This window comes from Streptomyces sp. NPDC054813, from assembly GCF_053611365.1.
The window spans coordinates 283,200-324,367 of sequence record NZ_JBSHAF010000001.1; the positions used below are offsets into that span (position 1 = coordinate 283,200).

39 protein-coding genes and 1 tRNA gene (1 of these 40 only partly in view) are annotated in these 41,168 nt (G+C 71.5%); 13 read left to right on the top strand and 27 right to left on the bottom strand.

Annotated features, from left to right (window positions below; translation table 11 throughout):
* The 3 genes in view from ACWGJB_RS01180 to ACWGJB_RS01190 are tightly spaced (each overlapping or abutting the next) and all read right to left on the bottom strand, a layout consistent with a single transcriptional unit that may run on beyond the window.
* On the bottom strand, positions 1-433 hold the 5' end (the start) of the coding sequence (locus ACWGJB_RS01180) for a xanthine dehydrogenase family protein molybdopterin-binding subunit (RefSeq protein WP_453378204.1). Its footprint begins 1,694 nt before the window's first position; 433 of the gene's 2,127 nt are visible here — the first part of the coding sequence; it begins with the start codon at positions 431-433; the stop codon falls past the left edge of the window.
* Positions 430-1,422 carry an FAD binding domain-containing protein gene (locus ACWGJB_RS01185; protein WP_453378205.1) on the bottom strand — a complete coding sequence of 331 codons (993 nt, stop codon included), beginning with the start codon at positions 1,420-1,422 and terminating at the stop codon, positions 430-432. The genes ACWGJB_RS01180 and ACWGJB_RS01185 overlap by 4 nt, the downstream gene beginning before the upstream one ends.
* Entirely contained in the window at positions 1,419-1,982 is a 564-nt protein-coding gene (locus ACWGJB_RS01190; protein WP_453378206.1) for a (2Fe-2S)-binding protein, read from the bottom strand. Before ACWGJB_RS01190 ends, ACWGJB_RS01185 begins: the two co-directional genes overlap by 4 nt.
* 233 nt (positions 1,983-2,215) lie before the next feature.
* Here ACWGJB_RS01190 and ACWGJB_RS01195 point away from each other — a divergent pair, with 233 nt between their 5' ends.
* Complete coding sequence (locus tag ACWGJB_RS01195; protein WP_453378207.1) at positions 2,216-2,800, top strand: TetR/AcrR family transcriptional regulator; 585 nt, start codon at positions 2,216-2,218, stop codon at positions 2,798-2,800.
* Between the two features lie 405 nt (positions 2,801-3,205).
* Here ACWGJB_RS01195 and ACWGJB_RS01200 read toward each other — a convergent pair whose 3' ends face one another.
* The 3 genes from ACWGJB_RS01200 to ACWGJB_RS01210 all read right to left on the bottom strand — a co-directional run bounded on the left by ACWGJB_RS01200 (position 3,206) and on the right by ACWGJB_RS01210 (position 6,035).
* The gene (locus ACWGJB_RS01200; protein WP_453378208.1) at positions 3,206-4,399 is read right to left on the bottom strand and encodes an alpha-galactosidase; all 1,194 of its coding nucleotides are present in this window, start codon (positions 4,397-4,399) and stop codon (positions 3,206-3,208) included.
* A gap of 89 nt (positions 4,400-4,488) precedes the next feature.
* Positions 4,489-4,562: transfer RNA gene (locus ACWGJB_RS01205), tRNA-Pro, on the bottom strand.
* Positions 4,563-4,607: 45 nt separating this feature from the next.
* Entirely contained in the window at positions 4,608-6,035 is a 1,428-nt protein-coding gene (locus ACWGJB_RS01210) for an MFS transporter (RefSeq protein ID WP_453378209.1), read from the bottom strand.
* Positions 6,036-6,237: 202 nt separating this feature from the next.
* On the opposite strand from ACWGJB_RS01210, the gene ACWGJB_RS01215 reads away from it, so the two are divergent.
* Positions 6,238-6,816, top strand: coding sequence for a TetR/AcrR family transcriptional regulator (locus tag ACWGJB_RS01215; RefSeq protein WP_453378210.1), 579 nt, complete (start codon positions 6,238-6,240; stop codon positions 6,814-6,816).
* Between the two features lie 94 nt (positions 6,817-6,910).
* On the opposite strand, the gene ACWGJB_RS01220 is transcribed toward ACWGJB_RS01215, so the two are convergent.
* The 3 genes from ACWGJB_RS01220 to ACWGJB_RS01230 form a co-directional block, all read right to left on the bottom strand.
* Positions 6,911-7,972, bottom strand: a complete 1,062-nt coding sequence (locus tag ACWGJB_RS01220) for a maleylacetate reductase (protein WP_453378579.1) — start codon at positions 7,970-7,972, stop codon at positions 6,911-6,913.
* Between the two features lie 2 nt (positions 7,973-7,974).
* Positions 7,975-8,832, bottom strand: coding sequence for an intradiol ring-cleavage dioxygenase (locus ACWGJB_RS01225; RefSeq protein ID WP_453378211.1), 858 nt, complete (start codon positions 8,830-8,832; stop codon positions 7,975-7,977).
* A gap of 70 nt (positions 8,833-8,902) precedes the next feature.
* Positions 8,903-9,415, bottom strand: coding sequence for a hypothetical protein (locus ACWGJB_RS01230; protein ID WP_453378212.1), 513 nt, complete (start codon positions 9,413-9,415; stop codon positions 8,903-8,905).
* Between the two features lie 130 nt (positions 9,416-9,545).
* Here ACWGJB_RS01230 and ACWGJB_RS01235 point away from each other — a divergent pair, with 130 nt between their 5' ends.
* Complete coding sequence (locus ACWGJB_RS01235; protein WP_453378213.1) at positions 9,546-9,893, top strand: cupin domain-containing protein; 348 nt, start codon at positions 9,546-9,548, stop codon at positions 9,891-9,893.
* Between the two features lie 77 nt (positions 9,894-9,970).
* Here ACWGJB_RS01235 and ACWGJB_RS01240 read toward each other — a convergent pair whose 3' ends face one another.
* On the bottom strand, positions 9,971-11,002 hold the full coding sequence (locus tag ACWGJB_RS01240; protein ID WP_453378214.1) for a LacI family DNA-binding transcriptional regulator: 1,032 nt from the start codon (positions 11,000-11,002) through the stop codon (positions 9,971-9,973).
* Positions 11,003-11,142: 140 nt separating this feature from the next.
* On the opposite strand from ACWGJB_RS01240, the gene ACWGJB_RS01245 reads away from it, so the two are divergent.
* The 3 genes from ACWGJB_RS01245 to ACWGJB_RS01255 all read left to right on the top strand — a co-directional run bounded on the left by ACWGJB_RS01245 (position 11,143) and on the right by ACWGJB_RS01255 (position 14,239).
* A complete protein-coding gene (locus tag ACWGJB_RS01245; RefSeq protein WP_453378215.1) occupies positions 11,143-12,309 on the top strand; it encodes a phytanoyl-CoA dioxygenase family protein in 1,167 nt (388 codons plus the stop codon).
* Between the two features lie 15 nt (positions 12,310-12,324).
* A complete protein-coding gene (locus ACWGJB_RS01250; protein ID WP_453378216.1) occupies positions 12,325-13,101 on the top strand; it encodes an SDR family oxidoreductase in 777 nt (258 codons plus the stop codon).
* A gap of 133 nt (positions 13,102-13,234) precedes the next feature.
* On the top strand, positions 13,235-14,239 hold the full coding sequence (locus ACWGJB_RS01255; protein ID WP_453378217.1) for a Gfo/Idh/MocA family protein: 1,005 nt from the start codon (positions 13,235-13,237) through the stop codon (positions 14,237-14,239).
* 60 nt (positions 14,240-14,299) lie between these two features.
* Here ACWGJB_RS01255 and ACWGJB_RS01260 read toward each other — a convergent pair whose 3' ends face one another.
* From ACWGJB_RS01260 to ACWGJB_RS01285, 6 genes are all read right to left on the bottom strand, one after another.
* On the bottom strand, positions 14,300-14,569 hold the full coding sequence (locus ACWGJB_RS01260; RefSeq protein ID WP_453378218.1) for a hypothetical protein: 270 nt from the start codon (positions 14,567-14,569) through the stop codon (positions 14,300-14,302).
* A 339-nt stretch (positions 14,570-14,908) separates the two neighbouring features.
* On the bottom strand, positions 14,909-15,097 hold the full coding sequence (locus ACWGJB_RS01265) for a hypothetical protein (RefSeq protein ID WP_453378219.1): 189 nt from the start codon (positions 15,095-15,097) through the stop codon (positions 14,909-14,911).
* A 118-nt stretch (positions 15,098-15,215) separates the two neighbouring features.
* A complete protein-coding gene (locus tag ACWGJB_RS01270) occupies positions 15,216-16,118 on the bottom strand; it encodes a sugar phosphate isomerase/epimerase family protein (RefSeq protein WP_453378220.1) in 903 nt (300 codons plus the stop codon).
* A 3-nt stretch (positions 16,119-16,121) separates the two neighbouring features.
* On the bottom strand, positions 16,122-17,033 hold the full coding sequence (locus tag ACWGJB_RS01275; protein WP_453378221.1) for an ATP-binding cassette domain-containing protein: 912 nt from the start codon (positions 17,031-17,033) through the stop codon (positions 16,122-16,124).
* Positions 17,034-17,037: 4 nt separating this feature from the next.
* Complete coding sequence (locus tag ACWGJB_RS01280; RefSeq protein ID WP_453378580.1) at positions 17,038-18,114, bottom strand: ABC transporter permease; 1,077 nt, start codon at positions 18,112-18,114, stop codon at positions 17,038-17,040.
* Positions 18,114-19,133: a sugar ABC transporter substrate-binding protein gene (locus tag ACWGJB_RS01285; protein ID WP_453378222.1), complete on the bottom strand. Its 1,020-nt coding sequence runs from the start codon at positions 19,131-19,133 to the stop codon at positions 18,114-18,116. The genes ACWGJB_RS01280 and ACWGJB_RS01285 overlap by 1 nt, the downstream gene beginning before the upstream one ends.
* 311 nt (positions 19,134-19,444) lie before the next feature.
* Between ACWGJB_RS01285 and iolD the strand changes: the two genes are divergently transcribed.
* The 7 genes from iolD (at position 19,445) to ACWGJB_RS01320 (ending at position 29,025) form a co-directional block, all read left to right on the top strand.
* Positions 19,445-21,316, top strand: coding sequence for a 3D-(3,5/4)-trihydroxycyclohexane-1,2-dione acylhydrolase (decyclizing) (gene iolD / locus ACWGJB_RS01290; protein WP_453378223.1), 1,872 nt, complete (start codon positions 19,445-19,447; stop codon positions 21,314-21,316).
* Between the two features lie 29 nt (positions 21,317-21,345).
* Positions 21,346-22,131, top strand: coding sequence for a GntR family transcriptional regulator (locus ACWGJB_RS01295; RefSeq protein WP_453378224.1), 786 nt, complete (start codon positions 21,346-21,348; stop codon positions 22,129-22,131).
* Positions 22,132-22,479: 348 nt separating this feature from the next.
* Complete coding sequence (locus tag ACWGJB_RS01300) at positions 22,480-23,793, top strand: ABC transporter substrate-binding protein (RefSeq protein WP_453378225.1); 1,314 nt, start codon at positions 22,480-22,482, stop codon at positions 23,791-23,793.
* A 9-nt stretch (positions 23,794-23,802) separates the two neighbouring features.
* Complete coding sequence (locus ACWGJB_RS01305; RefSeq protein ID WP_351705786.1) at positions 23,803-24,783, top strand: carbohydrate ABC transporter permease; 981 nt, start codon at positions 23,803-23,805, stop codon at positions 24,781-24,783.
* A complete protein-coding gene (locus ACWGJB_RS01310; RefSeq protein WP_351705783.1) occupies positions 24,780-25,667 on the top strand; it encodes a carbohydrate ABC transporter permease in 888 nt (295 codons plus the stop codon). The genes ACWGJB_RS01305 and ACWGJB_RS01310 overlap by 4 nt, the downstream gene beginning before the upstream one ends.
* Positions 25,668-25,693: 26 nt before the next feature.
* A complete protein-coding gene (locus ACWGJB_RS01315) occupies positions 25,694-27,016 on the top strand; it encodes a glycoside hydrolase family 36 protein (RefSeq protein WP_453378226.1) in 1,323 nt (440 codons plus the stop codon).
* Positions 27,013-29,025 (top strand): beta-galactosidase, encoded by a 2,013-nt coding sequence (locus ACWGJB_RS01320; RefSeq protein ID WP_453378227.1) that lies wholly within the window; start codon positions 27,013-27,015, stop codon positions 29,023-29,025. Before ACWGJB_RS01315 ends, ACWGJB_RS01320 begins: the two co-directional genes overlap by 4 nt.
* Positions 29,026-29,145: 120 nt before the next feature.
* Here the strand turns inward: ACWGJB_RS01320 and ACWGJB_RS01325 are convergent, their stop codons facing one another.
* The 11 genes from ACWGJB_RS01325 to ACWGJB_RS01375 form a co-directional block, all read right to left on the bottom strand.
* Positions 29,146-29,811: an NUDIX domain-containing protein gene (locus tag ACWGJB_RS01325; RefSeq protein WP_453378228.1), complete on the bottom strand. Its 666-nt coding sequence runs from the start codon at positions 29,809-29,811 to the stop codon at positions 29,146-29,148.
* Positions 29,812-30,046: 235 nt separating this feature from the next.
* Positions 30,047-31,864 carry an ABC transporter ATP-binding protein gene (locus tag ACWGJB_RS01330; protein ID WP_453378229.1) on the bottom strand — a complete coding sequence of 606 codons (1,818 nt, stop codon included), beginning with the start codon at positions 31,862-31,864 and terminating at the stop codon, positions 30,047-30,049.
* A 136-nt stretch (positions 31,865-32,000) separates the two neighbouring features.
* Entirely contained in the window at positions 32,001-33,005 is a 1,005-nt protein-coding gene (locus tag ACWGJB_RS01335) for a sugar kinase (RefSeq protein WP_453378230.1), read from the bottom strand.
* Positions 33,002-33,637, bottom strand: a complete 636-nt coding sequence (locus tag ACWGJB_RS01340; RefSeq protein WP_453378231.1) for a bifunctional 4-hydroxy-2-oxoglutarate aldolase/2-dehydro-3-deoxy-phosphogluconate aldolase — start codon at positions 33,635-33,637, stop codon at positions 33,002-33,004. The genes ACWGJB_RS01335 and ACWGJB_RS01340 overlap by 4 nt, the downstream gene beginning before the upstream one ends.
* 158 nt (positions 33,638-33,795) lie before the next feature.
* Entirely contained in the window at positions 33,796-34,602 is an 807-nt protein-coding gene (locus ACWGJB_RS01345) for a hypothetical protein (RefSeq protein WP_453378232.1), read from the bottom strand.
* The gene (gene dgoD, locus ACWGJB_RS01350; protein WP_360479004.1) at positions 34,602-35,747 is read right to left on the bottom strand and encodes a galactonate dehydratase; all 1,146 of its coding nucleotides are present in this window, start codon (positions 35,745-35,747) and stop codon (positions 34,602-34,604) included. The genes ACWGJB_RS01345 and dgoD overlap by 1 nt, the downstream gene beginning before the upstream one ends.
* Positions 35,744-36,487 carry a FadR/GntR family transcriptional regulator gene (locus ACWGJB_RS01355; RefSeq protein WP_453378233.1) on the bottom strand — a complete coding sequence of 248 codons (744 nt, stop codon included), beginning with the start codon at positions 36,485-36,487 and terminating at the stop codon, positions 35,744-35,746. Before ACWGJB_RS01355 ends, dgoD begins: the two co-directional genes overlap by 4 nt.
* A gap of 40 nt (positions 36,488-36,527) precedes the next feature.
* On the bottom strand, positions 36,528-37,301 hold the full coding sequence (locus ACWGJB_RS01360; protein WP_453378234.1) for an SDR family NAD(P)-dependent oxidoreductase: 774 nt from the start codon (positions 37,299-37,301) through the stop codon (positions 36,528-36,530).
* Positions 37,302-37,341: 40 nt separating this feature from the next.
* Entirely contained in the window at positions 37,342-39,387 is a 2,046-nt protein-coding gene (locus ACWGJB_RS01365; RefSeq protein ID WP_453378235.1) for an alpha-galactosidase, read from the bottom strand.
* Positions 39,384-40,232, bottom strand: a complete 849-nt coding sequence (locus tag ACWGJB_RS01370) for a carbohydrate ABC transporter permease (protein ID WP_453378236.1) — start codon at positions 40,230-40,232, stop codon at positions 39,384-39,386. The genes ACWGJB_RS01365 and ACWGJB_RS01370 overlap by 4 nt, the downstream gene beginning before the upstream one ends.
* Complete coding sequence (locus ACWGJB_RS01375) at positions 40,232-41,077, bottom strand: carbohydrate ABC transporter permease (RefSeq protein WP_453378581.1); 846 nt, start codon at positions 41,075-41,077, stop codon at positions 40,232-40,234. The genes ACWGJB_RS01370 and ACWGJB_RS01375 overlap by 1 nt, the downstream gene beginning before the upstream one ends.
* Between the last annotated feature and the right edge of the window lie 91 nt (positions 41,078-41,168).

Sequence of the window (41,168 nt, forward strand, 5' to 3'; positions counted from 1 at the left end):
CGTCGGCGAACGCGATGTCGTGCTGCTCCCGGTCGTAGTGCACCACGAGCGTCTCCGCGGCCTCCCTGGCCTGCTCGGAGGTCTCGGCGACGACCAGCGCCACGGGCCAGCCCGCATGCGGCACCCGGTCGTGCTGGAAGAGCGCGATGGACGGGTCGGGCCTGTTCCCCATGAGCCCGTCGTAGTCGGTCTCCAGGTGCGGGGCGTTCCCGTGGTGCAGGACGGTGAGGACGCCGGGCATGGCCAGGACGGTGTCGGCCTCCACCGCGCGGATGCGGCCGCGGGCGACCGTGGACAACACCAGCCAGCCGTGGGCGAGTTCGGCGAAGGGGATCTCTCCCGCGTAGCGGGCGGCGCCGGTGACCTTGTCACGTCCCTCCACGCGGGTGTGCGCCGTGCCGACGGAGCCCTTCAGAGGAGTGACGCTGGTCATCGGGCCGCCTCCTCGGCGAGTTCGGTCAGCACGGCCACCACGAGGTTGCGCATCAGGGGCACCTTGTATCCGTTGTGCGGCAGGGTTCGGGCCGTAGCCAGTTCGGCGTCCGCGGCGGCGGCGAAGGTGCGGGCGTCGGCCGGCGCGCCCCTGAGCACCCGCTCGGCCTCCAGGGCCCGCCAGGGCCGCGAGGCGACCGCCCCGAGGGCGAGCCGCACCTCCCGTACGGTTCCCGCCTCGACGTCGAGGGCGGCGGCGACCGAGCCGATCGCGAAGGCGTACGAGGCCCGTTCGCGCACCTTGCGATAGCGCGAGGCAGCGGCGACCGGCGCGGGCGGCAGGGTGACGCCGGTGATCAGCGCGCCCGGCGGCAGGGCGGTCTCCCGGTGCGGGGTGTCACCGACCGGCAGATAGAACTCGGTGAGCGGCAATTCTCCGGGCCCGTCGGCCGTTTCGTACGACACCACGGCGTCGAAGGCGGTGAGCGCCACGCCCATGTCCGACGGGTGCACGGCCACGCACTGGTCGGAGGCGCCGAGGATCGCGGCGTTGTGGTGCTCGCCCGCGACGGCGGGGCAACCGCTGCCGGGGGTCCTCTTGTTGCACGTCTGGGTCACGTCGGCGAAGTATCCGCAGCGGGTGCGCTGGAGCAGGTTCCCGCCGACCGTGGCCATGTTGCGCAGCTGCCCGGAGGCGCCGGCCAGTACCGCCTGGCTCAACGCCGGGTAGCGGCGCCGCACTTCGGGGTGGGCGGCAAGGTCGCTGTTGGTGACGGTGGCGCCGATCCGCAGGCCGCCGCCGGGCGTCGACTCGACGCGGTCCAGGGGCAGTTCGCGTATGTCGACGAGGCGGGCGGGCCGCTCGACGCCGGTCTTCATGAGGTCGACGAGGTTGGTGCCGCCGCCGAGGAACCTCGCGTCCGGATCGGCGTCGAGCAGTGCGACCGCGCCGGAGACGTCGAGCGCACGCTGATAGCCGAACTCCCTCATGCCGCCGCCTCCGTGGTCTCCGCCTCGGCCGCGGCCGCCCGGGCGACGGCCTGGACGATCGACACATACGCGCCGCAGCGGCACAGGTTGCCGCTCATCCGCTCGCGGATCTCCTCGGCGGTCAGCGCCGGCGGTCCCGCCTCGGGCCGTACGTCGCCGGTTACGGCGCTCGGCCAGCCGGCCGCGTGCTCCTCGATCACCGCGACGGCCGAACAGATCTGACCGGGTGTGCAGTAACCGCACTGGTAGCCGTCGACGTCGAGAAAGGCCTGCTGCACCGGGTGGAGCCGTTCGCCGTCGGCCAGGCCCTCGACGGTGGTGATCTCCCGCCCCTCGGCGGCCACCGCCAGTTGCAGACAGGCCACGGTCCGGCGGCCGTCCACCAGAACCGTGCAGGCCCCGCACTGCCCCTGGTCGCACCCCTTCTTGGTACCGGTGAGAGCAAGCCGCTCGCGCAGGGCGTCGAGGAGGGTGGTGCGATGGTCCACGGGCAGGGAGTGTTTCTCGCCGTTGATGTTCAGGGTGATGGCGCTGTGCGTCGACGTATTGGCTGGAGCCATGATCAGCCTTCTTTCGCAGATCCGGAACGCGCCCAGAAGGCGGTCCGGCACGCAGGCGTATGGGGAAATCGGGGACACCGAGAGACAAAGAGGCAGCTCAGTACATGGCTGGATCAGCTCGGCCAGGGCTATGATGGATCCAACCGGACAGCTGTCCGCTACCTGCCAACGTACCGGACAGCTGTCCGCTTAGCAAGGCCGGGCCCCTCCGCGAGCCCGCGAGGAGGAGCCGAGTGCCGGAGAAGAACGCACCGCTGCGCTCCGACGCACAGCGCAACCGCGAACGCATCCTGGAAGTGGCGCTGGCCGAACTGACCCGCTGCGCCGACGCCCCGCTGAGCGCGATCGCCAAGAAGGCGGGCGTCGGCCAGGGCACCTTCTACCGCAACTTCCCCAACCGCGAGGCGCTCGTCCTGGAGATCTACCGCCACGAGATGCAGCAGGTCGCCGACTGCGCGGCCCACCTGCTCGAAACCCGGGAACCCGACCGGGCCCTGCGCGAGTGGATGGACCGGCTGGCCCGGTTCGCCATGGCCAAGGCCGGTCTGGCCGACGCGATCCGCCAGGTAACGCGCGCGCCGGGCGCGACGGCGAAGCCCGAGCACACCCCCGTGACCGCCGCGTCCGAACTCCTGCTCCGCGCCGCAGAGAAGGCCGGCACCATCCGTCCGGGCGTCACCGCGGACGACTTCTTCCTCGCCATCAGCGGCCTGTTCACGATCGACCCGCACGGCGACTGGGAAACACGAGCCGCCCGCCTCTTCGACCTGGTCATGGACGGACTGCGGGTGGGAGCGCCGGGAGCGAAGGCCGACTGAGCAGGACGCGAGCCCCCCTCGACGGGGCGGCACAGGGAGTCCCCCCGGCAAGGGAGTTCACCACTTCGGCCAGGTGCGGTCGACGGGCCGGGCTCGCCCCTCCGGCCACCGCGACGCGCGCACCGCGTCCGCCGACACACGCGGTGCGGGAACGACGCGCTGAGCCAGGCCGCGGTTCTCCACCGTGCCCCGGGGGACGACGACCACCGGTCGACCGGAGGCCAAGTCCGCCCACCGGTCCGGGAGTCCGAAGTCACGGCTGCCGGCCGCCGCCAAAGATGCGCCCGGTCCGCAGCAGCCTCGTCGCGATCGAGGCACTGCGGCCCCGCTCCCGGGAGATCGCGGGCCGCCTTCCGGGTCCGTCGTGGTTGCGGAGAACCCGAACTCCCGGTGAGGCAGGAGCCGTCATTTCTGGCACCGGACCTCGACGAGGAGGGCCTGGTCAGGGTTGAGGGTGGGCATGGGCAGGCCGGCCGTGACCAGGACGGCGCCGGGCAGAGTGAGCCAGTCGTCCAGGGCTGCCGTCAGCCAGCGGGGTGGTGCCACCTGGTGGAACGAGGGCAGGCCGAGGTCGGTGCGCACGCGGAGCTGGTAGCGGGCGTCGGGGTCCAGGCCGGGAAAGAGCGTGCGGCCGGACTGGCCCTCGGGGGAAGTGGCCACGCACGCCCAGGAATACAGCGCCCTGGATCCGTCCTGGGCCACCACCCCGTACAGGACGCGGGAGTCGTCCTCCAGGTCGGCGCGGACGGTACGACCGGTGTGGAGCAGGGGGCGCAGTTCGCGGTAGAGGGCGCTCCAGGCGGTCAGCCCGGCCAGCTCCTGGTCCGAGCACTCGTTGAGGTCCTGCTCGATGCCCGCGTGCCCGAACAGGGCGGTGACCAGCCGGAACGTGTCGGAGGTGACGCGTCCCGTGGTGTGGCTGCGGGCGGCGCCCACATGGGTGCCGACCAGTTCGGGCGGGAGGAGTTGACCGGTCCAGTTCTGGATCGCCTGGCGTTCCACGGGGTCGTTGCAGTCCGAGGGCCACACCCGGTCGGTGCGGGCGAGTATGCCCAGGTCGACCCGGCCGCCGCCGCTGGCGCAGCTCTCGATCTCCAGGCCGGGGTGCCGCTGCTTGACCGCGTCCAGGAGCCGGTACAGCGCCTCGACCTGGGCGTGGGCCGCGGGCCGGTCACCGGGAGCGTGCACGGCTTCGTGGAGTTCCCGGTTGTGATCCCACTTCAGGTAGGCGATGCCGTAGCTTCCGACGAGTGCGTCCAGTGACTTCAGCAGGTAGTCGAAGACCTCGGGACGGGAGAGGTCCAGGACGTGCTGATGGCGGGCGGACGGCCCGAGGCCGGCCGCGGGACCCAGGATCCAGTCGGGGTGGGTACGGGCCAGGTGGGAGTCGAGGTTCACCATCTCCGGCTCGACCCAGAGTCCGAAGTCCATGCCCAGCGCCCGGACATGGTCGGCGAGCGGGCCGAGCCCCTCGGGCCAGACCGTCGGGTCGGCGAGCCAGTCGCCGAGCCCCGCGGTGTCGGCGCGACGGCCGCTGAACCACCCGTCGTCGAGCACGAAGCGCTCGACCTGGGCCAAGCGGCGCTTCGACGCAGTCAAGTGCGCTGGTCCCCAACTGGTCCCCAAAACAGTCAAGGGGCTGTTTCAGATGCGCTCCGAAACAGCCCCTTACCCGCGACTTCGTAAAGTCGGGACGACAGGATTTGAACCTGCGACCCCTTGACCCCCAGTCAAGTGCGCTACCAAGCTGCGCCACGTCCCGCTGCGGAGTCACGCGGTGGATGCCGCGTGATCACGCAGGTCAACACTACCGCACGCGCGCCGTTGCTGTTGCCGCCCGCTCCGTGACCGGTACGGTGACGCGCTGTCCGCGGCGGACCGGCACCAGGAGCGCGGCCCCGGCGGCGGTCAGGCAGAACAGGGCGAGCAGGGCCCAGGCGTGGGTGTAGCCGGAGGCGTAGGGCAGTCCGGAGGGCTGGAGCCGGCCGGTGACCAGGACACTGGTGAGCGCGGCGCCGATGGAGCCGCCGATGGTACGGATGTTGGCGTTCATGCCGGTCGCGGCGCCGGTCTGCTCGGGCGGCACGCTGCCGACGACGAGGTTGGCCATCGAGGCGAAGGCCAGGCCGATGCCGAGGCCGAACAGGCCGGAGACGACGACGATCTGCCATTGGGCGGTGTGCCACAGGGTGAGCAGGCCGAGCGCGAGGGCACCGAAGGCCGCACCGGCGGTGAGGAGCGCCTTCGCGCCCACCCTGGGCTCGAGCCGGCCGCTGAGGATGCCGGAGAGGAACATCGCGAGCAGCATCGGAAGCATCAGCAGCCCGGAGGCGGTGACGCTGGCACCGAAGCCGTATCCGGCGGAGGACGGCGTCTGGACGAAGCCGGGCAGGAAGGACCAGAGGGCGTACATGCCCGCGCCGAACATCAGGGCCGCGGCGTTGGTGGTCCAGACGACGGGCAGCCGCATGACGCGCAGGTCGATCAGCGGGGTGCGGGAGCGGGCCTCGACGAGCAGCCATACCGCGAACAGCACGACGGCCGTGCCGAAGAGGCCGAGCACCTTGGCCGAGCCCCAGCCCCACTGCCCGGCCTGGCTCAGCGGCAGCAGCAGCGCCACCAGCCACGCGGAGAGCAGCCCGGCGCCGAGCCAGCTCACGCTGCCCTGGGCCCTCTTGGGCGACTCGGGGACATAGCGGGCGGCGATGAGGACGGTCACGGCGACCACACCGACCGGGATCCAGAACAGCCAGCGGTAGTCCAGCGCGGAGACGATGGGTCCGGCGGCCACGATGCCGACGCCGCCGCCGGCCGCGATCACCGCGGACAGGTTGCTGATGCTGCCGCTGACCTGGGCCGGGGCGAACTCGTCCCGGATGATGCCGAAGGAGAGCGGGAACAGGGCGCCGCCGACGCCCTGGACGACCCGGGCGAGGATCAGGACGCCGATGTTCGGCGCGAGGGCGGCGAGCAGGCAGCCGGCCAGGACGGCCAGCAGGACGGCGACGAGGGTGCGCTTCTTGCCGGTCAGGTCGCCGACGCGGCCGAGTATCGGGGTGAAGACCGAGGCGGACAGCAGGTAGGCCGTCATCACCCAGGTCGCGTTGGACTGCGAGGTGTGCAGGGCGTGCTGGACGGTCGGCAGGGCCGGCGCGACCAGCGACTGGAGCATGGAGAACACGCCGGCACCGGTCGCGAGGACCGCGAAGGTGAGGCGGGTGGACTTCCGGGGCATGAAGGAGCCTCTCCGAATATCGGACACGGAGGGAAAGAGATGTCTGGGTAGGTGCGGAAGGGCGCAGGCCGCGTCCGGCCATGACGGGCCCTTTTCGCACTGCTAAAGTGGAGGTACCCCTCCACTGTACTGGAGGCAACCCTCCGCTTCAACCGAAGTCGAGGAATCCCTCCGGTTCACCCTCGTCCCCCGGGAGGCAGCAGTGACCGTCGGCCCCTTCCCCGTCAGTGAGATCGTCGCGTCCCGCAGACCGCACCGCAAAGACGCGGCCCGCAACTACGACGCGCTGATCGCGGCCGCCCGCGAGGCGTTCGCCGACAAGGGCGCGGAGGCCTCCCTGGAGGACGTCGCCCGCCGCGCCGGGGTCGGCATCGGCACGCTGTACCGCAACTTCCCCACCCGCCGCGACCTCTTCGAGAGCGTCTACGCCGACGAGGTCAACACCCTGTGCCGGGCGGCCGTGGAGCTGGCCGAGCTGGAACCGTGGCAGGCCCTGACCTCCTGGCTGGACCGCTTCACCGGCTACATGGTCACCAAGCGGGCGGTGCGCGAGGCACTCAACGACGAGTCGGAGATCTTCTCGGCCTGCCGGGACTCGATGTACGCGGCCGGCGGCCCGCTACTGGAGAGGGCCCAGAAGGCGGGCGTGGTACGGACGGACATGGAGATCGGCGACCTGCTGCGGATGGTCTCGGGCATCACGGCGACGGCCTTCGAGGACGAGGCCCAGCGCGACCGCGTCATGTCCATCGCCCTGGACGGCGTACGAGCGGTGCGGTAGACGCCCCTTCAGGGGCGCGGGGCGGTATCGATCTGCGGCTACCACCACGCGGGCGCGACAAGCCCCCGCCGCCCCGCGGCTCACCACCCACCACTCAGCCCCGAACGCTTCTCCCTTCGTACGCCGCCCGCAACACACCCAGTGCGTCGTCCGCGGCGACCGGCCTCGGGTTGGCATACGCCTGCCCCGCCACCTGCCCGGCAGCCGCCGCCAAGTCGCCTTCTTTCAGACCGAGTTCGGCGAGGGAACGCGGCGCCCCCAGACGCCCCGCCAGCTCCTGCAGGGCGCCCGGCGCATCATCCGCCCCCAGCGCCCGGGCCACGGCGGCCGCCGCCTCCGGCGCGGCGGGCTCGTTGAAGGCGAGGGCGTACGGCAGGACGACGGTGTGGGTCTCCGCGTGCGGGAGCCCGAACGTGCCGCCGAGGACATGGCACAGCTTGTGGTGCAGGCCCATGGTGGTGGCGCCCAGGCAGGCCCCGCACAGCCAGGCGCCGTACAGCGCGCGGGAGCGGGCCGGTACCGAGTCCGGGGCCGCGGCGATCTCGGGCAGCGCGCCCGCCAGCGCCCGGACGCCCTCCTCTGCCATCAGCGCCACCAGCGGTGAGCCGTCCGGCGCGTACAGCGCCTCCACGGCGTGGGCGAGGGCGTTGATCCCACTGGTCACCGAGAGGGGGACGGGCAGGGAGAGGGTGAGCTCGGGGTCGTAGACGACACTGCGCGGCAGGACGACGGGGTCCCGTCCGGTGCGTTTGACGCCGTGCTCGGTGAGGCCCCAGACCGGGGTCATCTCGGAGCCCGCGTAGGTCGAGGGCACCGCGATCAGCGGGAGGCCGGTACGCAGGGTGATGGCCTTGCCGAGGCCGATGGCCGAGCCGCCGCCGACGGCCACGCAGCCGTCGGCACCCGCCGCCCGGGCCGCCTCGACACCCCGGTCGGCGACCTCGACGGGGACGTGCATCCGGGCCCCGGTGTGCAGGCCGGCACAGGCGGACCCGAGCGAGTCGGCGACGGCCCGCGCGGTTCCCGCACCCCGCTCGCCGCTCAGCACGAGCAACCGCCGCAATCCGAGGTGCCGGGCCTCCTCGGCGGGCGCGGTGAGCGCGGCGCCGGGCCGGAACACCACCCGGGCGGGCCGGGTCTCGTACACGAAGTCCAGATTCACGAACGCTCCAGTACGAGGTCGAAGCGGGCGTGCCGGAACGGGTTCGGCACGCCGAACTCCCCCGCCAGCGCCGGGTCGTCGGTCGGCGTGAAGTCCTTCACCAGACTCTCCTTGACCGCGAACACCACGTCGGAGTCCAGGTAGTCGCCGCCGGCGACGAAGATGTGCGTGGTCACCGGGGTATGCCCCTCGGCCGAGACGATGAAGTGGATGTGGGCGGGGCGGTAGGGGTGCCGTCCGGTGGCCTTCAGCAGGGCGCCCACCGGGCCGTCGGTCGGGATCGGGTACGCGCTGGGCACACAGGTCCGGAACCGGAAACGGCCCTCGCCGTCGGCCGTGAACAGGCCGCGGCCGTTGCCGGGCGGCTGGACCTCGGGCTGCTGCACGTCGTAGAAGCCGTGCGGGTCGGCCTGCCAGACGTCCAGGACGGCGCCGGGCAGCGGGGTGCCGTCGGCGGACCGGACCACACCGCTGACCACGCAGGGTTCACCGGCGCCCACCAGGTCGATGTCCGCGCCCAGCTCCCGGACCGGGGACTCGGTCATGTGGAAGGGGCCGAGGACGGTCGACTCGGTGCTGCCGGGGTCACTGTGCCCGTTGACCGTCTCGACCAGCATCGACAGCCCCAGCACGTCGGAGAGCAGGATGAACTCCTGCCGGGTGTCCGTGCAGGTCTGACCGGTCGCGGTGAGGAACGCGACCGCCGTCTCCCACTCCCCCTGGGTCAGCCGGGTCTCGCGCGCGAAGGCGTGCAGATGGCGGATCAGCGCCGCGAGCACGTCGCGCAGCCGGGGGTCGTCGGTGGCCCGCAGGCTCTCGACGGCCTCCGTGGTGACCGCGTCTTCGGTTGTCATGACGGCTCCTTGCCCGGCGGAACGGTGACCATGAGTGAGCGTAGACCCGTTCACCGTTCAATGAACGGATCTACTTGATCAGCGCGTTGGCCACCACCACGATCACCCCGAGCAAGGCGTCGAGGATGCCGGTGAGCACGGCGGCGGGCCAACTCCGCGCCGACCAGCGGGCCGTGACGAGTCCCAGGCCGAACAGGATCACGATGTTCAGGATGAACGCCGGGTACTCGACGCCCTTGGGCGGCCACCAGCCCCAGCCGGCGCCCGCGAGCAGGAAGACCGTGGGCAGCACGGCCGTGACCAGCGGCCACTCGTCGGCCAGGGAGCGCAGCCCGTCCCAGCGCCGGTGCGGGGCACGCTCGGCGATGTAGTGGGCGTAGCCGTGGGCCAGGGCGGAGGCGCAGGCGGTCACCAGCAGCCAGAGGGCGTCGTAACGGCGGCTCGCGGTGGAGGTGTGGCCGTACTGGGTGAGCGCCGCGACCATCGAGGAAGCCAGTACGGCGCCGTAGACCCCGCCGAACAGGACGGCCTCGCGGGTGTCGTGCGTGTGCGGCTCCGCCACCGCCGCCGTGGAGTCGGCCATGTTCTCCACGATCACCCCGGCGCGACGCCCCCGCCAGTCCGGACGGCCCGACGAAGTGTCCTCCCACCAGGCCCGATGCCCCACACCCTGTCCACGCCCAGGGCGCCGGTGCGCTCGCTAGGGTCACCGTATGACGACGCACAGCTTCGCCCTGCACATCCCCGACGCCGACCTCGAACCGGAGCCACTGGACCCGGCGCAGATCCTCTCCGGCACGCCCGAGGTCACCGGCAAGGTGGTCTGGGAGTCGGCCGACGGCAAGCAGATCCGCGGGATCTGGCAGATCACCCCGGGTGTGGTCACCGACACCGAGGCGGACGAGCTGTTCGTGGTGGTCAGCGGCTCGGCGACGATCGAGGTCGAGGGCGGGCCGACGCTCACGGTGGGTCCGGGGGACATGGCCGTGCTGCGCGCGGGCGACCGTACGACGTGGACGGTGCACGAGACGCTGCGCAAGGCGTACGCGATCAATCTGTGAGAGGGGTCCGGCCGGTCCGTGAGACGGGTACGGCCGGTCCGTGAGACGGGTACGGCCGACCTCTGAGTGCGTCCGGCTCAGCGTCCCGTCGGGGCCGGCATGTTGTACGGCGTGACCACCTGGATCGGCGACGGCAGAGTCGGGCCTGCCGGGGGCAGCGCGCCCTGGGCGCGCATCACGAGGTGGCAGGCCTCGCGCATGTCCTGCCGCAGGTCGTGGTGGAGGACGGCGGACAGGCGGTGCTCGCGCAGCAGGCGGGTGTTGTCGTGGTCGAGGTCGTGGGCGACGAACACCGCGCACTCCCGGCCCAGTTCGGCGAAGGCGCGCAGGGTCGCGTTGTTGCCGCCGCCGATCGAGTAGACCGCGCGGATCTCCGGGTCGCGTTCGAGGGCGGCGCGGACCAGGTCGTACTGGGTGGCGTCCAGCCCCTGACCCTCGGCGATCTCCACCACGGCGCGCTCGGGATGGGTGGCCCGCATGACGCTGCGGAAGCCCATCTCGCGCTCCTCCTCGTTGCGGAAGAAGCCGCTGCTGAGGCTGGTGAGGACGTTGCCGGGCCGGCCGCCGAGCCACTGGCCCATCAGATACGCGGCGGTGGCGCCGGCCGCCCGGTTGTCGCTGCCGACGTAGGCGAGCCGACCGCTGGCGGGCAGGTCGGTGACCAGGGTGACCACCGGGATCTCCGCCGACCTGAGGCGCCCCACGGCGGCGGTGACCTCGGGGACGTCCGGTGCCTTGAGGATCACGCCCTGCGAGCCCCGGCGGGCTATCCGGTCGAGTGTCCCCACGAGCTCCGCCACCGGCCCGGTCTCCCGGAAGTGGAACCGGGAGCGCACCACCGCCGGGTGCAGCGAGGGCAGCTCGGCCTCCAGCGCCCCGCGCACCGCCGTGGTGAACCGCTCGGGCGCCTGCATCACGATGTCGACCATGAAGGTACGGCCCACCAGCCGGACCTGGGTGCGTTGCCGGTCCAGGTCGGCGATCGCCTGCCGCACCTCCCGCTCGGTGCTCTCCCGTACCCCTCCCCTGCCGTTCAGCACCCGGTCCACGGTGGCCTCGCTGAGCCCTGCCTGACGTGCGATTTCACGGATCGGGAAGGGGTGACCCACAGCCTGGCTCCTTGAGGGGTTTTTGATGGCTCGCTGCTGGTTGTTCGAGGGGTTTGTACTGACAACAATGACAGAGCCCCGCCGCTCCCACGGCCCTGACCCCGGCCGTGACCGTGGCCGTGACCGAAAGAAGGACACCGATGTCCCTCGCCGCCGAACAGGGCCGCGCCTGGCTCTCCCAGCAGGACTGCGACCTCGACACCTTCCGCGCGCTGGTCGAGCGGACCACCGACCCGGCTGCCTACCCGCACGCCTCGGCCGTCGAGCACAACGTCCTCGTCTACGACAGCGAGCGGCTGCGCGGCGCCGACGCACCCCACGAGATGCGGACCGAACTCGTGCGCGCCCTCACCGACGGCCCCGGTGTCGTCGTCTTCAAGGGCGCGTTCCCCGACCCGGCGGTCGTCGACCGGGCCACGGAGGTCTTCGAGGCGCTGATCTCGGAGCAGAAGGAGTCGGGCGCGCAGGCCGGCGACCACTTCGCGAAGCCGGGTGCCAACGAACGGGTGTGGAACGCGCTGGAGAAGGCGGCACTGTACGACCCGGAGGTGTTCGCCGACTACTACGCCAACGACATCCTGGCCCTGGTCTCCCGGGCCTGGCTGGGCCCCGGCTACCAGGTCACCTCTCAGATCAACGTGGTCAACCCGGGCGGCATGGCGCAGACCGCGCACCGCGACTACCACCTCGGCTTCCTCTCCGACGAGCAGGCCGAGGCCTACCCGGCCCATGTGCACCGCCTCTCCCCCGTGCTCACTCTCCAGGGTGCGGTCGCCCACTGCGACATGCCGGTGGAGTCCGGGCCGACGCTCTACCTCCCTTACTCGCAGACCTACGAGCCGGGCTATCTGGCCTGGCGGCGACCGGAGTTCCAGGACTACTTCAGGGCCCACCACGTACAGCTGCCCCTGGCCAAGGGCGACGCGGCGTTCTTCAACCCGGCGGTGTTCCACGCGGCCGGCACCAACCGGAGCGTGGACGTGCACCGGATGGCCAACCTGCTCCAGGTCTCCTCGGCCTTCGGACGGGCCATGGAGACGGTGGACCGGGAGGCGGTGACCAACGCGGTCTACCCGGTACTGCGCCGGCGCCGGACGGAGGGGGCCTCCGAGGCCTGGCTGGAGCACGTCATCGCCGCGAGCGCCGAGGGCTACCCCTTCCCGACCAACCTCGACAGCGATCCGCCGGTCGACGGCTTGGCCCCGCCCTCGCAGGCGGACCTGGTGCGGCGGGCGCTGCGCGAGGGATGGGCGACGCGGGTGCTGCGGGACGAACTTCGGGCCGCCACGGCCCGGCGTGAGAGCTGAAAGGCCAAGGATTCCATGGGACTTCTCGACGACAAGGTCGTCCTTGTCAACGGCGGCAGCCAGGGTGTCGGCGCGGCCATCGCGCGGGCCGCGGGCCGCGAGGGCGCCACGGTGGCCGTCACGGGCCGCCGCCCCGAGCCCGGCGAGGCCCTGGTGGCCGAACTCACCGCCGCCGGCGGCAAGGCGCTGTACGTGCGGGCCGACCTCGCGGACGCCGAACAGGCCAAGGCCTCGGTGGCCGAGGTGATCGACGCCTACGGCCGGATCGACTGCCTGGTCAACTCGGCGGGGCTCACCACCCGGGGCACCCTGCTGGACACCACACCCGAGCTGTTCGACCAGCACATCGCGATCAACCTCAGGGGGCCGTTCTTCGCGATGCAGGCGGCGGTCGCCGACATGGTCGCGCGCAAGGCGCCCGGCACGGTGGTCAACATCATCACGTCGTCCGCGCACGGCGGGCAGCCGTTCCTGGCGCCGTACGTCGCCGCGAAGGCCGGCCTGATCGGCCTGACCCGCAACGCGGCGCACGCGCACCGCTGGGACCGGGTGCGGATCAACGGCCTGAACATCGGCTGGACGGCGACGGAGGGCGAGGACGCGACGCAGCGGGCGTTCCACGGGGCGGAGGACGGCTGGCTGGAGCAGGCCGCGTCCAGGTTGCCGATGGGGAAGCTGGGCCAGCCCGACGAGATCGCCGACTTCGTGGTGCTGCTGCTGTCGGATCGGTCGGGGGTGGTGACCGGGTCGGTGATCGACTGGGACCAGAACGTGCTGGGCGGGCTCGACTAGGGATGTGCCGCGCCGGGTCGTGAGTCGTCTGCGACGCCATTGTGGCTGGTCGCACCCACGCGGCAAAGCCGCATAACGACAGAGCCCCGCGCCCCTGACGGGGCGCCTCAACCTCAAGGAAGTAGCAAAGCACATGCGTATCGGAATCCTCGGCCTCGGCCGCATCGGCGCGTTCCACGCCGAGACCCTCTCGGGGCTCGACGCGGTCGACTCGCTCGTCCTCACCGATCCGTTCGCGGATGCCGCCAAGGCCGCCGCCGAGAAGTTCGGCGGCGAGGTCGTGGACTCGCCCGAGGCCCTGCTGGCCGCCGGCGTGGACGGCATCGTGGTGGCCGCCGCCACCGACGCCCACCCCGCCCTGATCCTGGCCGGCGTCGAGGCCGGCATCCCCGTCTTCTGCGAGAAGCCCGTCGCCAAGCGGATGAGCGACGGTGTCGAGGTCCTCAAGGCCGTACAGGGCAAGGGCGTGCCGATCCAGATCGGCTACAACCGCCGCTTCGACGCCGGGTTCGTCGCCGCGCGTGCCGCCGTCCAGGCGGGCGAGCTGGGCAAGCTGCACACCGTCCGCTCGACCACCCTGGACCCGGCCCCGCCGCCCGCCGCCTATGTCGCCGTGTCGGGCGGTATCTTCCGGGACTGTTCCGTGCACGACTTCGACATCATCCGCTGGGTGACCGGCCGTGAGGTCACCGAGGTGTACGCGGTCGGCGGCAACCGGGGCGCCGACTACATCAAGGAGGCGGGCGACGCCGACACCACCGGGGCGATCCTCACCCTGGACGACGGCACCATCGCGGTGGTCTCCAACTCCCGCCACAATGCGCGGGGTTACGACGTCCGCATGGAGCTGCACGGCTTCCAGGACTCGATCGCCGTCGGCCTGGAGGACAAGCTCCCGCTGCGTTCGGTCGAGCCCGGGGTGACCTTCCCGGCGGGCACCCCGCACGACTTCTTCATGGACCGCTTCACCGCGGCCTACCGCGCCGAACTCGCCGCGTTCACCGAGGTCGTGGCCGGCTCCCGCCCCTCCCCCTGCACGGTCGAGGACGCCCTGGAGGCCGGCTGGATCGCGGAGGCCTGCACGCTGTCCCTGCACGAGCACCGTCCGGTGACGATCGCGGAGGTACGCGGCGCCTGACACCGGGCACGGCGGCGGGGCGGGCAGGGGACCTGAGCACGGTCCCGGTCCGCCCCTTCGTCATTCCCCGCCGGGCCTCCCGCCGGGCCCCTGCTGGACCCGCAGTCCGTCCACGATCAGCCGCAGGATCCGCGCCGCCCGTGCCTCGGCGCCGCCGCGTGCCGGGTCGATCCGCCACAGGACGCCGAGCTGAAGGAGGACGTCCTCCGGGTCGACGTCCGGCTTGAGCGTGCCGTCCGCCGCGCCGGCGTCGAGCTCTCCGGGGCGATGCCCGGCGTGCCCCGCATCGGGCTGGAGGTGGTGGACGTCCGGGACCTGGTCGACGTCCACCTCAGGGCGATGACCTCACCGGCCGCCGCGGGCGAACGGTTCCTGGCCACCGGTGAGTTCGTGTGGATGGCGGACCTGGCGCGGTTCCTGCGGGAGGGCCTCGGGGAGCGCGGACAGCAGGTGTCGACGCGCCGCCTGCCGGACTTCGCCGTGCGGCTCGCGGCCCGCTTCCGGGATCCCGCGCTGCGCGAGATCACCCCGGCACTGGGCCGGCGCAACCGGCACAGTACCGAGAAGGCGGCGCGGCTGCTGGACTGGCAGCCGCGCCCGGCCCGGGAGACCGTGCTGGACTGGCGCCGAGAGCCTGCTCGCCCACGGCGCGGTCCCGGTCCCGGCGGCTCAGAGGCCGTAACGCACCGCGAACTCGTCCGGGTCGTAGGCCTCCCGGTCCGGGTCGTGCCGGATCGCCGGCGTGGTCTCGACCATGTCCTCCGGGCGGATCCGCTCGGGCAGCGCACCGAACCGCTGGTGCCGCACCACCTCGGCAGCCGCGTCGGCGTCCGGCTCCGCGTGCTGTTCGTCTGTCATGCTCGCCCCCATGGCCCGTGTCGCCCGCCGCGCTGGCGGCATGGTGACCGCCGCGGCGTAGTCCGGTTTCGTCCCGTCGTCGGGAAGAACGCCCGGGTCCCGGCGCGTGTTCCCGGGCTCAGGCGCCGCAGGACCGCAGGAACTGCCGGGTGCGCACCGCAATGGGCAGCGGCTTGTCCGGCTCGCAGGGGTACATGTCCTGCTCGACGATGGCGAACAGGTCGACACCCAGCCGCTGCGCCGCCTCCATCACCGGGCCCAGCTCCGGTACTCCGGTGGGCGGTTCGCACATCACGCCCTGGGCCACGGCCGGCCCGAACGGGGTGCCCTTGGCCTGGACGTCGGCGAGGATCGCCGGGTCCACCTGCTTGAGGTGGAGGTAGCCGATCCGCTCGCCGTAGGTCTCGATCAGCTTGACGCTGTCGCCGCCGCAGTAGGCGTAGTGGCCGGTGTCCAGGCAGAGATTGACCAGGTCGGTGTCGGTCGAGTCGAGGAAGCGCTCCACGTGCTCCTCGGTGTCGATGTGAGTGTCGGCGTGCGGATGGACGACGATGTCCAGGCCGTACGTCTCCTTGACCTCGTGGCCGAGCCGTTCCATGCCCTTGGTGAGATGGGCCCACTGCTCGCCGGTCAGCTCGTGCGGCTCCAGGATCTCGGCGGTCTTGTCGTCCCGCCAGAAGGACGGGATGACCACCAGGTGCTTCGCGTCCATCGCCTGGGTGAGCGCGGCGACCTGGCTGACGTGCTCCCAGGTGGACTCCCAGATGGCCGGGCCGCGGTGCAGGCCGGTGAAGACCGTGCCGGCCGAGACCTTCAGGTTCCGCCGGGCGATCTCGTCGGTGAGGCGGGCCGGGTCGGTGGGGAGGTAGCCGTAGGGGCCGAGTTCGATCCAGGAGTACCCGGCCTCGGAGACCTCGTCGAGGAAGCGTTCCCAGGGGACCTGCTGGGGGTCGTCCGGGAACCAGACGCCCCAGGAGTCGGGGGCCGAGCCGACGCGGATGCGGTCGAGGGCGTTCGCCATGGGTCAGGACTTTCCTTCCGGACCGGTCACCGCGGGGGCGGTGAGGTCCTCCTCTTCCGGGAGTTCCTCGGTGTCGACTCCGCGGACCTGGGACAGTTCGTGCTTGAGGGCGGCGAGTTCGGCGCCGCCCGCCATGTGGTTGGTGAGCTCTTCGAGGGTGATCTCGCTGCGCTCGGCGGAGAGTTCGAGAGTGCCCAGGCGCAGCACGCTGAAGTGGTCGCCGACCATGTAGGCGTGGTGCGGGTTGTGGGTGATGAAGATGACGCCGAGGCCGCGTTCGCGGGCGGCGGCGACGTACTTCAGGACCACACCGGACTGCTTGACGCCGAGCGCGGCGGTCGGCTCGTCCAGGATCAGGACGCGGGCGCCGAAGTAGACGGCGCGGGCGATGGCCACGCACTGGCGCTGGCCGCCCGAGAGGGTGCCGATGGGCTGGTCCAGGTCGTCCAGGACGATGCCCATGTTGCGCAGTTCCCGGTCGGCGGTCTCCTTCATCCTGGTGATGTCGAGACGCCGGACCGGCCAGGGGCCGTTGGTCATCTCGGAGCCGAGGAAGAAGTTCCGCCACACCGGCATCAGGGGGACGGTCGCCAGGTCCTGGTAGACGGTGGCGATGCCCTTGTCGAGGGCCTGGCGCGGGGTGGTGAAGCGCACCGGCTCGCCGTCGACGAGGAAGTCGCCCTCGGTGTGCTGGTGCAGCCCCGAGATGATCTTGATGAGGGTGGACTTGCCGGCGCCGTTGTCGCCGAGCACGCAGGTGACCTTGCCGGGGAAGACCTTGAGGTCGACGCCGTGCAGGGCGCGGATGTTGCCGTAGGACTTGCCCGCGCCGCGCAGTTCGACGATCGGGGCGCCCTCGGCGGGGGCCGTGTCCTGGAGGACGGCGCCGTGGGTTCCGGTTCCGTTGTCTGTCATCGGGTCACCTCCTGGTCGCGGTGCGCTGGACCCACAGGTTGATCATGACGGCGCCGAGCAGCATCACGCCGAGGAAGGCCTTGAACCAGTCGGGGTTCCAGCCGGCGTAGACGATGCCCTGCTGCACCATGCCGAACATGAAGGCGCCGAAGACCGGGCCGATCGCCGAGCCCGCGCCGCCGGTCAGCAGGCAGCCGCCGATGACCGCCGCGGAGATGTAGATCAGCTCCTGGCCCACGCCCTCGCCGGACTGCACCGTGTTGAAGGAGAACAGCTGGTGCATCCCGACGAACCAGGCACCGAAGCCGACCAGCATGAACAGCGAGATCTTGGTGAAGGTCACCGGGACACCGACCGCGCGTGCGGACTCCTTGTTCCCGCCGACCGCGAAGACCCAGTTGCCGTACTTGGTGCGCAGCAGCACCCAGGTGGCGATGGCCGCGAAGACCAGCCACCACACGATGGTGATCTTCACTTCGACGCCGCCGATGTGGAAGGAGGAGGCGAAGACGCTCCTGGCCTGGTCGAAGCCGTCCATGTTGCTGATGTCGTCGGTGGCGACGTTGCCGGTGACCAGCTTGGTCACCGCGAGATTGACGCCCTGGAGGATCAGGAAGCTCCCCAGGGTGATCAGGAAGCTCGGCAACCCGGTCTTGACCACCAGCCAGCCGTTCAGGAAGCCGATCGCCAGCGACACGACGAGCGCGACGATCACGCCCACCCACACGTTGAGGGTCAGCTGGTAGCTGAGCATGGCGGCGGTGAGCGCCGAGGTGATGACGGCGACGCCTGCCGACAGGTCGAACTCGCCGCCGATCATCAGCAGCGCCACCGGCAGCGCCATGATCCCGATGGTGGACGACTGGTACAGGATGTTGGCCATCGAGCTGGCTTCGCGCACCGGCGGCGCGGCGATCAGGAAGAACACGTACACCGCGACGGCGCCGAGGAAGACGCCCACGTCCGGACGGGCCAGCACCCGCAGCGCCAGGGGGCGTTGTGCGGTACGGCCGTCCTTCTCCTTGGGGCCGGGGGCCGGCGGTGTGGCCACCGCCGGCCGTGCCTGCTGGCTCATACCGATCACCGTGTGCCCTTCGCGGCGAACTCGGCGACCTTGTCCACGTTGGACTTGTCGACGAAGGCCGGGCCGGTCAGCACCGGCTGCTCACCGCCGCCCATGTAGTTGCCGTTGTTCTTGTAGAGCCACAGCGAGTCGACCGCCAGGTAGCCCTGCAGATAGGGCTGCTGGTCCACGGCGAACTCGATGGTCCCCTTGCTGATCGCGCCGGTCAGGTCCTTGTTCAGGTCGAAGGTCGCGATCTTCGCCTTGCTGCCCGCGTCCGACACCGACTGCACGGCGATCAGCGCGATGGGGGCACCCAGCGTGATCACGTGGTCGATGGAGCCGTCCGTCTTGAGCTTGGCGGTGATCGTGGACTTGACCGAGGTCGGGGACGTGCCGTCGACGTACAGGGTCTCCGTCGTTCCCGAGAACGTCTTCTTCACGCCGTCGCACCGCTGGGTGAGGCCGACGTTGCCCTGCTCCTGGATGACACAGACGACCTTCTTGGCGCCTTGCGTGTTCAGCCGGTTGCCGAGCGCCTCGCCCGCGACCGTCTCGTCCTGGCCGAAGAACTCCAGCAGGCCGAGCTTCTTCCAGTCGCTCACACCGGAGTTGAGCCCGACGACCGGGATCTTCGCCGCGGTCGCCTTGCCGATGACGGCCTTGAGGGCGTCCGGCTTGGCGAGGGTGACGGCGATCCCGTCGACCTTCTGGTCGATCGCGTTCTGCACCAGGTTGGCCTGGTTGCCCGCGTTCGGGTCGGCGGAGTAGACGAGCTTGACGTTGTCCTTCGCGGCGGCCGCCTCGGCTCCCTTGCGGACGATGTCCCAGAAGGTGTCGCCGGGCGCCTGGTGGGTGACCAGCGCGACCGTCATGCGGGGGGTGCTCGCCTTGCCGGCGGAGGCGGCCGCACCGCCCTCCTCCGACTTCTTTCCTCCGGAGCTGCTGGAGCAGCCGGCGAGGGTCAGGGCGGCCGCCGCGGCCAGGGCCACGAAGGGGGCCAGTCTCCGCGGACGGATACGGGATGAGCGGTCCATCTTGCCTGCACCTCACTGTGCGACGGGAAAGAAAGGGGATCCGTGAGGATCCTGGACCCGGTCCGGAAAGCGCCGGTCCGGGTCGGTGCTGTGCGTTGGGACGGGATACAAGTCCCTGCGAGGCCCGCTGTCAATACTTTGTTAAGACATCATTTCACACTCAGGTCCGAATGTAAGTACAAACCATTGACAGTTCGACCTGCCCCGATCTACACCTGAGAGGCATCCCGCCCCACCCGGGGAGCCTCGCGATCCCTACCCGCTCCCGCCCGGCGTACCCCTGCAGACCACCCCGTCCGAATGAGGTCCCCATGAGCCAGCCGACCACCCGCCTGACCGTCGCCCAGGCGCTGGTGCGGTTCCTGTCCGCCCAGTACACCGAGCGCGACGGCGTCCGGCACCGGCTGATCGCCGGCACCTGGGGCATCTTCGGCCACGGGAACGTGGCCGGGATCGGCCAGGCGCTCCTGGAGTACGGCGACGTCATGCCGTACCACCAGGGCCGCAACGAGCAGGCGATGGTGCACGCGGCCGTCGGCCACGCCCGCCAGCTGGACCGGCTCTCCGCGCAGGCGGTGACCACGTCCATCGGCCCGGGCGCCACCAACCTGGTGACCGGCGCCGCCCTCGCCACGATCAACCGGCTGCCGGTGCTGCTGCTCCCCGGCGACTACTTCGCGAGCCACGCGCCCGACCCGCTGCTGCAACAGCTGGAGCACCCGGTCGAGTTCGACGTCTCCGTCAACGACACGCTGCGCCCGGTCTCCCGCTACTTCGACCGGATCACCCGCCCCGAGGCGCTGATCCCGTCCGCCCTGAACGCCATGCGGGTGCTCGCCGACCCGGCCGAGACCGGCGCGGTCACCCTCGCCCTCCCCCAGGACGTCCAGGCGGAGGCGTACGACTGGCCCGAGGAGTTCTTCGCCGAGCGGGTCTGGCGGGTCCGGCGGCCCGCCCCCGACCCGGTCGAGCTGGCGGACGCCGTGAGCGCCGTGCGGGCCGCTGAGCGGCCGCTGATCGTCGCGGGCGGCGGAGTCCACCACAGCCGCGCCGAGGACGCCCTGAGGGCCCTTGTGGAGGCCACCGGCATCCCCGTGGCCTCGACCCAGGCGGGCAAGGGCTCACTGCGCCACGACCACCCGGCCGATCTGGGCGGTATCGGCCACACCGGGACCGCCGTCGCCGACGACCTGGCCCGCACCGCCGATCTGGTCATCGGCGTCGGTACCCGGTACACGGACTTCACCACGGCCTCCGGCACCCTCTTCCAGAACCCGGACGTCCGCTTCCTCAACCTGAACATCACCGGCTTCGACGCCCACAAGCTGTCCGCCCGCACCCTCGTCTGCGACGCGCTGGCGGGGCTGGAATCCCTCACGGAGGCCCTCGCCGGGCACCGGGTGGCCGCGGCCTACGAGGCCGAGTACCGGGCCGGCAAGGAGCGTTGGGAGGCCGTCGTGGCGGCCGCCTACCGCGCGGACGACGAGGACGCGGTGCCGACCCAGACCCAGGTGCTGGGCGCCCTGGACGCGGTGGTGGGCGATGACGACGTTGTCATCAACGCGGCAGGCTCGCTCCCCGGCGACCTCCACAAGCTCTGGCGGGCCCGCTCGCCGCGCCAGTACCACCTGGAGTACGGCTACTCCTGCATGGGCTACGAGATCCCGGCCGGCATCGGCGTCCAGCAGGCCGCCCCGGACACCGTGGTCTGGTCGCTGGTCGGCGACGGCACCTACCTGATGAATCCGACCGAGATCGTCACCGCCGTCCAGGAGGGCCTGCCCGTCAACCTGGTGCTGATCCAGAACCACGGGTACGCCTCCATCGGCGGCCTCTCCGAGTCGGTGGGCGGCGAGCGGTTCGGCACCGCCTACCGCTACCGCTCGGCCGACGGCACCTTCGGCGGCCCCCCGCTTCCGGTCGACCTCGCCGCCAACGCGGCCAGCCTCGGTATGGAGGTGCTGCGCGCCAAGACCGTGCGCGAGCTGCGCGAGGCCCTCGCGACGGCCCGGGCGAGCGACCGGCCGACCTGCGTGTACATCGAGACGGACCCGGCGCCCACCGCTCCCGGGGCCGAGGCCTGGTGGGACGTGCCGGTCGCCGGGACCGCCACCCGCGAGGCCGCCGTACGGGCCCGCGAGGACTACGACCGACAGGTCGCCGGCCGCCGCCGCCACCTGTGAACCCACGATCCCCGGAAGGAGGTGTCCCGGTGGCCCGAACCGGTGGTTCCGCCCGCACCGCGACCGTCTCGGCGCTCGACTCCCTGGACTTCGCCCTGGACCGCGGCAGTCCCGTACCGCTCTACTACCAGCTCGCCCAGCAACTGGAGGAGGCCATAGAGCACGGCGTACTCGCCCCGGGAAACCTCCTGGGCAACGAGATCGACCTGTCGGTACGGCTCGGCCTGTCCCGGCCCACGGTCCGCCAGGCCATCCAGTCCCTCGTCGACAAGGGGCTGTTGGTGCGCCGCCGGGGCGTGGGCACCCAGGTGGTGCACAGCCAGGTCAAGCGGCCGCTGGAGCTGAGCAGCCTCTACGACGACCTGGAGTCGGCCGGGCAGGGCCCGACCACCCGGGTGCTGCGCAACGAGCGGATCCCGGCGACCGGCGAGGTGGCCGCCGCGCTCGGTATCGCGGAGGGCGCGGAGGTCGTCGTGCTGGAGCGGCTGCGCTGCACGCACGGCCAGCCGGTGGCGTTCCTCTGCAACTACCTGCCCGCCGACCTGCTCGAGCTCGACACCGAACGCCTGGAGTCGACCGGTCTGTACCGGATGATGCGCACGGCCGGCATCACCCTGCACAGCGCCCGGCAGACCGTGGGCGCCCGCAGCGCCACCGCCGAGGAGGCCGGCCGCCTCGACGAGAAGGAGGGCGCCGCCCTGCTCACCATGCGGCGCACGGCCTACGACGACACCGGGCGGCCGGTGGAGTACGGCAGCCATGTCTACCGGGCGTCCCGGTACGCCTTCGACTTCCAGCTGCTCGTACGGCCATAGGGCGAGCCGAGCGTGGAACGGCGCATGGAACGGCGCGTGGCGGTGCGGCCGCCGCGGGCTTAACCGCTGGTCCCGCCACGGGAAACCAACACGCCCGCACACGGGCGCCCACGGAGTTCGCCCCCTGGGGGCTCGGTCGCACCCCCTTGTTCAACAAACCGGCAGGCAACCATGTCGATTACGTTTCGGGCAAGAGACGGGCGAGAGGGACGCAGGCTATTGACGCATGAGCGGACAAGCGGCTGTTATTGCGCCCACGATGTTCGGCCGAGTTGGTTTCTGATCGGTTTCGGGACCTTTCGAAGACCAACTCTTCCCCTTGCCGAACCCTGTTACTCAGGAGCCGCCATGCGCATCTCCCCGTCCGGTCTTCACCTGCCGGGTCCGAGCCGCCGTAACGTTCTGCGTGGGGCCGGTTCGGCCGCCCTCCTCGCCGGTGCCGGCATACCCCTGCTGTCCGCGTGCGGCGGCAGCGGGTCCTCCTCCGACCCGAAGACGGTCACTCTTGGCTCCAACGGCTCGGACGCCGTGCCGAAGAAGGCCTACGCGGAGATGTACGCGACCTTCAAGAAGCAGTCGGGCATCACGGTCGACGTGAACACGAAGGACCACAACACCTTCCAGGAGCAGATCAACTCCTACCTGCAGGGCACGCCGGACGACGTGTTCAACTGGTTCGCCGGGTACCGGATGCAGTTCTTCGCCAAGAAGGGCCTTGCCACCCCGATCGACGAGGTCTGGGACAAGATCGGCGACGGCTTCCCCGACGCGATGAAGAAGCTCAGCAAGGGCGAGGACGGCAAGTACTACTTCGTGCCGCTGGACACCTACCCCTGGGCGATCTTCTACCGCAAGAGCGTCTTCCAGCAGCACGGCTACAAGGTTCCCACCACCTGGGACGACTTCGTGGCCCTGTGCAAGCAGATGAAGAAGGACGGCCTGGTCCCGATCGCGTTCGGCGACAAGGACGCGTGGCCGGCGATGGGCACCTTCGACCAGCTCAACTTCCGCATCAACGGGTACGACTTCCACGTCGACCTGATGGGCGGCAAGGCCGAATGGACCGACCCGAAGGTCAAGGCCGTCTTCGACCACTGGGCCGAGATCCTCCCCTACCACCAGGACGGCTTCATGGGCCGCACCTGGCAGGACGCCGCGCAGAGCCTGGTCTCCAAGAAGGCCGGCATGTACCTCCTCGGCTCCTTCGTGGCCCAGCAGTTCACCAACAAGGCCGACCTGGACGACCTCGACTTCTTCGCCTTCCCGGAGATCAACTCCGCGTACGGCCAGGACACCGTCGAGGCGCCCACCGACGGCTACATGGTCAGCAAGGCCCCGAAGAACAAGTCCGGCGCCTTCAAGCTGATGGAGTACCTCGGCACCCCCGCCGCCGAACAGATCTACCTCCAGGCCGACTCCAGCGTGGTCGCCGCCTCCTCCAAGGCGGACACTTCGTCGTACTCCGCCCTGCAGAAGAAGGCGTACGACATGATCAGCAACGCCAAGAGCCTCACCCAGTTCATGGACCGCGACTCCCGCCCGGACTTCACCTCGACGGTGATGCAGCCCGGCCTGCAGAAGTTCCTGCAGAACCCGAAGGGCGTCGACAGTCTGCTCTCGTCGATCGAGCGCCAGAAGAAGACCATCTTCGCTTCCGAGTGAGCCGGCTGAATGACGACTGAAACCACCACGAAGTCCCAGGAGGCGGCCGCCGTGCCGCCTCCTGGGCGCGCGTCCGAGAAGAAGCGGGTCCGGCAGGGGCACAAGCGCCTGCTGACCCGCCGCGACCGCATCACGCTGGCCTTCATGGCCGGCGTGCCGACGGTCCTCCATGTCCTGCTCGTCTGGGTGACCGCACTCGCCTCGATCCTGCTGGCCTTCACCACCTGGGACGGCATCGGCTTCGACTCCATCAAGTGGGTCGGGCTCGACAACTTCCAGCAACTCTTCAGCGACAACCCGCAGTTCTGGCCCGCGGTCCAGCACAACATCATCTGGTTCGTCGTCCTCATCCTGATCCCGACGCCGTTCGGCCTGTTCCTGGCCGTGCAGCTGGACAAGAGGATCCGGTTCACCCGGGTCTACCAGACGGCGTTCTTCCTGCCGGTCGTCATCTCCATGGCGTGCATCGGGTTCGTCTGGCAGCTGATCTACAACCCGGACACGGGCCTGATCAACAGCATCATCGGCGCCAACAAGCCGGGCCACTACATCGACTGGATCGGTGACCCGAAGCTCAACCTGTGGGCGGTCCTGATCGCCGCCTCCTGGCGGCACGCCGGCTACATGATGATCCTGTACCTGGCCGGACTTAAGAGCGTCGACCCGTCGCTGCGCGAGGCCTCGGCCCTCGACGGCGCCAACGAGTGGCAGACGTTCAAGAACGTCATCTTCCCGACCCTGCGGCCCACCAACACGGTCGTCCTGGTCGTCACCATCATCGAGGCGCTGCGCGCCTTCGACCTGGTCTTCGTCTTCAACAAGGGCGCCCAGGGCACCGAGTTGCTCTCCATCCTGGTGACCAACAACATCATCGGCGAGTCCAGCCGCATCGGTTACGGCTCGGCGATCGCGGTGGTGCTGCTGTTCATCTCCCTGATCGTGATCATCCCGTATCTGATCGCGACCTTCCGGAAGGAGCGGCGCGCATGAGCACCGTGAGCGCGCTGGCCAAACAGCGCACCCCGATCCGTCCGGCCCGCGTCCTGCTGCACGTCTTCCTCGCCGTCACGGCGCTGGCGTGGCTCGCCCCGCTGCTGTGGGCGATCTTCTCGGCGCTGCGCCCGTACAGCGAGACCAGCGACCGCGGTTACGTGTCCTGGCCGCACACGCTGAACTTCGACAACTTCAAGAACGCGTTCACGCAGTCGGACATGACCCACTACTTCATGAACACGCTGATCATCGCGGTCCCGGCCGTGCTGCTCACGCTGTTCCTGTCGTCGATGGTCGCGTTCTACGTCAGCCGCTTCGACTTCCGGCTCAACCTGGCGCTGCTGCTGGTGTTCACCGCGGGCAACCTGCTGCCGCAGCAGGTCATCATCACCCCGCTGTACCGGCTGTACCTGCTGACGAACCTGCCGGGCATCACGCAGAGCGGCAAGCTGTACGACTCGGCGCTCGGCCTGGTGCTGATCCATGTGGCGTTCCAGTCCGGGTTCTGCGCGTTCGTGCTCAGCAACTACATGCGGTCGCTGCCGCACGAGCTGACCGAGGCCGCGCTGGTGGACGGCGCGTCGGTGTGGCGGCTGTACTGGCAGATCACGCTGCCGCTGTGCCGGCCGGCGATGGCGGCCCTGGCGACCCTGTTGTCGATCTGGATCTACAACGACTTCTTCTGGGCCCTGGTGCTGATCTCGACCGGTGAGAACATGCCGATCACCTCGGCGCTGAACAACCTCTCGGGCCAGTACTTCACAGACCCGAACCTGGTCGCCGCCGGTTCCCTGCTCACCGCGATCCCGACACTGGTCGTGTACTTCGCGCTCCAGAAGCAGTTCGTCAGCGGTCTGACCCTGGGCTCCGCCAAGGGCTGACCCGGCCCCCTCCGAAAGAGAACCCCGTGCACAACCCGTTCACCCCGGTCGCCTCCTTGCCCGTGGACACGCGCACCGCCCGTGTCCACGAGGAGGGCTGGCAGTCCTGGTCGCCGAGCGGCTCCTACCCCCTCGGCGCCGCCCCGCACCGCCCGACGAACGACAACTGGGCGACCGTGTGCTACCGCCCCGGCCGCGGTGTGCCCGCCGGGGCCTTCCAGGGCGAGGGCCTGCTGGCGCTCGACCCGGGCGACGGCTCCCCGGTCCGGCTCTGGGCGGCGACGGACCCGCTGCACGAGGTGCCGTCGGTCCGGCTGACCGTCGCCGGCGGTGTCGCGGAGGTCGAGGCCGACGGCCCGGTCAAGGAGTGGACCGGCGCGGACATCCAGTCCGTGCTGGCCGACTGGGCCGACTCCCTGGCCGTGCCGGCGCCCCGCCCGGCGCCCACCGTCTGGTGCTCCTGGTACGAGTACTTCACGGCCGTCACCGAGGACGACATCCACGAGAACCTGCGCGCGATGGACACCCTCGACCTGCCGATCGACGTGGTGCAGATCGACGACGGCTACCAGAGCGCCCTGGGCGACTGGCTGAACCTCTCCGGCCGCTTCCGCTCGCGGCGGGGCATCGCGGACGCCATCCGCGCCCGCGGCCGCCGGGCGGGCATCTGGACGGCGCCCTTCCTGGTCGACCCGGCGAGCGCGCTCGCCGAGACGTACCCGGACTGGCTGGTCCGCGACCCCGACGGCAACCCGCTGCACGCGGGCCGCAACTGGGGCCACGCCCTGTACGTCCTGGACACCACCCACCCGGCCGCCGCGGCCTACCTCACCGACGTCTTCGCCACGCTGCGCGCCGAGGGCTACGACTACTTCAAGGTCGACTTCCTCTACGCGGGCGCGATGGACGGCGTACGGCACTCGGGCGCGGACCCGCTCACCGCGTACCGGCTCGGCATCGCCCTGATCCGGGAGGCCATCGGCGCCGACGCCTACCTGCTGGGCTGCGGTGCGCCGATCCTGCCCTCCATCGGCCTCTTCGACGCGATGCGGGTCAGCCCCGACACGGCCCCGCACCGCCGCGCCGAGGCCGGCGACTACAGCCAACCGGGCCAGGACCCGGCCGAGTTCACCGGGGTCGGCCGCCAGTGGCAGCACGGCCGGCTCTGGATCAACGACCCCGACTGCCTGATGGCCCGCCCCGCCGTGGAGACCCGCGCCCGCTGGGCGGCCCATGTGGAGGCCGTCGGCGGCCTGGTCGCCTCCAGCGACCGGCTGCTCTCCCTCGACCCGTGGGGCGTGGACACGACCCGCCGCCTTCTCACCGGAGTTACCGGAGTCAACCGATGAGCGACCGCACCCTCTCCGTCCCGGGCATCGTCTACGGCGGCGACTACAACCCCGAACAGTGGCCCGAGGAGGTGTGGGCCGAGGACATCCGCCTGATGCGCGAGGCGGGCGTCAACATGGTGAGCGTCGGCATCTTCTCGTGGGCGCTGATGGAGCCGTCCGAGGGTGTCCACGACTTCTCGCGGATGGACAAGATCCTCGATCTCCTCCACGAGAACGGCATCGCCGCCGACCTCGCCACCCCGACGGCCGCCCCGCCGGCCTGGTTCTTCCGCGCGCACCCCGAGGCGCTCCCGGTGGACCACGACGGCCGCACCCTGTCCTACGGCAGCCGCCAGACGTTCTGCCCGAGCAGCCCCGCCTACCGCGAGGCCGCGCTCAGGATCGCCGACGCCATCGCCGAGCGGTACGCGAGCCACCCGGCCGTGAAGATGTGGCACGTCCACAACGAGTACGGCTGCCACAACGCGGCCTGCTACTGCGACACCAGCGCCGAGTCCTTCCGCCGCTGGCTGCGGGCCCGGTACGGCGACGCCTTGGCCGCCCTCAACCGCGCCTGGGGCACCACCTTCTGGAGCCAGTGGTACTACGACTGGGACGAGATCCTGCCGCCCCGCGCGACCGGTGCCGTACCCAACCCGACGCACCAGCTGGACTGGCGGCGGTTCTGCTCGGACGAGCTGCTGTCGCTGTACACGGCGGAGCGCGACGTGCTCCGGGAGGCGGCCCCCTCGATCCCCGCCACCACCAACTTCATGGTGATGCACAACTTCGACGCCCTCGACTACTGGCGCTGGGCACCGGAGCTGGACGTGGTGGCCAACGACCATTACCTGATGTCCGCCGACCCCGAGTCGGAGATCGACATCGCGCTCAGCGGCGATGTGATGCGGTCACTGGCGGGCGGGCCGTGGCTGCTGATGGAGCACTCGACGGGCGCGGTGAACTGGCAGCCCGTCAACCGGGCGAAGAGACCGGGTGAGTTGCGGCGCAACGCGCTCGCCCATCTGGCGCACGGCGCGGACGGCATCTGCTACTTCCAGTGGCGGGCGGCGAAGGCCGGTGCCGAGCAGTGGCACTCCGCGATGCTGCCGCACGCCGGGACCGACAGCCAGATCTGGCGGGACGTGGTCCGGCTCGGCGCGGACCTGCGGGCGTTGGCGGAGGTGCGCGGCAGCACCGGCACCGCCGAGGTGGCCGTGGTCTGGGACTGGGACGCCCGCTGGGCGGTGGAGTTCCCCTCCCAGCCGAGCGGCGAGCTGCGCTACCTGGACCTGGTCCGCTCCTGGTACGAGCCGATGTGGCGGGCGGGCGTCGCCGTGGACTTCGTCCGGCCGGAGGCGGACCTGTCGGCGTACAAGGTGGTACTGGCCCCGAGCCTGTACCTGGTGGACGACGCGGGCGCGGCGAACCTCACCGCCTTCGCGGAGGCCGGCGGCACGCTCGCCATCGGTTTCCACAGCGGCATGGTGGACGAGCACAGCCATGTGCGGCTGGGCGGTTACCCCGGGGCGTTCCGGGAGGTGCTGGGCGTCCGCACGGACGAGCTGTTCCCGCTGCTGCCGGATGAGCGGGTGGCGCTGAGCGAGGGCGGCACGGGCTCGCTCTGGTCGGAGCGAGTGCGGGCGGAGGGCGCCGAGGTGGTCACGTCGTACGCCGACGGCCCTCTGGCCGGTGTCCCGGCGGTGACCCGGCACGCGTACGGCACGGGCAGCGCCTGGTACCTGGCGACGCTGCCGGACGCGGAGACCCTGGCGGGGCTGCTCGACCGGATCCGCGCGGAGGCGGGCGTGGCCGCGGGCCGCACCGCGCCGGCGGGCGTGGAGGTCGTCCTGCGGCGCGGTACGGACGCGGACTACGTGTTCGTGATCGACCACGCCGGGGAGGGTGCCGAGGTCGCGGTGTCGGCCGAGTCGGTGGAGCTGCTGTCCGGGAAGCCGGCCGACGGGGCGGTTGTGGTGGCTCCGGGCGAGATCGCCGTGGTCCGGGAGCCGCGCCGGAGCGCGTAGCGCCGGGGGCGGTAAGGCGGTCGGGCTGCTGCGGGTTCGCCGTGGCCGGTCGCGCAGTTCCCCGCGCCCCTGAAGGGGCGCGACAGCCCCCGCGTCCTGGAAGGTGCGCGGGGGCTGGTCTCACTTGGATGCGAACGGGCCCTCCAGTGCCGCCCATTGCAGCAGCATGATCGTCTTGGCGTCGGCGATCTCCCCTGTGCGGATCATCTGCAGCGCCTGTCGGAAGGGGAGTTCGAGGATTTCGATGTCCTCGCCCTCCTCGTCCAGTCCGCCGCCCTCGTGGGTGCGGGTGGCGGGGGTGTAGGCGGCCGCGTAGAAGGAGATCCGTTCGGTGACCGAGCCGGGGCTCATGTAGACGTCGAAGACATGCTGGACGTCGCCGACGGTGTGCCCGGTCTCCTCGACCACCTCCCGGCGGACCGCGTGTTCCGGGTGCTCGTCCTCGGCGTCCAGGAGGCCCGCCGGGGTCTCGATCAGCATGCCGTCGGGGTGGCCGTTGACGTACACGGGGAAGCGGAACTGGCGGGTGAGCAGGACGGTTTCGTGCTCGGCGTCGTAGAGGAGGAGGGTGGCGCCGTTGCCGCGGTCGTGGGTCTCGCGTTCCTCGGTGTGCCAGGTGCCGTCGGCGTGCTGGTAGTCGAAGGTGGTGGCCCGCTCGACGTACCAGTGGCTGGACAGCAGTTTCACCTCCCGGACCTGCACGCGCGGGTTGCCGGTCAGGTCCAGGCCGGTGCGGTCGAGTCCGGTGCGGCCCCGGCGGTCGGGGGTGTCGGTCCCGGCGGTCATCGCAGGCCCGCCGGGCGGGCGGGGGCGTTCACTTGGCTCATGATCACCTGTGTACCACCCGCCCGCGTCCGGCAGGCGTCTTCCGAGCAGGCCGGGCGAAGTCCGCCACGGTTCGGCAGCGCGCCCCCGAAGGGGCGCGGGGCGGTATCCCTGTGCGGCTCCGCCGCGTGGGCGCGACCTGCCACGGCGAAGCCGCAGACAACCGACACCCCCCCCCGCTCCTCCAGCGGAGCGCCTAGTGCACTTCGGCCGGTGCCGGGCCCTCGTCGAGGAAGCCGCCCGACTGGTGCTGCCAGAGCTTGGCGTAGGCGCCCTCGGCGGTGAGCAGTTCGTGGTGCGTGCCCTGCTCGACGATCCGGCCACGGTCCAGGACCACGAGCCGGTCCATGGAGGCGACCGTGCTCAGCCGGTGCGCCACCACCAGTGCCGTACGCCCCTCCATGAGCCGCCACAGCGCCTCCTGGACGAGCATCTCGCTCTCGGAGTCCAGCGCGCTGGTCGCCTCGTCCAGGAGCAGGATCGGGGCGTTCCGCAGGATCGCCCGGGCCAGGGCGACCCGCTGGCGCTGGCCGCCGGAGAGCTTGACGCCACGCTCGCCGACCATCGTCTCGAAGCCGTCCGGCAGCGCGTCGGCGAACTCCGTGACGTGGGCCGCCTCGGCGGCGAGCCGGATCTCGGCGTCGTCGGCGTCGGGCCGGGCGAAGGCGATGTTGTCCCGCAGGGTGCGGTGGAACATCGCCGGGTCCTGCGGGACGTAGGCGATCTGGCTGCGCAGGTCGCACTGGCGCAGCCGGCTGATGTCCTGGCCGCCGATGGTGATCCGTCCGGCGTCGATGTCGGTCATCCGCAGCAGCAGCCGGGTGAGGGTGGTCTTGCCGCCGCCCGACCGGCCGACGAACCCGAACTTCGAGCCGCTGGGCACGTCCAGCTCCAGTCCCTCGAACAGCGGTTTGGCGCCCGCGTGGGTGAAGGAGACCCTCTCGAAGCGGACGTCGGCGGCCCGCGGCGCGAGCGGCTCCGGAGTCACCGGGTCCAGCACGGTGGGCGGCTCCAGAAGCAGCTCGGTGAACTGGGCCGCCTCCGTCATGGAACTCTCCATGCGCCGGTAGATCTGGTTGAACTCGAACATGATCCGGGTCGCGTTGGTGTAGTAGGTGAAGGCGACCACGACCGCCTCCACACCGTGGCCGCCGCCGGCCAGCCCCACCGCGAGCAGCAGGCCCAGCGCGTTGGTCGCGACGGACATCGGTGCGACGAACGTGTCGATGCGCAGGTTGCCGTAGTCCCAGGAGCGCAGGGTGCGCCGCCTCGACTCGGCCACCCGGGACCGGTGTTCGGCGGCCTCCCGCCCCTCGGCGGCGAACGCCCGGACCGTGTCCATGTTCATCAGGCTGTCGGCGACGTGGCCGGACACCCGCGCGATGGCCTCCTCCCGCTGGGCGACCAGCCGCTGCCGCCGTCGGATCAGCGGCACCACGCACACCGCGGTGACTCCGATCATCGTCAACAGCCCGATGACCAGGAGCGGTTCATAGCGCCAGAGCACCACCGACCCGAACAACAGGGGCACGAAGCTGCCCACGATGTTGAAGGTGAGCGTGTCGGCGAACTCCTCGAAGCGGGTCGCGAAGCTCAGCACCCGCTTGGTGAGCGACCCGGCGAAGTTGTCGTGGAAGAACGCGGAGTCCTTGGCGAACAGTTCGTCCATGCCGATGACGTACAACTGCTCGATGCCGAGCGCGTCCAGACGGTTCAGGCAGTGCAGACCGATCCGCCAGAACACCTCCGCCAGCAGCAGGACACCGCCGAAGCCGAGGACGTACGGCAGTGCGGCACCGAAGCCCAGGCCGTGGCCGTCGGCGATCCGGCCGACCAGCTTGGCCACGACCAGCGGGGCCCCGTAGTTGATTCCGATGTTGCCGAGTGCCGGCAGCAGCATTCCGGGCAGGGTGAACCGCTTGAGCCGCGCCAGTTCCCGTCCGTAGTAACGAAGCGCGAGCACGACGGCACCTTTTTGCGGTCCGCTCGCAGGTAAATCGACCGAGGATGTCATCTCAACCCTGTGTAGTCGTCGTACGGCATGCCGAGCCGACCGGCGCATGGTCTGCGGCGGCCTCGAATCGGCAGGTCAGGAAAGGGAAGTGTGCCGTGACGACGGTCACGGAGTCCACGTGTTTTCCGGACGGCGGCTACTGTGCGAACACGCGGTCGATCCCGTCCTCGTACCGCTCCCAGTCCGCGTCCGCGAGGCCGAGGAGCCGCTCGACCGCCACCGGGTCGGGCAGCGGACCGTGATCCCCGGTCACCTTGAGGGCGGAGACCGCGGTGATGTGGCCGAGCCGCAGCGCACGGGCGGTCGTCCCGCCGTGCAGCAGCACGGCCAGGAAGCCCGCCGCGAACGCGTCGCCCGCGCCCACGGGTTCCACCACCGTCGTACGCAGCGCGGGCACCGTGCACGAGCCGTCCGCGGTGACGGCCGTGGCGGCCCGGTCGCCGTCCTTGACGACGAGGATCCGTGGACCGGGCAGCAGGTCCCGCACGCCGGTGACGGTCAGGCCGTCGCCCCACAGCCGCTGTGCCTCGTCCAGGCCCACGAGCACGATGTCGGCCCGGTCGGCGAGGGCGCGCAGGGCCCCGGGTGCCGTGCCGTCCGGCCACAGGGCGGCGCGGTGGTTGACGTCGAAGCTGATGGCGTACGGCCGTTCGCCGGCCGGCGCGGCGAGGGCGCGGGTCACCAGGTCGCGGCAGGACGGCGAAAGGGCGGGGGTGATGCCGGTGAGGTGCACAAGGGCGGCGGAGCGCAGCGGTTCGCCGTCCAACAGGTCCGGGCCCAGGGCCGAGGCCGCCGAACCGGTGCGGTAGTAGTGGACACGGGTTCCGGTGGGGCCGGGGTTCTTGACGAGGAGGCCCGTGGGCCGGTGCGGGTCGGTGCGCACATGGCTGACGTCGACCCCGGCGGCGGCGACCGCCGCACGCACCCGGTGGCCCAGTGGATCGTCGCCGACGGCCGAGAGCCAGAGCGCCGGGATGCCGTGGTCCGTGAGGTACATGGCCACGTTGGACTCCGCGCCCGCCGTGGACAGCCGCAGTTGCTCCGCCTCCGCCAGCGGGCGGGGCGGGTCGGGGGCCAGGGCCGCCATGGTCTCGCCGACGCAGACGACCCGTCCCGGGGCCGGCCGCCAGGGTGCCGTCATGCCGGTCCGTCCTCCGCCACGGCGGCCAGGAACGCCCGGGCCCGGTCGCGGAGTTCGGCGATGCTGCCACCCTCGGCCGCGTCGCCGACCAGGGGTGAGCCGACGCCGACGGCGGTCGCCCCGGCGGCCAGGTAGGCACGCGCGGCGGGCACGTCGACACCGCCCACCGGGACCAGCACGGCGTCGGGGAACGGGCCGCGCAACGCCTTCAGATAGGCCGCTCCCCCGGCCTCGGCGGCGGGGAAGAGCTTCAGCGCGGCCGCGCCCCGGGCCTGCGCGGCGATGACGTCGGTGGGGGTCAGCACGCCCGCCAGGACCGGCATGCCGAGGTCCAGCGCGGTGTCGACGCCGGCGCCGAGGCCGGGGGTGACCGCGAAGGTGGCGCCCGCGTGGTGGGCGGCCCGCGCGTCCGCGGCGGTCAGCACGGTGCCGGCGCCCAGCGGCCGGTCGGGCCCCAGCTCCTTGCGGGCCCGGGCCAGGACGGCGAGCGCGTCCGTGCCGCTGAGGGACACCTCGATCAGTTCGATGCCCTCCTCGGCCAGGGTCAGCACGGTACGCAGGGCGGCGTCCGGGTCGGTGCCGCGCACGATGGCGAGCAGTCGTCGGGAGGTGAGAGCGGCGCGCAGATCCACGGCCAGGGCTCCTTCTACGGTTCGGGTTTCCGGGGCGGGCGTCGGTCGCCTCTACGGCTCGGGGCTCAGGGGGCACCGGTCGCCTCCTGAGGTTCGGGCTCTCAGTGGCGTCGGGCACCGTCCACGGTGAGGGTTTCTCCAGGGGCGTCGGGTGTCGGCTAGGGGCAGCGGCAGGCGGGGCTCACGGTGAGGCGCCAGCGGACCTCGCCCGAGGCGCCGACGCGGGCCGTGTCGTCCGGGCCGGCGTCGGCGAGGTCGAAGACCCGGCCGAGCATGGGCTCGACGCCCGTACTGCGGTAGGGCCGGCCGGCCGGGAAGCCGCCGAGGTTGCGCCACAGGGCGACGGAGAGGGGCTGTCCGTCCGCCTCGACGGCGAAGGAGAGCCGGTCCCCCTCGTCGTGCACACAGCACCGGCCGCCCGCCACCACGGCCCCGGCCGCCGTGCCGTCGTCCGGCCCGAACCGGTCCAGCCGCAGCCCCAGAGGCGCGGGCCAGGCGCCCTCCAGCCAGCGGGCGCCGTCCGGCCAGGGACGGTTCACCAGGGGCGCCGCCTCCGGGAACAACCGGGTCGGCGCCCCGTCCCGGGCCTTCACCACGGCCTCCTCGGAGAGGTCCAGCAGCGCGTGCGCGGCCCAGAGGAAGCGGAAGCCGGGCTCGGCCGTCAGGACGTAGTCGGCCTGCACACCGTCGGCCGTACCGCTCAGCGTGCGCGTCAGGGTGAAGTGTTCGCAGTGGACGCGCTCGCCGTCCCCCTCCCGGGTCCAGGCCCGGGACCAGGCGTCCCCGTGGTCGGGGGTGCCGCGCACGGTGGGGACGCACTCCTCCAGTCCCCCCGCGTCCACGAACGCGTCGCCCGGTGCCACACCGTCGCGTTCGGCGACCTCGCGCCGCCACAGCCATTCGCGGCCGCCGTGGCGCAGGGAGGTCCAGCGCCCGCCGTGGGCGAGGTCGGTCAGGACGTCCATCACCACTCCGCGAACGAGCCGTCGGGGTGCCGCCACACCGGGTTGCGCCAGTGGTGGCCGGCCCGGTCGGCCGCGCGTACGGCCGCCTCGTCGACGGTGATGCCCAGCCCCGGGGCGTCACCGCGCCGGGCGTGCCCGTCGACGAACCGGAAGGGTTCGGGGTCGACCAGGTAGGAGAGGAGATCGGCGTCCTTGTTGTAGTGGATACCCCGGCTCTGCTCCTGGATCAGGAAGTTGGGTGTGGCGAACGCGACCTGGAGGCTCGCCGCCAGCGCGATGGGCCCGAGCGGGCAGTGCGGGGCGAGCTGTGCACCGTAGGTCTCCGCGAGCGAGGCGATGCGGTGCACCTCGGAGATGCCGCCCGCGTGGGACAGGTCCGGCTGGGCGACCGCGATGCCGGCGGCGAGGACGGGCAGGAACTCGGCGCGCGAGTACAGGCGTTCGCCGGTGGCCAGGGGTACCGGGCTCGCCGTGACCAGGCCGGGCAGCAGGTGGCCCTGCTCGGGGACGACGGGTTCCTCCACGAACAGCGGGTGCAGGGGGGCGAGTTCGGTCAGGACGCGGCGGGCGCTGGCGGCGGTGAAGCGGCCGTGGAAGTCGACGGCGACATCGCGGTCGGGGCCGAGGGCGTCCCGGGCGGCCGCCACCCGGGCGACCACAGCCGCGGTCTCCGACGCCGTGGTGATCGGCGAGGTGGCCCCGGCGGCGTTCATCTTCACCGCGGTGAAGCCCGCCTCCACCTGGGCCGCGACCTGCTCGGTGAGCTCGGCCGGTTCGTCGCCGCCGACCCAGGCGTAGACCCGGACCCGGTCGCGTACCGGACCGCCGAGCAGGGCGTGCACGGGCGCGCCGTAGGTCTTGCCGGCGATGTCCCACAGCGCCTGGTCGAGTCCGGCGACGGCGCTGGACAGGACGGGGCCGCCCCGGTAGAAGCCGCCCTTGGTGAGCACCTGCCAGTGGTCCTGGACGCGCAGCGGGTCCTGCCCCACCAGGTACTCGGCGAGGACCTCGATGGCCGCGCGTACGACCTCGGCGCGGCCCTCGACGACGGGTTCGCCCCAGCCCACCACGCCTTCGTCGGTCTCGACGCGGCAGAACAGCCAGCGTGGCGGGACGAGGAAGGTCTCTATTCGTTCGATCTTCACTGACCGCCGCTGCCTTTCGGGTCGTCGTCGGTGCCGTCGAGCCGCGCCAGGTCGCGGCCCGCCTGGTCGAGCAGGGCACGCATGGCGCGCTCGGCCGCCTCGGGGTCGCCGTCGCGGACGGCGTCCAGGACGGCGCGGTGGGCGGGGACGGGGGGCTCGCTGTGCGGGGAGCTGTGCACGAGGCGGTCGCGGTGGGCGAGCCCCGACTCGATCACCATCTCCATACGTTCGAGCAGTTCGTTGTGGGTGGCGGCGAGCAGGGCGCGGTGAAAGGCGAGGTCGGCGTCGACGGCGTGACCCGGGTCGGCGGCGTCGTGCCGTCCCATGGCGTCCAGGGCGTCCTCCAGGGCCACCAGGTCGGCCTCGGTGCGGCGCTGGGCGGCGAGCCGGACGGCGGCCGGTTCGATGATCGCCCGGACCTCCGCGAGGTTGTGCAGCAGCGACCGGTCGGCGTCGGCCGTACCGGCACCCTCGAACTGCCAGCGCAGCACGTCGGCGTCGAGCAGGTTCCAGTCCGCTCGGGCCCGCACGAAGGTGCCGCGTTTCTGGCGGGCGTCGACCATGCCCTTGGCGGCGAGCACCTTGAGGGACTCGCGCAGGGCGGTGAGACTGACGTCGAGTTCACTCTGCAGCGCCACCAGGTCGAGGGTGGCCCCTTCCGGGATCTCACCGCCCAGGATGCGGCGCGCCAGGGCCTCCACGGTCTGGCCGTGCACACCGCGGCGGGCGTAGGGCGTCATGTCGTACAGCCTTTCTGTTCACGACGTGGTTCGGCGGCGCTCACTCGGAGTCCTTCACGACACTCCAGCCGCCGTCCACGACCAGCCTGGACCCGGTGATGAAGGAGGCCTCGTCGGCGCAGAGGAACGCGATCGCCGCGGCCACCTCCTCGGGCGTGCCGAACCGGCGGGCGGCGGTCTGCGCGACGCTGCGCTCCCGCTCGGCGGGTGTCACCCGGTCCCAGGCGCCGGTCAGGATCGGCCCGGGCAGCACCGCGTTGACGCGTACCTCGGGCCCGTACTCGACGGCGAGCTGCCCGCACAGGGAGAGCAGGGCGCCTTTGGCCGCCGCGTAGGCGGGGTGTCCGGGGATGCCGGCGTGGGCGTGCACCGACGAGGTGAGCACCACGGCCCCGCGGCCGGCCCGCAGGTCGGGCAGGGCCGCCTTGAAGCCGAGGAAGCTCGCCGTGAGGTTGACGGAGAGCTGCCGCTGCCAGGACTCGGCCGACAGCTCGTGCGCCGGTGCGACGTCGACGGTGTAGGCGTTGCTGACGAGCACGTCGACCGGCCCGTAGGCGTGGGCGGCGGTGACGATCCGGGCCCAGTCGTCCTCGGCGGCGACGTCGGCGTGCACGTACCGGGCCCGGCCGCCGTCCTTGGTGATCCCGTCCACCACGGCCTGCCCGCGTTCGTCCGCGATGTCGACGAGGACGACGGCGGCCTCCTCCCGGGCGAGGCGTTCGGCGGTGGCGGCGCCGATGCCGGAGGCGGCTCCGGTCACCACGGCGGTACGGCCGGTGAAGCGGGCACCGTACCGTCGTACGGACTGGTCCATCGGGCTCCTTAGAGGGTGAGCTGCAGGAAACATATGCGTCCTACCGGCGGGTCAGCACCACCAGGTCGGCATCGTGATCGGCGCTCCAGGCGAACGGCAGGCCGTAGTGGAGCAGATGGGCTCCGCCGTACGTCGTTCCCGTCGCCGTGTCCCGGTAGCGCGCCGCCGGGTCCAGGCCTCGCAGCCGGAGCCGGTCGGGGCGGCCCGGCAGCAGCGGTGCACCGTCGAGGCGGCCGGTGGAGAGCGCGGCGACGACGGTACGGTCACCGTGGTCGTACTGCACTCCGCAGGTGGTGTCGTCCGGAGTGCCGAGCAGCCGGGCCTCGCCGTGGTGGACGACGTCCCGGATCTCCTTGTAGCGGGCGATCCACCGGGCGGCCTCGGCCTGTTGACCGGGTGTCCAGGCGCGCAGGTCGGCGCCGATCCCCAGGACCCCGCACATGGCGTTGACGAAGCGGAAGGCGAGGCTGCGCGGCCGCGGGTCGAAGATGCCGGGGGCGTCGGTGACCCAGGAGCTCATCAGATGCGGGGCGTGCGCGTGCAGGAAGCCGTGCTGGATGCGCAGCCGGTCCAGGGGCGCGGTGTTGTCGCTGGGCCAGACGACGTCGGTGCGGGCGAGGGTGGCGTGCTCGATCCGGCCGCCGCCGCCGGCGCAGCCTTCGACGGTGACGTCCGGGTGGGCGGTGCGCAGGTGGTCGAGGACGCGCAGGTATCCGGCGACGTGCTCGGCGTCCAGGTCGACGGGGCCGGCACCGGGGCGGCCGCGCTCGGTGGGCGGCCGGTTCATGTCCCACTTCAGGTAGCCGATGTCGTAGTCGCCGAGCAGCCGGTCCAGGGTGCCGATGACGAACTCCTGGACGTCGGTGCGGCCCAGGTCCAGGAGCAGCTGGTTGCGGACCAGCCGGGACGGGCGGCCGTCGATGCGGTAGACCCACTCGGGGTGTTCGGCGTACAGCCGGCTGCCGGGGCTGACCGCCTCCGGTTCGACCCACAGGCCGAAGTCCAGGCCGAGGGCGCGGACGTCCCGTACGAACCGGTCGAAGCCCTCCGGGAACGCCTGCGGGTCCGGATACCAGTCGCCCAGTCCCCCGGTGTCGTCGGCGCGGCCGGTGAACCAGCCGTCGTCCACGACGAACAGCTCGGCTCCGATGTCCGCGGCCGCCTTCGCCAGCTCCAGCTGTCCGGCCGCGTCGACGTCGAAGCCGGTGGCCTCCCAGGAGTTGTAGAGCACCTTGCGGGGGCGGTGCAGCCGGTCGCCGGTGAGGTGGCGCTCGTAGCGGTGCCAGACCCGGGACAGGCCGTCGAGGCCCTCCGGGCTGAACGCGCAGGCGAGACGGGGGGTCCTGAGGGTCTCCCCCGGGGCCATGAGGACGGCGCCCTCGTGCGGGACCCGTCCGGCGCGGACCCGCACGGCGCCGCCGGGTTCGGCCTCCGCCGTGATGTGCCAGTTCCCGGACCATTCGAGAGCGACGCCGTACGCCGCGTCCTCGCTCTGCACGGCCAGCCAGGGCGCGTACGCGTGTCCGGGCGCGCCCTGGAGGCTGCCGATGGTGAACGTGCCCCGGGTGAGGTCGAGTCGGGTGAGCTGGAACTCCTGCGACCACTGCCCGCAGAGGTACGTCAGCCGGGCCGCGCCGGCCACCGGGATGTTCACGGCGGCCGAGTCGAGCCGTTCCAGGCGGAGTTCCCCGGCGGCGGTGAACTCGGCCCAGCGCAGGATCACATCGGTGCCCGGCACGGTCTCGTAGCACAGGACCGTGCGCAGCCCGGTCGTCTCGTCGGTGAAGGCGAGCCGCAGCGCGCCCTCTGTCTCCTCCGCGCCGTCGAACTCCCACCACACGCCCCGCTCCGCCCCGGCGATCAGCTCGGAGCCGGTGAACGGCCGCAGTCCGTACGGCAGATACTCGGCCGGGGCCGCGTCGGCGGGGGTGATGAAGTGGGTGCGGTGGGACCAGTCGAGGGCGGACGGCCCGTCCTCGACGCCGAGTGGACCCCAGGCTTCGAGCTCGGCCCACGGGCCGTCCGGGGAGAGCCGGACGGTGTAGGAGGTGTGCTCCGTGCGCAAGGTCCAGCGGGTGTGCGTCACTTGACCGCCCCCAGGTTGAGTCCGGCCACGAAGTGCCGCTGGAAGCGCAGGAACACGGCGACCGTGGGTGCGGCGGCGATGACCGATCCGGCGGCGATCACGTTCCACATCGACACGTACTGGCCCTGGAGTCCGATGAGGGCGGCGGTGATCGGCATCTTCGTGTCGCTGCGCAGGACGGTGATCGCCCAGAGCAGGTCGTTGAAGATCCAGGTGAAGGACAGGGCGCTGAGGGCGGCCAGGGCGGGCCGGGTCAGCGGGAGGATGATCCGCCAGAAGATCTGCCACGGCCCGGCGCCGTCGACGACCGCCGCCTGCTGGATCTCGACCGGGATCGACCGCATGAACCCGTGCAGGACGAAGACGTAGAAGCCGACGCCGAAGCCGATCTGCACGCCGATGAGCGCGGGCAGGGTGTCGTAGACGCCCATCAGCTCGCTCAGCTTGGACACCGGGATGAGCAGGATCTGCGGTGGGAGCAGGTTGCCGCCAAGCATCAGGAGCAACAGGGATCGCCGGAAGGGGAGTTCGTAGCGGCTGAGGGCGAACGCGGCCATCGCGGCGAGGGCGAGGGTCACCAGGACACTGGGGACCGTCACCAGCAGGCTGTTGATCAGCGCGCGCTGCTGGCCGCCGTCGGTCCAGGCCTGCCCGAAGTTGCCGAGGGTGAAGGAGTGCGGCCGGCTGCCCAGTCCGTGCGCGGCGATGTCGTCGAAGGTACGCAGGCTGGTGACCAGGACCAGGGCGATGGGCAGCAGCCACAGCACGGCCAGCGCACCGGCGCCCAGATGGAATCCGGCGGTGGTGGCCCGCCTGCGGCGCAGTGCCGTCGCGTCGGCGGACATCAGTCGGCCTCCCGGAACGCGCGGACGAGATAGGAGGCGATGACCCCGAAGGCGAGGACGAAGATGACGACGGCCAGGGCGGAGCCGTAGCCGAGTCGCAGCGACTGGAAGGCGGTCGAGTACATGTAGGTGCTCAGCAGTTCGGACGAGTGGTAGGGGCCGCCGCGGGTGAGCGACCAGACGACGTCGAAGGAGCGCAACGAGTCGATGACGATGACGGACAGCACGACCGCATTGACACTGCGCAGTTGGGGCAGGGTCACGTGCCGGAAGCGCTGCAGGGCGCTCGCGCCGTCGACCTTGGCGGCCTCGTAGAGCGCCGGGTCGATGCCCTTGAGGCCGGCGAGATACAGCACCATGACGTAGCCGATCTGCCGCCACAGCGCGGGCACGATCACCGCGTACAGGGCGGTGTCCTGGTCGGCGAGCCAGGCGTGCTGGAGGCTGCCGAGGCCCACGCCCTGCAACAGCCGGTTCAGGACGCCGTCGGGCTGGTAGATCGCCTGCCAGACCAGGGCGGTGGCGACCAGGGAGAAGACCACCGGCAGGAACAGCGCGGCCCGGTAGAAGCCGACCCCGCGCCGCTCCTGCTGGAGCAGCAGCGCGGCGGCCAGGCCCAGTACGGCGGACAGGCCGCCGAACAGGACCAGCCACAGCACGGTGTGGCCGGCCGCGCTGCGGAAGACGTCGTCGTGGGCCATCTCCCGGAAGTTGTCCAGGCCGACGAACTGCGGCGCGGAGACGCCGTCCCACTTGGTGAGGGCGAGGTAGAAACCCTGCAGGGCCGGCCAGAACACCCACACGGCCTCGGCCAGGAGCGGGACCAGGACGAAGGCGAGGACCAGGGGCGGGGTGCGCCGGGGCCCCCCGCCCCCCCCCCCCCCCCGCGCCGGGGGGGCCGGGGCCGCCGCCGCGGCGGCCGCGGGGGAGACGGCG

What these genes read in the sequence shown, in the direction of transcription:
- ACWGJB_RS01320 (WP_453378227.1), top strand. Translation starts at nt 27,013, where the DNA reads ATGAGCGACCGCACCCTCTCCGTCCCGGGCATCGTCTACGGCGGCGAC.
- ACWGJB_RS01270 (WP_453378220.1), bottom strand. Translation starts at nt 16,118, where the DNA reads ATGGCGAACGCCCTCGACCGCATCCGCGTCGGCTCGGCCCCCGACTCC.
- ACWGJB_RS01185 (WP_453378205.1), bottom strand. Translation starts at nt 1,422, where the DNA reads ATGAGGGAGTTCGGCTATCAGCGTGCGCTCGACGTCTCCGGCGCGGTC.
- iolD (WP_453378223.1), top strand. Translation starts at nt 19,445, where the DNA reads ATGAGCCAGCCGACCACCCGCCTGACCGTCGCCCAGGCGCTGGTGCGG.
- ACWGJB_RS01360 (WP_453378234.1), bottom strand. Translation starts at nt 37,301, where the DNA reads ATGGACCAGTCCGTACGACGGTACGGTGCCCGCTTCACCGGCCGTACC.
- ACWGJB_RS01235 (WP_453378213.1), top strand. Translation starts at nt 9,546, where the DNA reads ATGACGACGCACAGCTTCGCCCTGCACATCCCCGACGCCGACCTCGAA.
- ACWGJB_RS01250 (WP_453378216.1), top strand. Translation starts at nt 12,325, where the DNA reads ATGGGACTTCTCGACGACAAGGTCGTCCTTGTCAACGGCGGCAGCCAG.
- ACWGJB_RS01305 (WP_351705786.1), top strand. Translation starts at nt 23,803, where the DNA reads ATGACGACTGAAACCACCACGAAGTCCCAGGAGGCGGCCGCCGTGCCG.
- ACWGJB_RS01330 (WP_453378229.1), bottom strand. Translation starts at nt 31,864, where the DNA reads ATGACATCCTCGGTCGATTTACCTGCGAGCGGACCGCAAAAAGGTGCC.
- ACWGJB_RS01285 (WP_453378222.1), bottom strand. Translation starts at nt 19,133, where the DNA reads ATGGACCGCTCATCCCGTATCCGTCCGCGGAGACTGGCCCCCTTCGTG.
- ACWGJB_RS01345 (WP_453378232.1), bottom strand. Translation starts at nt 34,602, where the DNA reads ATGGACGTCCTGACCGACCTCGCCCACGGCGGGCGCTGGACCTCCCTG.
- ACWGJB_RS01275 (WP_453378221.1), bottom strand. Translation starts at nt 17,033, where the DNA reads ATGACAGACAACGGAACCGGAACCCACGGCGCCGTCCTCCAGGACACG.
- ACWGJB_RS01190 (WP_453378206.1), bottom strand. Translation starts at nt 1,982, where the DNA reads ATGGCTCCAGCCAATACGTCGACGCACAGCGCCATCACCCTGAACATC.
- ACWGJB_RS01335 (WP_453378230.1), bottom strand. Translation starts at nt 33,005, where the DNA reads ATGACGGCACCCTGGCGGCCGGCCCCGGGACGGGTCGTCTGCGTCGGC.
- ACWGJB_RS01310 (WP_351705783.1), top strand. Translation starts at nt 24,780, where the DNA reads ATGAGCACCGTGAGCGCGCTGGCCAAACAGCGCACCCCGATCCGTCCG.
- ACWGJB_RS01225 (WP_453378211.1), bottom strand. Translation starts at nt 8,832, where the DNA reads ATGACAACCGAAGACGCGGTCACCACGGAGGCCGTCGAGAGCCTGCGG.
- ACWGJB_RS01370 (WP_453378236.1), bottom strand. Translation starts at nt 40,232, where the DNA reads ATGTCCGCCGACGCGACGGCACTGCGCCGCAGGCGGGCCACCACCGCC.
- ACWGJB_RS01325 (WP_453378228.1), bottom strand. Translation starts at nt 29,811, where the DNA reads ATGACCGCCGGGACCGACACCCCCGACCGCCGGGGCCGCACCGGACTC.
- ACWGJB_RS01230 (WP_453378212.1), bottom strand. Translation starts at nt 9,415, where the DNA reads ATGGCCGACTCCACGGCGGCGGTGGCGGAGCCGCACACGCACGACACC.
- ACWGJB_RS01245 (WP_453378215.1), top strand. Translation starts at nt 11,143, where the DNA reads ATGTCCCTCGCCGCCGAACAGGGCCGCGCCTGGCTCTCCCAGCAGGAC.
- ACWGJB_RS01265 (WP_453378219.1), bottom strand. Translation starts at nt 15,097, where the DNA reads ATGACAGACGAACAGCACGCGGAGCCGGACGCCGACGCGGCTGCCGAG.
- ACWGJB_RS01210 (WP_453378209.1), bottom strand. Translation starts at nt 6,035, where the DNA reads ATGCCCCGGAAGTCCACCCGCCTCACCTTCGCGGTCCTCGCGACCGGT.
- ACWGJB_RS01300 (WP_453378225.1), top strand. Translation starts at nt 22,480, where the DNA reads ATGCGCATCTCCCCGTCCGGTCTTCACCTGCCGGGTCCGAGCCGCCGT.
- ACWGJB_RS01355 (WP_453378233.1), bottom strand. Translation starts at nt 36,487, where the DNA reads ATGACGCCCTACGCCCGCCGCGGTGTGCACGGCCAGACCGTGGAGGCC.
- ACWGJB_RS01255 (WP_453378217.1), top strand. Translation starts at nt 13,235, where the DNA reads ATGCGTATCGGAATCCTCGGCCTCGGCCGCATCGGCGCGTTCCACGCC.